The sequence below is a fragment of the Streptomyces sp. NPDC058052 genome (genome assembly GCF_042885515.1).
Lineage (GTDB): Bacteria > Actinomycetota > Actinomycetes > Streptomycetales > Streptomycetaceae > Streptomyces.
This window is the reverse complement of the sequence record NZ_JBHVRX010000050.1, coordinates 1-43093: the sequence shown is the minus strand read 5'-3', so window position 1 is coordinate 43093 and position 43093 is coordinate 1. Positions and strand designations below refer to the sequence as shown.

31 protein-coding genes are annotated in these 43093 nt (G+C 74.7%); 20 read left to right on the top strand and 11 right to left on the bottom strand.

Translation table 11 applies throughout. The features are described 5' to 3' along the window. Window positions 1–89 precede the first annotated feature (89 nt). From ACFVU3_RS37745 to ACFVU3_RS37730, 4 genes are all read right to left on the bottom strand, one after another. Window positions 90–365, bottom strand: a complete 276-nt coding sequence (locus ACFVU3_RS37745) for a hypothetical protein (protein WP_390073306.1) — start codon at window positions 363–365, stop codon at window positions 90–92. Between the two features lie 365 nt (window positions 366–730). Then, a complete protein-coding gene (locus ACFVU3_RS37740; RefSeq protein WP_390073305.1) occupies window positions 731–958 on the bottom strand; it encodes a DUF3107 domain-containing protein in 228 nt (75 codons plus the stop codon). Between the two features lie 149 nt (window positions 959–1107). Continuing rightward, window positions 1108–1767, bottom strand: a complete 660-nt coding sequence (locus tag ACFVU3_RS37735) for a TetR/AcrR family transcriptional regulator (RefSeq protein ID WP_376601756.1) — start codon at window positions 1765–1767, stop codon at window positions 1108–1110. Between the two features lie 241 nt (window positions 1768–2008). Further along, the gene (locus ACFVU3_RS37730) at window positions 2009–2224 is read right to left on the bottom strand and encodes a hypothetical protein (RefSeq protein ID WP_390073304.1); all 216 of its coding nucleotides are present in this window, start codon (window positions 2222–2224) and stop codon (window positions 2009–2011) included. Between the two features lie 185 nt (window positions 2225–2409). Here ACFVU3_RS37730 and ACFVU3_RS37725 point away from each other — a divergent pair, with 185 nt between their 5' ends. The 12 genes from ACFVU3_RS37725 to moeZ all read left to right on the top strand — a co-directional run bounded on the left by ACFVU3_RS37725 (window position 2410) and on the right by moeZ (window position 17443). After that, window positions 2410–3390 (top strand): alpha/beta fold hydrolase, encoded by a 981-nt coding sequence (locus ACFVU3_RS37725; protein WP_390073303.1) that lies wholly within the window; start codon window positions 2410–2412, stop codon window positions 3388–3390. A 7-nt stretch (window positions 3391–3397) separates the two neighbouring features. Beyond that, complete coding sequence (locus ACFVU3_RS37720; RefSeq protein ID WP_390073302.1) at window positions 3398–4900, top strand: DUF3152 domain-containing protein; 1503 nt, start codon at window positions 3398–3400, stop codon at window positions 4898–4900. Window positions 4901–4987: 87 nt separating this feature from the next. Continuing rightward, entirely contained in the window at window positions 4988–5083 is a 96-nt protein-coding gene (locus ACFVU3_RS37715) for an Ms4533A family Cys-rich leader peptide (protein ID WP_390073301.1), read from the top strand. A 175-nt stretch (window positions 5084–5258) separates the two neighbouring features. Continuing rightward, entirely contained in the window at window positions 5259–6989 is a 1731-nt protein-coding gene (locus tag ACFVU3_RS37710) for an ABC transporter substrate-binding protein (RefSeq protein ID WP_390073300.1), read from the top strand. Further along, window positions 6986–7963 (top strand): ABC transporter permease, encoded by a 978-nt coding sequence (locus tag ACFVU3_RS37705; protein ID WP_390073299.1) that lies wholly within the window; start codon window positions 6986–6988, stop codon window positions 7961–7963. Before ACFVU3_RS37710 ends, ACFVU3_RS37705 begins: the two co-directional genes overlap by 4 nt. Then, the gene (locus ACFVU3_RS37700) at window positions 7960–8949 is read left to right on the top strand and encodes an ABC transporter permease (protein ID WP_390073298.1); all 990 of its coding nucleotides are present in this window, start codon (window positions 7960–7962) and stop codon (window positions 8947–8949) included. The genes ACFVU3_RS37705 and ACFVU3_RS37700 overlap by 4 nt, the downstream gene beginning before the upstream one ends. Before the next feature lie 80 nt (window positions 8950–9029). Continuing rightward, window positions 9030–10691 (top strand): dipeptide ABC transporter ATP-binding protein, encoded by a 1662-nt coding sequence (locus ACFVU3_RS37695; RefSeq protein ID WP_390073308.1) that lies wholly within the window; start codon window positions 9030–9032, stop codon window positions 10689–10691. A 356-nt stretch (window positions 10692–11047) separates the two neighbouring features. Continuing rightward, window positions 11048–12709, top strand: a complete 1662-nt coding sequence (locus tag ACFVU3_RS37690) for a glycosyltransferase (RefSeq protein ID WP_390073307.1) — start codon at window positions 11048–11050, stop codon at window positions 12707–12709. Window positions 12710–12722: 13 nt separating this feature from the next. Further along, on the top strand, window positions 12723–14369 hold the full coding sequence (locus ACFVU3_RS37685) for a hypothetical protein (protein ID WP_390073297.1): 1647 nt from the start codon (window positions 12723–12725) through the stop codon (window positions 14367–14369). Between the two features lie 123 nt (window positions 14370–14492). Beyond that, the gene (locus tag ACFVU3_RS37680; RefSeq protein WP_390073296.1) at window positions 14493–15464 is read left to right on the top strand and encodes an NAD-dependent epimerase/dehydratase family protein; all 972 of its coding nucleotides are present in this window, start codon (window positions 14493–14495) and stop codon (window positions 15462–15464) included. Next, window positions 15452–16201 carry a spherulation-specific family 4 protein gene (locus ACFVU3_RS37675; protein ID WP_390073295.1) on the top strand — a complete coding sequence of 250 codons (750 nt, stop codon included), beginning with the start codon at window positions 15452–15454 and terminating at the stop codon, window positions 16199–16201. The genes ACFVU3_RS37680 and ACFVU3_RS37675 overlap by 13 nt, the downstream gene beginning before the upstream one ends. A 63-nt stretch (window positions 16202–16264) precedes the next feature. Beyond that, entirely contained in the window at window positions 16265–17443 is a 1179-nt protein-coding gene (gene moeZ, locus ACFVU3_RS37670; RefSeq protein ID WP_189975696.1) for an adenylyltransferase/sulfurtransferase MoeZ, read from the top strand. Window positions 17444–17499: 56 nt separating this feature from the next. On the opposite strand, the gene ACFVU3_RS37665 is transcribed toward moeZ, so the two are convergent. From ACFVU3_RS37665 to ACFVU3_RS37640, 6 genes are all read right to left on the bottom strand, one after another. After that, the gene (locus ACFVU3_RS37665) at window positions 17500–19041 is read right to left on the bottom strand and encodes an alpha/beta hydrolase (RefSeq protein WP_390073294.1); all 1542 of its coding nucleotides are present in this window, start codon (window positions 19039–19041) and stop codon (window positions 17500–17502) included. 90 nt (window positions 19042–19131) lie between these two features. Further along, a complete protein-coding gene (locus ACFVU3_RS37660; RefSeq protein ID WP_390073293.1) occupies window positions 19132–20712 on the bottom strand; it encodes an alpha/beta hydrolase in 1581 nt (526 codons plus the stop codon). A 149-nt stretch (window positions 20713–20861) separates the two neighbouring features. After that, the gene (gene narI, locus ACFVU3_RS37655; protein ID WP_390073292.1) at window positions 20862–21584 is read right to left on the bottom strand and encodes a respiratory nitrate reductase subunit gamma; all 723 of its coding nucleotides are present in this window, start codon (window positions 21582–21584) and stop codon (window positions 20862–20864) included. Then, a complete protein-coding gene (gene narJ, locus ACFVU3_RS37650; protein WP_390073291.1) occupies window positions 21584–22249 on the bottom strand; it encodes a nitrate reductase molybdenum cofactor assembly chaperone in 666 nt (221 codons plus the stop codon). The genes narI and narJ overlap by 1 nt, the downstream gene beginning before the upstream one ends. Continuing rightward, window positions 22246–23778, bottom strand: coding sequence for a nitrate reductase subunit beta (gene narH, locus ACFVU3_RS37645; RefSeq protein ID WP_390073290.1), 1533 nt, complete (start codon window positions 23776–23778; stop codon window positions 22246–22248). The genes narJ and narH overlap by 4 nt, the downstream gene beginning before the upstream one ends. Before the next feature lie 2 nt (window positions 23779–23780). Continuing rightward, window positions 23781–27437 (bottom strand): nitrate reductase subunit alpha, encoded by a 3657-nt coding sequence (locus tag ACFVU3_RS37640; protein WP_390073289.1) that lies wholly within the window; start codon window positions 27435–27437, stop codon window positions 23781–23783. Window positions 27438–27575: 138 nt separating this feature from the next. Between ACFVU3_RS37640 and ACFVU3_RS37635 the strand changes: the two genes are divergently transcribed. Then, entirely contained in the window at window positions 27576–28316 is a 741-nt protein-coding gene (locus tag ACFVU3_RS37635; protein ID WP_390073288.1) for a YwiC-like family protein, read from the top strand. Between the two features lie 4 nt (window positions 28317–28320). Here ACFVU3_RS37635 and ACFVU3_RS37630 read toward each other — a convergent pair whose 3' ends face one another. Then, window positions 28321–30969, bottom strand: a complete 2649-nt coding sequence (locus ACFVU3_RS37630) for a lysylphosphatidylglycerol synthase domain-containing protein (protein ID WP_390073287.1) — start codon at window positions 30967–30969, stop codon at window positions 28321–28323. A 138-nt stretch (window positions 30970–31107) separates the two neighbouring features. Here ACFVU3_RS37630 and ACFVU3_RS37625 point away from each other — a divergent pair, with 138 nt between their 5' ends. The 7 genes from ACFVU3_RS37625 to nudC all read left to right on the top strand — a co-directional run bounded on the left by ACFVU3_RS37625 (window position 31108) and on the right by nudC (window position 43011). After that, entirely contained in the window at window positions 31108–31530 is a 423-nt protein-coding gene (locus ACFVU3_RS37625) for an MGMT family protein (protein WP_390073286.1), read from the top strand. A gap of 331 nt (window positions 31531–31861) precedes the next feature. Next, entirely contained in the window at window positions 31862–35347 is a 3486-nt protein-coding gene (locus tag ACFVU3_RS37620; protein WP_390073285.1) for a UvrD-helicase domain-containing protein, read from the top strand. Window positions 35348–35512: 165 nt separating this feature from the next. Further along, window positions 35513–36280: a hypothetical protein gene (locus ACFVU3_RS37615; RefSeq protein ID WP_390073284.1), complete on the top strand. Its 768-nt coding sequence runs from the start codon at window positions 35513–35515 to the stop codon at window positions 36278–36280. 78 nt (window positions 36281–36358) lie between these two features. Beyond that, a complete protein-coding gene (locus ACFVU3_RS37610; protein WP_390073283.1) occupies window positions 36359–37168 on the top strand; it encodes a hypothetical protein in 810 nt (269 codons plus the stop codon). An 83-nt stretch (window positions 37169–37251) separates the two neighbouring features. Further along, window positions 37252–40578: a UvrD-helicase domain-containing protein gene (locus ACFVU3_RS37605; RefSeq protein WP_390073282.1), complete on the top strand. Its 3327-nt coding sequence runs from the start codon at window positions 37252–37254 to the stop codon at window positions 40576–40578. Window positions 40579–40588: 10 nt separating this feature from the next. After that, a complete protein-coding gene (locus ACFVU3_RS37600) occupies window positions 40589–42007 on the top strand; it encodes a dipeptidase (protein WP_390073281.1) in 1419 nt (472 codons plus the stop codon). A gap of 56 nt (window positions 42008–42063) precedes the next feature. Beyond that, on the top strand, window positions 42064–43011 hold the full coding sequence (gene nudC / locus ACFVU3_RS37595) for an NAD(+) diphosphatase (protein WP_390073280.1): 948 nt from the start codon (window positions 42064–42066) through the stop codon (window positions 43009–43011). Window positions 43012–43093 lie beyond the last annotated feature (82 nt).

The following is a 43093-nucleotide window of genomic DNA, read 5'->3' as shown; positions in this document are numbered from 1 at the left end:
CCTGGTGCTGGCGGTGCTCGACGACACCGGGCACGGCAACTTCGCGGTGGAGAAGGTCCGCGCGGCCGTCGCGCGTGCGGTGCGGCGGGTCAGTACGCCGCGGGCGATGATCGGCGGAGCCGGCGGGCGGCCGGGCGCACGAGCAGCGAGAGCAGGACGGCCGCCACCGCGGCGGCGCCGACGAGGGTGGCGAGGAAGTGACCGGGGCCGAGCGCCCCGTGGGTGACGAGCGCGCCGAAGACGGCGCCGAGCGCACCGGTCAGGAGTACGGTCCTCCGGGCGGGGAGGCGGTCGGGCAGGCGGTGCGCGGCGGCCCAGGCCAGGGCGAGTCCGAGCAGGGCGGAGCCGAGGGCTTCCAGGAACACGGTGGGTCACCTCGCGAGGGGTGCGGGGCGGGTGGTGCGGTCAAGGCCCCTCTACCCCGGGCCGCCGGAACGCAATCCTCCCCGCGCCCCGGTGGGGCGCCCCGCCTCCGGGGCCCGCGCGCCCGGGAGCCGCGCCCGGCAAGCCCCCGGGCGGCCTCGCGAGGACACCCGGACGGCCGTACGGACGGAGCCCCGGGGGAGGACCGGACCGCGGGCGCGCGCGGAGCCCGGGCGCGGCCCGGGGCGGGTCCGCGCGAGCGGCCCCGGCACGGCCCGCGGGCGGTCGGGAGAAGACCCGCGGGCGCCACGCGAGGAGGCCCGGAGGGACGGGTGTCCCTCCGGGCCTCCTCGTGCGGAGTCGCGGCTCAGAGCGTGCCGAAGCCCACCCGGCGCACCGCGGTCTCGCCGAGCTCCACGTACGCGATCTTGTCCGACGGGACCAGGACCCGACGGCCCTTGTCGTCCTCAAGGCTGAGCAGCGGCGCCTTGCCGGACAGCGCGTCGGCGACGGCGCGCTCCACGTCCTCGGCGGACTGCCCGCTCTCCAGAACGATCTCCCGGGGTGCGTGCTGCACGCCGATCTTGACCTCCACGGCTATGTCCCTCCGAACGGTCAGCGTTGCGCGATGATCCCGCGCCGTACGCTGCACACACTAGCCCGGTGAGGGGACGCGCACGGACCGGTCGGGGCACGCCAGGAGCGAACATCCACGGGGAACGGAACGCGCGCGGGCCCGGAGGGTCAGTGGCCCTCGGCGCTCAGCTGACCGTCCACCGGGTGCAGCGGGAAGCCCGCGATGCCGCGCCAGGCGAGCGAGGTGAGCAGCGAGACGGCCGTGTCGCGGGGGATCGGGGACTCGCTGGAGAGCCAGTAGCGGGCGACGACCTGGGAGACGCCGCCGAGGCCCACCGCGAGCAGCATCGACTCGTCCGTGGACAGCCCGGTGTCCTCGGCGATGACCTCGGAGATCGCCTCGGCGCACTGGAGGCTCACCCGGTCCACGCGCTCGCGGACAGCCGGCTCGTTGGTGAGGTCGGACTCGAAGACGAGACGGAAGGCGCCGCCCTCGTCCTCGACGTAGGCGAAGTAGGCGTCCATGGTGGCCGCCACCCGCAGCTTGTTGTCCGAGGTGGAGGCGAGGGCGGTGCGCACCGCGTGGAGCAGGGACTCGCAGTGCTGGTCGAGCAGGGCCAGGTAGAGCTCCAGCTTCCCGGGGAAGTGCTGGTAGAGCACCGGCTTGCTGACGCCCGCCCGCTCGGCGATGTCGTCCATGGCCGCGGAGTGGTAGCCCTGGGCGACGAAGACCTCCTGGGCCGCGCCGAGCAGCTGGTTCCGCCGGGCACGGCGCGGCAGCCGCGTACCGCGAGGGCGTGCTGCCTCTGTCTGCTCGATGGCGCTCACGCGGCCTCCCAAGAATTCGATCCATGTGCGCTGTCGCGCCGCGCCGCCATCGTACTTTTGGGTAACCCGGCTGTGCGCGGTGCGGACGCAGAATTTCACGGACCGGACGCCGCGGTCGACAGGCTATTCAAGATTAAACCGAACAAATCAGCGGTAGTCGGCGACAGCCGTCCACGGTGCGCGGCGACGGGCGTCGGCCGAAGGCGGACGGCGGCGGTCCCGGGCGCCTGCCCGGCGGCCGTCAGCGGTAGTCGTCCTCGTCGAGGGTGACGACGCGCGCCTGCTCGGAGGCGTCGCCCTCGTCGGCCGCCTCGTGGTCGATGTCGCTGAGCGGTTCGTCCTCCCTCGGACGCAGTTCCGTGTGCTGCTCGGCCGCGTCGGCCTCCGGGACTTCCTCGTCGAGCACGGCGCCCTCTTCCTCGGGGAACGTGTCCGGCTCGGACGGATCGACAGTCATGCGATTCCTTCCGTCCTGCCCGCGCGCGGGCGGCCGCCCGCGCCGATGACCCTCTCTACGAGCGTAGGAGTCCGCGCGCCCCGCCGCACCCGAGCCGCCGCCGGCGGGGGCCCGGGCGGGGCGCCACGCGGCCTGTGACCGCACCCACACCCGAGCGCGCGTGATCGTCTCGTAATATTGCGGCCATGTCCTCGACCGAGCTGCCGGAAACCCGGACCGCCGACACCGTTCCGCCGGCGCCGCGTCCGCGCGCCGTCCGGGTCGCCGACGGCGAGGAGCTCCGCTCCGTCGCGCTCCCCGGTCTCACCCTCACCGTGCGCTCCCGGCCCGGCGGCCGCCCCGGTCTGCCGCCCGCGCTGTACGTGCACGGCCTCGGCGGTTCCTCGCAGAACTGGTCCGCGCTGATGCCGCTGCTCGCCGACCTCGTCGACGGCGAGGCCGTCGACCTGCCCGGCTTCGGCGACTCCCCGCCGCCCGACGACGGCAACTACTCGGTCACCGGGCACGCCCGGGCCGTCATCCGGCTGCTCGACGCCTCCGGCCGCGGCCCGGTCCACCTCTTCGGCAACTCGATGGGCGGCGCCGTCGCCACCCGGGTCGCCGCGGTCCGTCCCGACCTGGTCCGCACCCTGAGCCTCGTCTCGCCGGCCCTGCCCGAGCTGCGCGCCCAGCGCACCGCCTGGCCGACGGCGCTGCTCGCCGTGCCCGGTGTCGCGGGCCTCTTCGCCCATCTGTCCCGGGACTGGACCGCCGAGCAGCGCGTCCGCGGCGTCCTCTCGCTCTGTTACGGGGATCCCGGACAGGTCACCGAGGAGGGGTTCCGGCACGCCGTCGAGGAGATGGAGCGCCGGCTGGAACTCCCTTATTTCTGGGACGCCATGGCCAGGTCCTCGCGCGGAATCGTCGACGCCTATACGCTCGGCGGCCAGCACGGCCTGTGGCGGCAGGCGGAGCGGGTGCTCGCGCCCACCCTCCTGATCTACGGCGGCCGTGACCGGCTCGTCTCGTACCGGATGGCCCGCAGGGCCGCCGCCGCCTTCCGGGGCTCGCGGCTGCTGAGCCTGCCCGACGCCGGCCACGTGGCGATGATGGAGTACCCCGAGACGGTCGCCGCTGCCGCGCGGGAACTGATCGCGAACCACGACGCGCGGCACGACGGGAGCTGAACCCGGGGTGGGACGACATAGTCGCAAGGGGCCCGCGCCCACGGTGGGCGACACCGGGCGCACCCCGGTGGCCGACGCCGCGCGCACGCAGACGGGCGGCACCGTGCCCGCTCCGCCGGCCGACGGCGGGGCGGGCACCGGCCGGCGCCGCAGGGCCTCCGACGGTCCGGACGAGTACGGCGCGGCCCGGGGCACCACCCGCGGCCAGGGCACCCTCCACGGCTACGGCACCCCCGCCCAGGGGACTCCGGCGTACGGGGCTCCGGCGTACGGCGCCCCCGGGCAGAGCGCGCCGCCCGGGTACGGGACCCCGGCGCACGGCACCCCCGCGCAGGGGACGCCGAGCCACCGGGCCGCCGCCCACGGCACCCCGGCCCACGGCACCCCTGCCCATGGGACTCCCGCCCACGGCACCCCTGCGCACGGCACGCCCGTCCACCGCGCCCCCGGCTACGGCGGTGGCGCGTTCGACACGCCCGCGCACGGTGTGCCGCACACGCCCGCCCACGGCATCCCGGTCCGCGGCGGGCATCCCGCGCACGAGGAGGCCGGCCGGCCCGCGCCCGAGCGGTACGGGCCCGCCACCGGCACCGCGCCCCTGATCCCCGGCCCGCGCCGGGCCGCCGCGGCCCCGCCCGCCGGCCCCGACGCCCCCGCGGCCGGCACCGGCGCCGAGGAGGCGCCGGGCAAGGGCGGCAAGGGCCGGGCGCTCACCGGGATCGCGGCCGCCGCCGTCACCACCTGCCTCGCGATCGTCGTCGCCGGCCAGGTCGCCGACCGCGAGGACGGCGCCCCTGCCGTCCGCGCCGCGCAGCAGCCCGCCGAGCGGGCCTCGCAGGACTCCGCCTCCCGCTCCGACGAGCGGATCACCCCGTCGAGCCCGGCCCCCGTGAAACGGCAGCCGGCGCCCACGTACGAGCAGTTGATGACCCGCCAGTTCCCGATCGACCCGAAGCTCACCGGCTCCGGCGACTTCGAGGCGGTGCCCGGGCTCGACAAGGCGCCCGGGACGGGACAGAAGCACCGCTACCGGGTGGACGTCGAGAAGGGCCTCGGCCTCGACGCCGGGCTCTTCGCCCGGGCCGTCCAGCAGACCCTCAACGACAAGCGCAGCTGGGCCGGTCAGGGCGCCATGACCTTCGAGCGGATCTCCAGCGGCGAGCCCGACTTCGTCATCACCCTCGCCAGCCCCGGCACCACCGGCAAGTGGTGCGCCAAGTCCGGTCTCGACACCACCGTCGACAACGTCTCCTGCGACTCGGCCTCCACCGAACGCGTGATGATCAACGCCTTCCGCTGGGCGCAGGGCTCCGAGACCTTCGGTCCCAAGGCGATGCACGCCTACCGGCAGATGCTCATCAACCACGAGGTCGGACACCGGCTCGGCCACAACCATGTGACGTGCCGTACGCCGGGCGCCCTGGCGCCGGTGATGCAGCAGCAGACGAAGTCCCTGGAGATCGACGACATCGCCTGCCGCCCCAACCCCTGGGTGCACCCGGGGAGTTGAGCCTGGCGGTCCACATACTGAGACGCCTGTCTCAGGAAACCGTTCGGCGCGTTGACATCGTTCAGGCGTTCGTAGATATTTCTCGGCATGTCGCACCGTCACGCCGTCTCCGATCGCGCCGCCCTTGAGCTGGCGCTCTTCGGCGTGACCGGACACACCGTCGCCGACATTCTCTGTCGCTGACGCCTCCCGGCGCATTCCTGCCCGGGAACCCGTTCATCCGGGTGTGCGCCGGCGACCGATCCCCCTTTTCCGGCCGTGCCCGCATTCCCGCAGGCGCGCCCCCTTCCGGTGTTCTCCTCGCGTCTGCGGAATTCCCTTTTCCCTTACCGCAGTTCACGCGAGAGGTCTCCTTCCCATGCGCCCTTCGTCCGCTCTTTCGCGCCGCCTGGCCGTCGCCGCCACCGGTCTCGTCCTGACCACGGGCGTCGCCGCCTGCGCCGGACCCCAGGAGGCGGGCGACAAGGCCGGCTCCGGCAGGACCGCCGGCGCGGCACCGCAGAAGGGCGGCACGCTCACCGTCCTCAACTCCGAGGCCCAGAGCGACTTCGACCCCGCCCGGCTCTACACCTCCGGCGGCGGCAACGTCCCCTCCCTCGTCTTCCGCACCCTCACCACCCGCAACCGCGAGGCCGGGGCCGCCGGCACCCAGGTCGTCCCCGACCTCGCCACCGACACCGGCCGCCCCAACAAGGACGCCACCGAGTGGACGTACACCCTCAAGGACGGCCTGAAGTACGAGGACGGAACCCCGATCACCAGCGCCGACGTCAAGTACGGCATCGAGCGCTCCTTCGCCGCCGAACTCTCCGGCGGCGCCCCCTACCTGCGCGACTGGCTCATCGGCGGCGACACCTACCAGGGCCCCTACAAGGACTCCAAGGGCCTCGCCTCCATCGTCACCCCCGACCCGCGGACCATCGTCTTCAAGCTGAAGAAGCCCGAGGGCGAGTTCCCCTTCGTCGCCACCCAGACCCAGTTCGCCCCCGTCCCCAAGGCCAAGGACACCGGAGCGAAGTACGAGGAGCACCCGGTCTCCTCGGGGCCGTACAAGGTCGTCGAGAACGAGAACGACGGCGAGCGGCTGGTCCTGGAGCGCAACGAGCACTGGGACCCGAAGACCGACGAGGAGCGCAAGGCGTACCCGGACCGGATCGACGTCCGCTCCGGCCTCGACGAGGCCGTCATCAACCAGCGCCTCGCCACCTCCGCCGGCGCCGACTCCGCCGCCGTCACCACCGACACCAACCTCGGCCCGGCCGAACTCGCCCAGATCGGCTCCGACAAGGCGCTCGCCGCCCGCGTCGGCACCGGACGCTTCGGCTTCACCAACTACATCGCCTTCAACCCCAAGGTGAAGCCCTTCGACAACCCGAAGGTGCGCCAGGCGATCTCGTACGCCATCAACCGCACCAGCGTCGTCAACGCCGCCGGCGGCTCCGCCCTCGCCGAGCCCGCCACCACCTTCCTCCCCGAGAAGAAGGCGTTCGGCTTCGAGCCCTACGACCACTTCCCGGCCGGGAAGACCGGCGACCCGGAGAAGGCCAAGCAGCTCCTGAAGGAGGCCGGCTTCCCGGACGGCCTCAAGGTCACCCTGCTCCACTCCACCGCCCAGAACCGCGCCACCAGCCCCGAGATCGCCACCGCCGTCCAGGAGGCCCTCGCCAAGGCCGGCATCACCGTCGAGCTCGACGGCCAGGAGCCCAACTCCTTCAACGAGAAGCGCTGGAGCGTCAAGGACGCCCCCGGCTTCTTCCTCTCCCGCTGGGGCGCCGACTGGCCCGCCGGCAGCGCCTTCCTCGCCCCCATCTTCGACGGCCGCCAGATCGTCGCCAACGGCTCCAACTACAACCACGCCCAGCTGAACGACCCCGCGGTCAACAAGGAGATCGACGAGATCAACAAGCTGACCGACCTCGCCGCCGCCGCACCCCGCTGGGGCGCCCTCGACAAGAAGATCGGCGAGCGGGCCCTCGACGTGCCGCTCTTCCACCCGGTCTACAAGCGGCTCGTCGGCAAGGACGTCAAGAACGTCGTCATCAGCGACTGGACCGGCGTCCTCGACATCTCCCAGGTCGCCGTCAAGTGACCGCGGTGACCGGCGTACCGGCGCCCGTGGCGGGCACCCCCGCCACGGGCGCCGCCCGGCAGGTGTGGCGACGGCTCCGCACCCGCCCGGCCGCCCTCGTCTCCGCCGCCGTCCTGCTCCTGCTGATCCTCCTCGCCGCCGCCGCGCCGCTCCTCGCCGCGCTCACCGGCCAGGACCCGTACGCCTACCACGACGACCTCGTCGACTCGGCCCGCGGCGGCGTCCCGTACGGCGCCTTCGGCGGCGCGAGCGCCGACCACTGGCTCGGCGTCGAACCCGGCACCGGACGCGACCTCTTCGTCCGCCTCCTGTACGGCGCCCGGATCTCGCTCCTCGTCGCCGTCGGCGCCACCACCCTCCAGATCCTCATCGGCCTGCTCGTCGGCCTCGCCGCCGGACTCGGCAACCGCTGGGTCGACGGCCTCCTCGGCCGGGTCACCGACGTCCTCGTCGCCCTGCCGATGCTCGTCCTCGCCATCGCGCTGACCGCCGTCGTCCCCCGCGGCTTCCCCCGCCCCCTGCTGCTGATCCTCGTCATCGGCCTGCTCGGCTGGGCCGGCACCTCCCGGATCGTCCGCGCCCAGACCCTCGCCCTCAAGAACCTCGACTTCGTCTCCGCCGCCCGGCTCGCCGGCTCCGGCCGGTGGCGCACCGCCCGCCGCGAACTCCTCCCGGCGCTCGCCGCCCCCGTCCTCACCTACGCGGCCATTCTCGTCCCCACCAACATCGTCGTCGAGGCGTCCCTCTCCTTCCTCGGCGTGGGCGTCACCCCGCCCACCCCCTCCTGGGGGCAGATGCTCTCCACCGCCCAGACCTGGTTCCGCGCCGACCCCGCCTACGTCCTGCTGCCCGCCGGCTTCCTCTTCGTCACCGTGCTCGCCTTCACCGTCCTCGGCGACGCGGTCCGCACCGCCCTCGACCCGCGCGAGGCGAGCCGGCTGCGCGTCGGCACCGCCAAGGAGACCGCCCGATGACCCGCTACCTGCTGCGCCGTCTCGCCGGCGCCGCACTCGTCCTCCTCGCGCTCTCCGTCCTCGTGTACGCGCTCTTCTACGTCGTCCCCGGCGACCCCGCCCGACTGGCCTGCGGCGAACGCTGCAACCCGGCGCAGATCGCCCAGGTCCGCGCCCAGCTGGGCCTGGAGGACGGGGTCCTCACCCAGTACCTGCACTTCCTCCAGGGCATCGTCGCCGGCCGGGAGTACTCGACGGGCACCGCGCTCGTGTCCTGCGACGCGCCCTGCCTCGGGCTCTCGTACCAGAACGACCAGCAGGTCACGGCGCTCATCCTGGAACGGCTCCCCGCCACCGCCTCCCTCGCCCTCGGCGCCCTCGTCGTCTGGCTCCTCGTCGGCGTCGGCACCGGACTCCTCTCCGCGCTCCGCCGCGGCGGCCCCACCGAGCGGATCCTCACCGTCCTCACCCTCGCCGGCACCGGCACCCCCGTCTTCATCCTCGGCCTGCTCCTCCTGATGGCCGTCTGCGCCTACCTCCAGTGGCTGCCCTTCCCGACGTACGTGCCGCTCGGCGAGGACCCCGAGCAGTGGGCCTGGAACATGCTGCTGCCCTGGCTCACCCTCGGCCTCTTCGAGTCCGCCAAGTACGCCCGGCTCACGCGCGCCTCCGTCCTGGAGACGCTCGCCGACGACCACATCCGCACCTTCCGCGCCTACGGCGCCTCCGAGCGGAGCCTCGTCACCCGGCACGCCCTGCGCGGCGCCGTCCCGCCCGTCGTCGCGGTCAGCGCCGTCGACCTCGGCTCCATGTTCGGCGGAGCCGTCCTCACCGAATCCCTCTTCGGCATCCCCGGGCTCGGCCGCACCCTCATCGACGGCGTCCGCGAGATCGACCTGCCCGTGGTCGTCGGCGTCACCCTCGTCATGGGCACCTTCGTCGTCCTCGCCGGAGTCCTCGCCGACCTGCTCCACGCCGCCGCCGACCGAAGGGTGGTCCTGACGTGACCCCGCCCGCAGACCGCCCGACCGAGGACCGCCCCGCCGCCGGCCGCCCGATCACGGACGGCCCTGCCGCCGGCCGGCCGATCACGGACGGCCCTGCCACCGGCCGGCCGCTCGTCGAGGTCCGGGACCTCACCGTCGAGTTCGACACCGCCGACGGGACCGTACGCGCCGTCGACCGGCTCTCCCTCACCCTGGAGGCCGGCCGCGCGCTCGCCCTCGTCGGCGAGTCCGGCAGCGGCAAGTCCACCGTCGCCGCCGCCCTCCTCGGCCTCCACCGCGGCACCGGAGCCCGCGTCACCGGCACCGTGCTCGTCGACGGCACCGACCCCGCCACCGCGCCGACCGCCGCCCTCCGCAGGCTCCGCGGCGGCACCGCCGCCATGGTCTTCCAGGACCCGCTCTCCGCCCTCGACCCCTACCTCCCCATCGGCGACCAGATCGCCGAGGTCCACCGGCTCCACCACGCCGTCTCCCGCCGGGCCGCCCGCGCCCGCGCCACCGAGGTCCTGGACCGCGTCGGCATCCCCGACGCCGCCCGCCGGGCCCGCTCCCGCCCCCACGAGTTCAGCGGCGGCATGCGCCAGCGCGCCCTGCTCGCCATGGCCCTCGCCTGCGACCCCCGGATCATCGTCGCCGACGAACCGACCACCGCCCTCGACGTGACCGTCCAGGCCCAGATCCTCGACCTCCTCCACGACCTGCGCCACGAGACCGGCACCGCCCTCCTCCTCGTCACCCACGACGTCGGCGTCGCCGCGGAGAGCGCCGACGAGGTCCTCGTCATGCGCGACGGCCGCGAGGTCGAACGCGGCCCCGTCGCCCGGGTGCTCGCCGCCCCCGCCGCCCCCTACACCCGGCGGCTCCTCGCCGCCGTGCCCCGGCTCGACGAACCGCCGCGCCCCCCGGCCGGCCCGCCGAAGGGCGAACCGCTCCTCGAAGCCGTCGGCCTGCGGAGGGAGTTCGGGCGCGGCCCGTCCGCCGTGACCGCCGTCGCCGACGCCTCCCTCACCCTCCACGCGGGGGAGACCCTCGGCCTCGTCGGCGAGTCCGGCAGCGGCAAGACCACCCTCGGCCGGATGCTCGTCCGCCTCCTCGACCCCACCGGCGGCGAACTCCGCTACCGGGGCGAGGAGATAGGCCGACTGGACGAGCGCCGCCTCCGCCCCTTCCGGCGCGAACTCCAGCTCGTCTTCCAGGATCCCGCCTCCTCGCTCAACCCCCGCCGGACCATCGGCGACTCCATCGCCGAGTTCACCCCCCGCGGGCCGGGGGAGGGCGCGGCCCGCGCCCGCGTCCGCGACCTCCTCGACCGGGTCGGCCTCGACCCGGACCGGATCGACGCCTACCCGCACGAGTTCAGCGGCGGCCAGCGCCAGCGCGTCGGCATCGCCCGCGCCCTCGCCGCCGAACCCCGCGTCATCGTCTGCGACGAACCCGTCTCCGCCCTCGACGTCACCACCCAGGCCCAGGTCACCGCCCTGCTCGCCGACCTCCAGGCCGAACTCGGCCTCGGCCTCGTCTTCATCGCCCACGACCTCGCCGTCGTCCGCCGGGTCAGCGACCGCGTCGCCGTCATGCGCGGCGGCCGCATCGTCGAACAGGGCACCGTCGCCCAGGTCTACGACACCCCCGCCGACCCGTACACCCGGCGGCTGCTCGCCGCCGTGCCCGCCCTCGACCCGGCCCTCGCGGAGGAGCGCAGGGCCCGCCGCGCGCACCGGCCCGAACCCGCGGGAGTCTGACCCTCCGTGACCCCACCGGCGCGTACCGCGACCGAACGCGACCGGCCTGGGAAAGTTACGTGCATTCACCCCTTCCGGTGGTGGGGGGGGGGGCCCCGCCGCGCCCCCCCCCCCCCCCCCCCCAAGGGGGGCCCCCCGCGGGGCGCGACCCCCGCCCCCCCCCGCGCGGGTTGTTAATGGCCGGTGCCCCCCCCGTGGGGGGGGCGCCCCCCCACCCCCGCCCCCCCCACCACCCTCCCCTGCGCTTACGTTCTTCCCGCTGCGGGATTCCCGCCCTGGGACTCCCGCCGAAGGACCGCAGCGCGCCACCGACGGGACCGGTGGGCGCCGTCGAGGGAGACCGGGGGTGTGTGCTCGTGCGGATCGGACTGCTCACGGAGGGTGGCACCCCGTGCGCCACCGGTGACACCGGTGGCTGGTGGCAGCGGCTCGTCCGCGGCCTCGCCCCCCACGACTTCGACCTGTACGCCGTCGGCGGCCCCCTCCCCGCCGTCCCGCTGCCCCCCAACACCCGGCCCGTCCCCGCCACCGGCGAAGGCGCCCTCCCCGCCGGACCGCCCGAGCGCGCCGGCCGCCGCGCCTACGGCCGCCGCGACCGCCGCCGCTTCGCCGAGGGCTTCCACGCCCTCGCCACCGGCCTCACCGCCGAGGCCGCCCCCGCGGCCGTCCCGGCCGGCGACGACCCCGCGGACGCCTTCGCCACCGGCCTCGGCGCCCTCGCCGACCTCGCCCGCGACAGCGGCGGACTGCCCGGCGCGCTCCGCTCCGACGAGGCCGTCCGCCTCCTGGAGGCGGCCTGCCGCGCCCCCGGCGCCCGCCGCGCCGCCGCCGCGGCCGGACTCCGCGACCACCTCGCCTTCGCCGGCCACCTGGAGCGGGCCCTGCGCCCCCTCTCCCTCGCCTGGTACGACGAGACCGCCCTCGGCGCCGCCGACCTCTGCCACGCCACGGCCGGCGGTCCCGTCGCCCTCCCCGGGCTCCTGGCCAAACGCTTCTTCGGCACCCCGCTCCTCGTCACCGAGTACGGCGTCGGCCTCCGCTCCCACTACCTCGGCCGGCCCGGCGCCACCGGCCGCTCCACCGCCCTGCGCACCCTGCTCGCCGCCCTCCACGGCCGCCTCGCCGGCGAGACGTACCGCCAGGCCGCCCTCCTCACCCCCGGCAACGCCCACGCCCGCCGCTGGCAGGAGAAGCTCGGCGCCGACCGGGACCGGGTCCGCACCGTCCACCCCGGCATGCCCGCCGGACGCTTCGCCGAGGTCGGCGAGGACGAGGAGAGCGGCGAACCGGGCACCCTCGTGTGGATCGGCCGCGTCGAGCCCGCCAAGGACCTCGTCGCCCTCCTCCACGCCTTCGCCGAACTCCGCGCCCGCCGGCCCGACACCCGGCTGCGGATCGTCTCCGTCCCCGCCGACGGGGGCGAGCCCGACCAGGGCACCGACCACTGCGCCTACCTCGCCCAGTGCGCCGCGCTCGCCGCCCAGCTCTTCCCCGACGAGGCCGCGGGCGCCCACGCCGTCGGCGAGAACCCCGTCTCCTTCGAGGAGCTGGGCGGACCCGAGGCCCCCACCCTCGAAGGCGTCTACGCCTCCGCCGCCGTCGTCGTCCTCTCCAGCACCGTCGAGGGCTTCCCCGCCAGCCTCGTCGAGGCCATGTTCTGCGCCCGCGCCACCGTCTCCACCGACGTCGGCGCGGTCGTCGAGATCATCGGCGGCACCGGCCTCGTCGTCCCCCCGCGCAACCCCCGGGCGCTCGCCGACGCCTGCCTCGCGCTGCTGCGCGACCCCGAGCGCCGGTACCGGCTCGGCGCGGCCGCCCGCGCCCGCGCGCTCGAACTCTTCACCGTCGACCAGAACCTCGCCGCGTTCCGCGGCATCTACCTGGAACTCCTCTCCCACGCGCCGGCCCGCCACCGCGCCGGGTCCGACGTGCCCTTCGCCCACCCCGCCGAGGCGCACCTCCCGGGCAGCTGGGCGCCGAAGGCCGTCGCCGCGGGCACGGGAGGCCCCGATGCCTGAAGGAGGCACCCCCATGCGCGGCCCCGCCGCCCCGACGAGCCCCGGAGCCTGGGACGCCCGCTCCGAAGCCCTCCTCGGCACCCCCGCGGTGGACGCGGAACCCGCGCCCCCCGCCATAGCCCCGGGGCCCGGCGGCCCGCTCCCCACCCTCGACCTCCACGCGGAGCACCGGCCCGCCTCCCCGGATCCCGTCCCCGGCGCGTCCGCCCTGGACGACCTCCTCTCGGCCTTCGGCCCGCCCCGCCACCCCGCCGCCGACCCGGCCCCGGGGCACGCCGAGGCGCCGGTCGAGGCCCCGGTCGAGGAGGCCGGTGCCGACGCCGACGACACCGGGCCCGTGGCCGCGGAAGCGCCGGAGCACGCCGGGCCCGGGGCCGTACACGCGGAGGAACCGGAAGAGCCGGAAGAGCCGAAGGCGGCCGGCGCCGAGCCCGAGCCCCCGCACGCGGCAACGCCGGAAGGGGCCGGCGCCGAGCCCGAGCCCGCGCCCGAGTCCCAGCCCGAGTCCGACTCCGAGGCCATGCCCGCGTCCCCGTCCCCGTCCGACCCCGGTGCCCCCGTCGCCCCCGGGCCCGGGGCCGCCTGGGGCGAGGCGCCCGGATCCGCCGGTCCGGCGCCCGCCGTCGCACCGCCGCGGCGCGGCGCCGGGGACCCGGTCAAAGTGCTCATGCACCGGCACCGGGAGCTGTGCGCCCGCGCCGTCGACCCGCTGGAGATCGCCGCCGGGCTCGAAGCGCGGGGCTTCACCGACCGGACCGCCGCCCGCTACCGGCACCGTGACGTCTTCTCCCTCGCCGAGGAGCTGTACGCGCGCGTGCCCCGCGGCCACCTGGAACCCGCGGCCGCCGAGGACGCGCCCGAGCCCCGCGCGCCGTGGGCGCTCGCCGCGCTCGCCCCCGGTGCCGCCGCCGCCCTCCTGGTGCCCGCCCTGCTCCACCTCGACGGGGCCGTCCGGTTCGCCGCCGGGGCCGCCGGGGCACTCGGACTGGCCGGCGCGCTCGTCCTCGCCGTCCGGCGCGGGCCGCTGCACGCCGCCGCCCCCGCGCCCGCCGCCCGGCTCTGGACCCTGTGGCTCCTCGCGTACGCCGTCGCCGGCGACGGCCTCCTGGAGCAGGTGCTCACCGGCGGACCCGACGGCGCCTGGCGCCTCGACCCCGCGCCGCTCCTCGGCCTCGCGCTCGCCGTCGCGCCCGCCGCCTGGTGCGCCCGCCTCTTCGCGGGCCGGGCCCGCCGCCGGATCGCCACCGGCCGCGGCCTCGCCGACTTCGCCGCCGGCGCCCGCGCGTGGCTCCTCGCCGCCGTCCTCCTCCAGCTCGCCGCCCTCACCGCGCTGCTGGCGCTCACCGGCCTCACCGCCGGCGCGCTCGCCCTCGGCGCCCTGCTCCTCCTCGCCCGGCTGCTCACCGTCCACGGACATCCCGAGACGGCCGCCGCCGCCCTCGCCGCCGCCTGCGCCGCCGAAGCCCTCGGCCTCGCGAGCGTGCTGGCCGCCCGGCTCCCGCTCCCCGGCTTCGACGCGCTCGCCGTCCCCGTACGGACCGCCGTCGACGCCTGGGGCGCCGGCGCCCTCCCCGCGCTCGTCTGCGGCGCCGCCGCGCTCGGCCTGCTGGCCCACGCGACCGGCGCCCTCACCCGGGCCTCGGCCCACACCACCCCCTGACCCGGGGCACCCGCGGAGCCGACGCCGCGGGCGCCCGGCCCCTCTCTCATCACCCCCAAGGAGAACCCAGACCATGACCCCTCACTCCCCAGCACCGGCCGGTCGGCACGAAGGGGCCGCACGATGAGGGTGCTACTGCTCGGAGCCAACGGCTTCATCGGCCGCTTCGTCGCCGACCGGCTGCTCGCCGACCCGGCGGTCCACCTCACCGCCCTCGGCCGCGGCGACGACGCCGACGTCCGCTTCGACCTCGCCACTGGCAGCCCCGGCGCGCTCACCCGCTTCCTGGACGCCGTCCATCCCGGCGTGGTCGTCAACTGCGCGGGCGCCACCCGCGGCGGCGCCCGCGACCTGACCCGGCACAACACCGTCGCCGTCGCCACCGTCTGCGAGGCCCTGCGCCGCAGCGGCTGCGGCGCCCGGCTCGTCCAGGTCGGCTGCGCCTCCGAGTACGGGCCCAGCCAGCCCGGCTCCTCCACCGCCGAGGACGCCGTGCCGCGCCCCGGAGGCCCGTACGGCGTCTCCAAGCTCGCCGCCACCGAACTCGTCCTCGGCTCCGGGCTCGACGCGGTCGTGCTCCGGGTCTTCTCCCCGGTCGGCCCCGGCACCCCCGCCGGCTCCCCGCTCGGCCGGCTCGCCGAGGCGATGCGCCGGGCGATGCAGGCCGGGGACGGCGAGCTCAAGCTCAGCGGCCTCGGCGTGCAGCGGGACTTCGTGGACGTCCGGGACGTGGCCCGCGCCGTGCACGCCGCCTCCCTCTCCGCCGCCCAGGGCGTCGTCAACATCGGGACGGGACGGGCCGTGCGGCTCCGGGACGCCGCCGCCGTCCTCGCCCGGGTCGCCGGCTACGCGGGCAACCTCCACGAGGTCGACGCCCCGCACGGCGTCCCCCAGCGGGCCGTCATCGGCGCCCCGCGCTCCGAGGCGACCATCGCCGAACAGCTGGCCTCCGCCCCCTTCCCGTACCCCGACGGCTGCGGCCCCTGGCAGCAGGCCGACGTGCGCACCGCCCGCGACCGGCTCGGCTGGCGCCCCCGCATCAACCTGGAGGAGTCGCTCGCCGACATCTGGATGGAGGCGGCGTGTCGCATCTGACCGCCACCGGTACGGTCCGGGCGCTCGGCGTGGGCGCTCCCGGTTACGCCCATCCGCTGCTCGCCCCGGTCGAATGGGCCGAGCTGACCCGCCCCGGGACCCCCGTGCACTGGGCGGTGCTCAACGTCGCCGACGGCCCTGGCAGCCGCCCCGACCCGCACTGCCTGGACACCGCCGGACGGCTGCGGCACGCGGGCGTGCGGGTCCTCGGCCACCTGGACCTGGCGCACGGCTCGCGCCCCTTCGGCGAGCTGGTCTCGCAGGCGCAGCGGTACCTCGACTGGTACCGGGTCGGCGGCTTCTACCTGGACCGCTGTCCCACCGACCGGGCGGACCTGCCCGGAGTGAGAAGGGTCACGACCACCCTGTCGGCCCTCCTCGGCGGCGACGCCCACCTCGTCCTGGGCCAGGGCAGCCATCCGTATCCCGGCTACGCGGAGGCGGCGGACCAGCTGGTCACCTTCTCCGGCGCCTGGGTGGACTACCGCTGGTCGCAGGTGGCGGAGTGGACGGCGGAGTACCCGGAGGGGAAGTTCGCGCACTTCGTCCACGGGGTGCCGCGCACCCATCTCGACGAGGCGCTGCGGATCGCCCGGTGGCAGGGCGCGGGCACGATCTTCTTCACGGACCGCACCGGCGGGGCCGGCGGAGCCCCGGGACAGAACGCGCCATTTCACTCGCTGCCCGGCTACTGGGACGAAATCGTCTCGCGTATCGGACCGGGTGTCTCGGAATGAGAAGGGGCGTGGCAGTGTTACGGGGAGAACAACCGTACTGACATACCGACAACCGGAGTCCCCGTGTCGCTGCCACCCCTGGTCGAGCCGGCCGCCGAGCTCACCGTAGACGAGGTCCGCAGGTACTCCCGCCACCTGATCATCCCGGACGTCGGGATGGACGGGCAGAAGCGGCTGAAGAACGCCAAGGTGCTGGCCGTCGGCGCCGGTGGCCTCGGCTCGCCGGCGCTGATGTACCTGGCCGCCGCCGGCGTGGGCACGCTCGGCATCGTGGAGTTCGACGAGGTCGACGAGTCGAACCTCCAGCGCCAGATCATCCACAGCCAGGCGGACATCGGCCGCTCCAAGGCGGAGTCGGCGCGCGACAGCGTGCTCGGCATCAACCCGTACGTGAACGTGGTCCTGCACGAGGAGCGGCTCGAAGCCGACAACGTGATGGACATCTTCAGCCAGTACGACCTGATCGTCGACGGCACGGACAACTTCGCCACCCGTTACCTGGTGAACGACGCGTGCGTGCTGCTGAACAAGCCGTACGTCTGGGGCTCGATCTACCGGTTCGACGGCCAGGCGTCCGTCTTCTGGTCCGAGCACGGTCCCTGCTACCGCTGCCTCTACCCGGAGCCCCCGCCGCCGGGCATGGTCCCCTCCTGCGCCGAGGGCGGCGTCCTGGGCGTGCTCTGCGCGTCCATCGGCTCCATCCAGGTCAACGAGGCCATCAAGCTCCTCGCCGGCATCGGCGAGCCGCTCGTCGGCCGGCTGATGATCTACGACGCCCTGGAGATGCAGTACCGCCAGGTGAAGGTCCGCAAGGACCCGAACTGCGCGGTCTGCGGCGAGAACCCGACCGTCACCGAGCTCATCGACTACGAGGCGTTCTGCGGCGTCGTGTCCGAGGAGGCCCAGGAGGCGGCGCTCGGCTCCACGATCACTCCGAAGCAGCTCAAGGAGTGGATCGACGAGGGCGAGAACATCGACATCATCGACGTCCGCGAGCCGAACGAGTACGAGATCGTCTCGATCCCCGGCGCCCGTCTGATCCCGAAGAACGAGTTCCTGATGGGCACCGCCCTCCAGGACCTCCCGCAGGACAAGAAGATCGTCCTGCACTGCAAGACGGGCGTCCGCAGCGCGGAGGTCCTCGCCGTGCTCAAGTCCGCAGGCTTCGCGGACGCGGTGCACGTCGGCGGCGGCGTGATCGGCTGGGTCCACCAGATCGAGCCCGAGAAGCCGGTCTACTAGACGGTGCGACGAAGGCCCCGGACCGCGTGACGGTCCGGGGCCTTCGCGCGTCCCCGCTACCCGCAGGTCGTGCCGTACGCGGGCACCTTCCCGTCCAGCAGGTACGCGTCGACCGTCCGGGTCACGCACGCCGAGGTGCCGTACGCGCCGTGCCCCTCGCCCTTGTTGGTGACCAGGATCCCGACGCCCTCGCCGAGCTCCTCCGCCATTCGCTCCGCGCCCTCGTACGGGGTCGCCGGGTCGCCCGTCGTGCCCACGACCAGCACCGGCGCCGCGCCCGGGGCGGACGCCGCCGGGGTCCTCGCCTCGCCCTTCACCGGCCAGCCGGCGCACCAGCCGGCCGTGTCCCAGGCGAGGAAGGCGCCGAAGACGGGGGAGAGGCGGCGGAACTCGGGCAGCAGCGCCTTCGCCCGCGCGGCGGTCGGGCGCTCGCTGGAGTCGGCGCAGGAGATCGCCCGCTGGGAGTGCGACTGCGTGGCGTAACGTCCCTGCTCGTCGCGGTCGTTGTAGGCGTCCGCGAGCCGCAGCAGCGGGCCGCCGTCGCCGGACTCGGCCGCCTCCAGGGCCTCCGTGAGCAGCGGCCAGCTGGACTCCGCGTAGAGGGTCACCGCGATGCCGGTGATCGCCAGGCCCTCGGTGAGCCGGCGGTCGCCGACCTCCAGCGGCCGGCGGTCCAGCATGGCGAGCAGCGTGGTGATCCGCGCGGTGCCGGCCGCCGGGGTCCGCCCGGTGCTCTTCGCGTAGTTGTCCAGGGCCCGCTGGAAGCCGATCGTCTGGTGCCGGGCGTGGCCCGCGGTGTCGGCGGTGGGGTCCACGACCGCGTCCAGGACCAGCCGGCCCACGTTCCGCGGGAAGAGGTGGGCGTAGGTGCCGCCGAGCTGGGTGCCGTACGAGATGCCGAAGTAGCGCAGCTTGTCGTCGCCGAGGACGTGCCGGATCAGGTCCAGGTCGCGGGCGGTGGCCGTGGTGGTGGTGTACGGGATCACCGTGCCGGAGCGGCGGGCGCAGCCGGCGCCGAAGTCCGCCGCGTCCTTCAGGTAGGCGGCCTCCTCGGCGGGCGTGTCCGGGGTGGAGTCGACACGGGCCTCGGCCGCCGCCTGCTCGGCGTCGGTGCGGCAGACGACGCCGGAGCTGCGGCTCACCCCGCGCGGGTCGAAGCCCACCAGGTCGTACCGCTCGCCCAGCGCCTCGTACTCCCCGGCGAGCTCCGGCAGGATGTCCACCCCGGAGCCGCCCGGTCCGCCGAAGTTGAAGAGCAGCGACCCGATCCGCCGCTTCCGGTCGGTCGCCTCCTTGCGTATCAGCGCGACGGGGAGCGTGGCGCCCGTCGGCTTCGCGTGGTCCAGCGGCACGTTCACGGTGGCGCAGCGCCAGTCGCCACCGATGTCGTCGCAGCGCTGCCAGTCGGGCCGCTGGCCGGTGAGGGAGGCGGGGAGGCCGGGCGCGGAGCCGCCGGCGGCGGGGGAGGGCTTGGCGCCGGAGGAGGGTGCGGAGGCCGGCGCGGACGTCGGCGCGGGGGCCGGGGCGCCCGTCCCCGTACAGCCGGTGACCAGCAGTCCGCCGACGGCGAGCGCCGTCAGGTGCCGGCGTATGTGCATGGGAGACCCCCCGGGATCGAGACCGGCTCGTCATCCTAGGGGGCCGGACCCGGCGCCCCGCGGGCGGTGCCGCGGGGACGTCCGGCGGTGCTACGTGCAGACGGTGCCCGAGGCGGGGACCTTGCCGTTCAGGAGGTAGCCGTCGACGGCCTTCTTCACGCAGGCGCTGCCGCCGTTGTACGCGCCGTGGCCCTCGCCCTCGTACGTCAGCTCCACGCCCACGCCCTCGCCGAGCGCCTTCACCATCGCGCGGGCGCCCTCGTACGGGGTCGCCGGGTCGCCGGTGTTGCCGACCACCAGGATCGGCGCCGCGCCGGGCGCGGACACGTCCGGGTGGTCCCAGGTGCCCGGCACCGGCCACTGCGAACAGCTCGACAGGGCCCAGCCCATGAAGTCGCCGAAGACCGGGGACGCCTCGCGGAACTGCGGCAGCCGCTCCTTGGCCTGGCCGAGGGTGTAGCGCTCCTTGAAGTCCACGCAGTTGATGGCGGCGTTGGCGGCCTGGATGTTGCTGTAACTGCCGTTCTCGCCGCGCCCGTTCATCGAGTCCGAGAGGGTGAGCAGCAGGGCGCCGTCGCCGCCGTCCGCGGCCTCCAGGCCCTGCTCCAGGTACGGCCAGAACTCCTTCGAGTACAGGGCCTGGGCGATGCCGTTCGTGGCCTGGGTCTGTGTCAGCTCCCGGCTGCCGATGCCCGGGATCGGCTTCTCGTCGAGCGCGGCGAGGAGATCGGTGACGCCCTCCTCGACCTCGGCGACCGTCGCGCCGGGCAGGGCGCACTCGTCGCCCCGGTCCACACAGTCCTGGGCGAAGTTGTCCAGCGCCAGCTGGAAGCCCTTCGCCTGGCCCAGCGCGCCCTCCTCGACGCCCGCGTCCGGGTCGACGACCGCGTCGAAGACGGCCCGGCCCACCCGCTCCGGGAAGAGGTGGGCGTAGACGCCGCCGAGCTCGGTGCCGTACGAGATGCCGAAGTAGTGCAGCTTGTCGTCGCCGAGGACCTGGCGCAGCAGGTCCATGTCCCGCGCCGCGTTCTCCGTCCCGACGTGCGGCAGGACCGGGCCCGCGTCCTTCTCGCAGCCCGCCGCGTACGTCTTCTGCGCGTCGGACAGCGTCCGTTCCTCCGCCTGGTCGTCCGGGGTGAAGTCCAGGGCGTAGTACTTGTCCAGCTCCTCGTCCGTCGCGCACTCCACCGGCTCGCTGCGGCCCACGCCGCGCGGGTCGAAGGAGACCAGGTCGTAGCGGGAGCGGAGGGTCTCGTAGTCCGCGGCGAACCCCGGCAGCGCGGTGACGCCGGAACCGCCCGGGCCCCCGAAGTTGAAGATCAGGGAGCCGATGCGGCGGGCGTCGTTCTCGGCCCGCGCCCGGATCAGCGCCAGCTCGATCGTCTCCCCCTCCGGCTCCGACCAGTCCAGCGGCGTCACCAGGAACGCGCACTCCCAGGCCGTGCCGCCCGGCAGCGGCGTCGGCGCCGAGCCGCCGCCCTCGGCCGGGGACGGGGGCGGACAGGTGTCCCACTCCAGCTGCTGCGCCGTCAGCGCCGAGAGGCCGCCGCTGCCGGTGGGGCGGGCGGCCGCGGGGCTCTCGTCGCCCGAGTCGTCCGAGCAGCCGGCCAGGCAGAGGACGGCGGAGGCGGTGAGGAGGGCGGCGGCGCGCTGGGCGGAGGAGATCGGCATGCCCCCATGCTCGTGCCCCCCGCCCACCCCCGCCCGCGACACACCCCCAAGCGGGTGTCCCCCGCCCGCTCGCCCGCCCCGCGGAGGGCGGCGGCGGGGCCGCTCGTCCACGGGCCGCCGCGGCCGCCGGACGAGGGTCCTGGGGGCGCTCACACCCGCTCCCAGCCGCGCTTCGGCGCCCGGTTGGCGATCCGGCCGGGGCGGCGCCGCCGGTAGACGACGAACGGGCGGAAGAGGTAGCGCACCGGCACCGCGAACATGTGGACGAGCCGCGAGTACGGGATCAGCGCGAAGAGCGCGAAGCCGAAGAGGACGTGCAGCTTGAAAGCGAGCGGTGCGCCCGCCATCAGCCCCCAGTCGGGGCTGAGCGCGAAGAGCGAGCGGAACCACACCGAGATGCCCTCGCGGTAGTTGTAACCGCCGGTCGCCCCGGTCGAGTTGAGGACGGTGGCGAGGATGCCGAGCGCCATCGCGCCGAGCAGCACCGTGTACATGAGGTGGTCGCTCTTCAGCGTCGCCCCGCGCACGGCGGGCACCCGCATCCGCCGGTACACGAGGATGCCGATGCCGGCGGCGGCGGCCACGCCCGCGACGGCGCCCGTGGAGACGGCCATCAGGTGGTAGGCGTGGTCGCTGATCCCGATGGCGTCCGTCCACTCCTTCGGGATCAGCAGGCCGACCACGTGTCCGAGGACGACGAAGAGCATGCCGAAGTGGAAGAGCGGCGAGCCGATCCGCAGCAGCCGCGACTCGTGCAGCTGGGACGAGTGGGTGGTGATGCCGAAGCGGTCGTACCGCCCGCGCCAGACCGTGCCCGCGACGAGCAGGGCCACCGAGACGTAGGGCAGCACGCCCCAGAGCAGCAGATCCATCAGGCCGGGGTCCTTTCGGTGCGGCGCGAGGTCGGCCAGGGCAGGTCGACGCCGGGGCCGTGGGGTTCGAGTCCGAGCGGGTCGACGCCGAGCGGGTCGAGGCCGACGAGTTCGCGCGGCGGCCCGGTCCTGGCCAGCGCCTTCGCCTCCTCCTTGGTCGCGGGGGAGGGCCCGGGCAGGGTGCCGCAGACGGCCTCCAGGACGCCCGTGTACGGGGTGCCGGCGGCGGCCAGCGCGAGCCGCAGCAGCTCCAGGCCGGCCCGGTGCTCCTGGAGGAGTTCCGTGCCGGGCTCCTCGTGGAGGGCGGCGAACTCCAGGGCGGCGGGCAGGAAGTCGGGCAGCTCGTCGCTGTCGAACTCCAGGCCGTGCGCGCGGTAGGTCCGCTTGATCCGGACGAGGGAGAGGCCGCGCCGCCGGGTGTCGCCGTCCGTCCACCAGGTGAGGTAGAGGCAGCGGCGGTTGCGGGTGTCGAAGGTGTCCGTGCAGTGCGCGGCGAGGTCCAGGAGCGGGGTCCGCTCCACGTGGCCGAGGAACTCCCGGATCCCCTCCGCGCCGGGGATCCCGGCCACCGCCCGCCGCAGCAGCGGAAGCGTGGCGTACAGCTGCTCGTCCGGGTAGGTGAGGCAGCGCGCCGCCACCAGCCGTACGGCGGAGTCCGGGGTCATGAGGTCCTCCTCGTGCGGCCCAGGTTGAGCAGGACCCGGGTGCCCTCGCCCGCCCGGTCGGCGACCGGGCAGCCGGCGCCGGGGTCCAGCGGATGGGAGTCGGCGAGCGCGTCCGCGTCGGCGCGGGCGGCGGTGGGGATCACGTACCGGTCCTCGTACTTGGCGATGGCGAGCAGCCGGAACATGTCCTCCATCTCCTGGCCGGTCAGGCCGACGGCCTCGGCGACGGTCTCGTCCCTCTCCTCGCCGAGGTTGACCGCCCGCATGTAGGAGCGCATCGCCGCCATCCGGCGCAGCACGGCCTCCACGGGCACGGTGTCGCCGGCGGTCAGCAGCTCGGCCAGGTACTCGACGGGGATCCGCAGGGCGTCGATGGCGCCGAAGAGGTTCCCGGCGTCCTCGCCGTCGCTGCCGGTGGCGGCGACCGCGTCGACGACGGGGGAGAGCGGCGGCACGTACCAGACCATCGGCATCGTGCGGTACTCCGGGTGGAGCGGCAGCGCGACCTGGTAGGTGGCGATGAGGTCGTGGACGGGGGAGCGGCGGGCCGCGTCCAGCCACTCCTCGGTGATCCCGGAGGCCCGCGCCGCGGCGGCGACGGCCGGGTCGCGCGGGTCGAGGAAGCACTCCAGCTGGGCCGGGTAGAGGTCGTGCTCGTCCTCGACGGCGGCCGCCTCGGTGACCTTGTCGGCGTCGTACAGCATCACCCCGAGGTACCGCATGCGGCCGACGCAGGTCTCGGAGCAGATCGTCGGCATGCCGACCTCGACGCGCGGGAAGCAGAAGGTGCACTTCTCGGCCTTGCCGGTGGCGTGGTTGAAGTAGACCTTCTTGTACGGGCAGCCGGTGACGCACATCCGCCAGCCACGGCACTGGTCCTGGTCGACGAGGACGATTCCGTCCTCCTCGCGCTTGTACATGGCGCCGGAGGGGCAGGCGGAGACGCACGCCGGGTTGAGGCAGTGCTCGCAGATGCGGGGCAGGTAGAACATGAAGCTCTGCTCGAACTCGAAGCGGATCCTCTCGCCGAACCGTGCCCGGACCTTCTCCACCAGCGGGTCCTTCGGCCCGTGCTCGGGGGCGCCGCCGAGGTTGTCGTCCCAGTTGGGGCCCCACTCGACCGTGTCGAGGGGCTCGCCGGTGACCTGGGAGACCGGCCGGGCGACCGGCAGGTCGTCGCCGGCGGGGGCCTCGGTGAGGTTCTTGTACTCGTACGTCCACGGCTGGTAGTAGTCGTCGAGCTCCGGCAGCTCCGGGTTGGCGAAGATCTGGCCGAGCCGCTTCAGCCGCCCGCCGGCCCGCAGCCGCAGCCGCCCGGAGCGGGTCCGCTCCCAGCCGCCCTTCCACCGCTCCTGGTCCTCCCAGCGGCGCGGGTAGCCCTGGCCGGGGAGGGTCTCGACGTTGTTGAACCAGACGTACTCGGTGCCCTGCCGGTTGGTCCACGCCTGCTTGCAGGTGACCGAGCAGGTGTGGCAGCCGATGCACTTGTCGAGGTTCATCACCATGGCGACCTGTGCCATCACGCGCATGGTCAGTACTCCACGTTCTGGTCGCGGCGGCGGATGACCGTCACCTCGTCGCGCTGGTTCCCGGTCGGGCCCAGGTAGTTGAAGGCCCAGGTCAACTGGGCGTAGCCGCCGACGAGATGGGTCGGCTTGAGCATCACGCGGGTGAGCGAGTTGTGGATGCCGCCCCGGCGGCCGGTCTTCTCGGTCTTCGGCACGCCGACCGTGCGCTCCTGGGCGTGGTTCATGTAGACGGTGCCGGCGGGCATCTTGTGGGAGACGATCGCGCGGGCGGTGACCACGCCGTTGCGGTTGACCGCCTCGATCCAGTCGTTGTCGCGGACCCCGATGGCGTCGGCGTCCCGCGGGGACATCCAGATCGTCTGCCCGCCCCGGCCGAGCGTCATCATGTACAGGTTGTCCTGGTACTGGGAGTGGATCGCCCACTTGTTGTGCGGGGTCAGGTACCGCACGGCGACCTGGTGCCCGTCGGAGGAGCCCAGCTCCGGCTCCCCGTACAGCCGGTGCATGTCCAGCGGCGGCTTGTAGACGGGCAGCGCCTCGCCGACCTCGTGCATCCAGTCGTGGTCGAGGAAGAAGTGCTGCCGTCCGGTGAGCGTGTGCCAGGGCTTGAGGTGTTCGGTGTTGACGGTGAAGGCGGTGTAGCGGCGGCCGCCGGACTCGCTGCCCGACCACTCGGGCGAGGTGATGACGGGGACGGGCCGGGCCTGGGTGTCGGCGAAGGTGATCCGCTTCCCCTCGGCCTCGGCGGCCAGGTGGGCCATCTCCTGCCCGGTCCGCTTCTCCAGCTTCTCGAAGCCCTGGGTGGCGAGCCGGCCGTTGGAGGTGCCGGAGAGGGAGAGGATCGCCTCACAGGCCCGCGCCGCCGTGTCCAGACGCGGCCGCCCGTCCGCGATCCCGCCCCTGACCAGGCCGTTCTTGGCGCCGAGGTAGGCGACCTCCTCGTCGACGTCGAAGGTGATCGCCTTCGTCGTCACCCCGAGCCGGTCGACCAGCGGGCCGAGCGCCGCGAACTTCTCGCCGACGGCCCCGTAGTCCCGCTCGACCACCGTCAGGCTGTACATCGTGCGCCCCGGGACCGGCTCGCACTCGCCCTTCGACCAGTCGAGCGCCACCCCGCCGGGCTGGGCCATCTCGCCGCCCGGGGTGTCGTGCTGGAGCGCCGTGGCCACCAGGTCCTTGCGGACCCCCAGGTGCTCCCCGGCCAGCTCGCCGAAGCGGCGGGCGAGGGCGAGGAAGGCGTCGTAGTCGGAGCGGGCCTGCCACGGCGGGTCGACGGCCGGGGTGAAGGCGTGGAGGAAGGGGTGCATGTCCGTGGAGGACAGGTCGTGCTTCTCGTACCAGGTCGCGGCCGGGAGGACGATGTCGGACAGCAGCGTCGTGCTCGTCATCCGGAAGTCCATGGCGAGGAGCAGGTCGAGCTTGCCCTCGACGTCGTCCGCCCGCCACCGCACGTCCCTGGGGGAGCAGCGCGGTCCGTCCCCGGGGAGGTTGGAGTGGGTGCCGAGGAGGTGCTTGAGGAAGTACTCGTTGCCCTTGGAGGAGGAGCCGAGGAGGTTGGCCCGCCACACGTTGAGCACCCGGGGCCAGTTCTCCGGCGCGTCCGGGTCCTCCCCGGCGAAGCCGAGGGACCCGTCCTTCAGCGCCTCCACCGTGTCGGCGACCGGGTCGTCCTGGGCGCCGAGCTCCAGCGGGTTGCGGTCGAAGGTCGGGTACGAGGGCATCCAGCCCATCCGCGCGGACGCGGCCAGGCAGTCGGCGCCGGTCATGCCCGCGAAGCGGCCGGCGCCGAGCGGCGAGGCCAGCGACTCGACGGGCAGGGTGTCGTACCGCCACTGGTCGGTGTGGAGGTAGAACCAGCCGGCGCCGATCATGTGCCGGGGCGGGCGGCCCCAGTCGGAGGCGCTCGCGAGGGTGGCCCAGCCGGTCACCGGCCGGCACTTCTCCTGGCCGACGTAGTGGCCCCAGCCGCCGCCGTTGCGGCCCTGGCAGCCGGTGAGCGTCAGCAGGGCGAGGAAGGCCCGGTAGATCGTCTCGGAGTGGAACCAGTGGTTGGTCCCGGCGCCCATGAGGATCATGCAGCGGCCGTGCGAGCGCTCGGCGGTGTCCGCGAACTCCCGCGCCACGCGCGCCGCCTGCGCCGCCGGGACCGAGGTCAGCGTCTCCTGCCAGGCGGGGGTGCCGGGCTGCGAGGCGTCCTCGTACGACGCGGGCCACTCGCCCGGCAGGCCGGGGCGCCCGACGCCGTACTGGGCGAGGAGCAGGTCGTACACGGTGGTGACGAGCGGCCCGTCCCCGGACAGCCGCCGCACGGGGACGCCCCGCCGCAGCACCTCGCCCTCCTCGTCGAAGCGGGGCAGCACGACCTCGGCGGTCCCGCCCTCCTCCAGGAGGGAGAGCCGGGGGCGGACGCCTTCGAGGTCCAGGTTCCAGTCGGGCTCGCCGGAGGTGCCCCAGCGGTGCCCGAGGGTGCCGTTCGGGACGACCGGCTCGCCGGTGGCGTCGTCGACGAGGACGGTCTTCCACTCGGCGTTCTCGGTCGTCGAGGCGTCTCCCCCGAGATCGGCGGCGGTGACGAACTTCCCCGGGACGAGCCCCTGTCCGGTCTCCTGGAGGGTGATCAGGAACGGCAGGTCGGTGTAGGTGCGGACGTACTCCGAGAAGAACGGCGTCTCGCGGTCGACGAAGAACTCCTTCAGCACCACGTGCCCCATCGCCAGGGCCAGCGCCCCGTCCGTGCCCGGGTGCGGGTGCATCCACTCGTCGGCGAACTTGGTGTTGTCGGCGAAGTCGGGGGAGACCGTGACGACCTTCTGGCCCCGGTAGCGGGCCTCCGTCATCCAGTGGGCGTCCGGGGTGCGCGTCACCGGCACGTTCGAGCCCCACATCAGCAGGTAGGCCGCGTCCCACCAGTCCCCGGACTCCGGCACGTCCGTCTGGTCGCCGAAGACCTGCGGCGAGGCGACCGGCAGGTCCGCGTACCAGTCGTAGAAGGAGAGCATCGGCGCGCCGATGAGGGAGTGGAAGCGGGCCCCGGCCGCGTGCGAGGCCATCGACATGGCGGGGATCGGGGAGAAGCCGGCCACCCGGTCCGGGCCGTGCTCCTTGATGGTGTGGACGTGGGCGGCGGCGGCGATCTCCACCGCCTCCTCCCAACTCGCCCGCACCAGACCGCCCTTGCCCCTGGCCTGCTGGTAGGTGCGGCGCCGGACCGGGTCGCGCTGGATGTCCGCCCAGGCGAGCACGGGGTCCTTCAGGCGCTTCTTCGCCTGCCGGTACATCGCGAGCAGGGTGCCCCGGACCATGGGGTGCCGGACCCGGGTGGGCGAGTAGCTGTACCAGGAGAACGAGGCGCCCCGGGGACAGCCGCGCGGCTCGTACTCGGGCCGGTCGGGGCCGACGGACGGGTAGTCCGTGGCCTGGGTCTCCCAGGTGATGATCCCGTCCTTGACGTACACCTTCCACCGGCACGAGCCGGTGCAGTTGACGCCGTGGGTGGAGTACACGACCTTGTCGTGGCTCCAGCGGTCCCGGTAGAACGACTCGCCCTCGCGACCGCCGGTGCGATGCACCGTCCGCAGGTCCTCGGAGACCTCGGAACGGGAGAAGAACCTTCCCGCTCGGAGGAGGATCTCGGCGGCGTCCGGCTGCTCCTGCTGCACGTCAGGCTCCTTCACGACGATGCGTCACGCGGCCTGAGCCTAGGTCGGGCAGAACGGCCCGAAGGGGGGCCGATGGTCCCGTACGAGGGTGACCAAATCCCGCATTTGTCCCGGGGCCCGGTGTGTGAGGCTGACCCGGTGAGCACCGTCCGACGATGGATACCGAACCAGCACGGAGCCTGGGCCATGCTCGCCGTGCCCTACCTGGCGGGAGTCCTGACCGGCTCCCCGGCCTGGCTGCAACTCCCCCTCTTCCTGGCGTGGTTGCTCGGCTACTGCGCCGTCTTCCACACCGAGCAGTTCGTACGGCTCCGACGCGCTTCCCGCAACCCCCGGGCCGCCGCACGGCACACCCGCCCCGCACTGGTCCTCGGCGCCGCCACGGCCGCCCTCGGCCTGCCCCTGCTGGTGGCCGAGCCCTGGCTCGGGGTCGCCGCCGCCCTGACGGCGCCCTTCCTCGCGGTGAACCTCCTCTACGCCCGCCGCAACAGGGAACGAGCCCTGGTCAACGGCCTCGTGGCCGTCGTCCCCGCCTGCGGGACGCTGCTCGTCGCGCACCGCGCGGGCGGCGGCACGGTCGCCGAGGCCCTCGCCCCCGCCCTCGCCTGCCTGCTGTACTTCGCCGGCACCGTCCCGTACGTGAAGACGATGATCCGCGAGCGGAGGTCGGCGGCGTACCGGAGGGGTTCGGTCGCCTACCACGCGGCGGCGCTCGTGGCGGCGGCCCTCCTGAACCCCTGGCTCGCCGTCCCCTTCGCCGTCTGTCTCGCCCGCGCCGCCGTGCTCCCCGGCCGGGGGATCGGGGTCCCGGTCGTGGGAGCGGTCGAGGTCGGCTGCTCGCTGCTGCTGCTCGGCCTGCTCGTCGCCGTGTACGGCTGACGGCCTACAGCGCCTCCCGCTTGGTGAGCCAGTTGAAGCAGATCCAGCCCGGCAGGACCGGCAGCCACAGGGTCAGCAGGCGGTAGAGGAGGACCGCCGGGGTGGCGACGTCGATGGGCAGGTTGCCCACGGCGACGAGACCGCCGATGAGCGCGCCCTCGACCGCGCCGACACCGCCGGGCGTCGGGGCCGCCGAACCCAGCGCGTTGCCCGCCAGGAAGACCACGGCCACGCCCGCGAAGCTGATCGACGCGGTCCCGTGCCCGAAGGCGCGGATCGACGCGTCCAGGCAGAGGACGAACACCCCGGTCAGCAGCAGCATCCCGCCGATGCCCGTGACCAGCTTCATCGGCCGCTGGAGCACGTCCAGCATGCGCGGCACCACGCCCGCGAAGAGCGACCGCAGCCGGGTCGAGACGAACTTCCGCATGAAGGGGATCGCCGTCATCACCAGGACCAGCACGGCGACCGTCAGCAGACCCGCGATCACCGTCCTCGACGGCGTGAACGACTGCGACTTCTCGGTGCCCGTCAGATAGCCGAAGGAGAGCAGCAGCAGGATGTGCGCCCCCAGCCCGAAGAGCTGCGAGGCGCCGACGCTCGCCACCGCGAGCCCCGGACGCACGCCCGCGCGCTGGAGGAAGCGGGTGTTGAGGGCGACACCGCCGACCGCCGCCGGGGCGACGATCTTCACGAACGAGCCGGCGACCTGCGCCACCACCGTCCGCCAGAACCCGACCCGCTCCGGCACGAAGCCGAGCAGGCTCATCGCCGCCGCCAGATAGCTGATCGCGGAGAAGACCACGGCCGCGGCCACCCAGCGCCAGTCCGCCTCGGCGACCGTGGACAGCGGCGTCCGGGCGATCTGCGACAGCAGGAAGTACGCGGCCACCGCGCCCGCGATCAGCGAGACCAGCGTCCGCGGCTTGATCCGCTCCAGGCGCACCGGCTCCACCGGCGCCTGCGGCCGGATCAGCAGCACCTGCCGGCGGATCTGCGCGAGCAGGTCCTCCTCGCGGGCCTCGTCCAGCGCCTCGTCGAGCGCCCGCTTCTCCGCCTTCTTGTCCGCCCGCTTCTCGGCCTTCTCGGCCCTGGGGTCGGTGCCGGGCGCCGGAAGCCCCGCGTGGGCGGCCGCCTTGGCCCGCTCCCGCTCCTTCTTCGCCGCCTCGGAAGCCGCGAGGACCGCCTCCCGCTCCCGCTGCGAGCGCTCCCGCGCCAGCCTGCGCAGGGTGGCCCGGGTCGAGCGGCTCAGCGCGATCGGCTGGAGCAGCGGCAGACAGTCCGCCACCGCGTCCGGCCCCAGCACCTCCACGGCCGCCGCCACCGTCCGCTCCGCCCCGACCCGCAGGCCCAGGGTGGTCAGGAACTGGGCGATGTCCATCCGCAGCACCAGATCGCCGGCGGCGATCTCGCCGCCGCGCAGATCCGTCAGGAACACCCTGCCGGAACGATCCACCAGGATCGCGTCCCCCGACAGCCTGCGGTGCGCGATCCGGCGCGACTGGAGCGCCTTCACCTGGCGCCACGCGCTCCGCGCCAGCTCGTCGGTGATGTCGGAGTCGTCCAGCGAGTCCAGGCTCCGCCCGCCGATGTGCTCGTACACGAGCATCACGGCGTCCGGCCCCAGCTCGGAGGTCGCGATCAGCTTCGGCGCGTTCGCCCCGGCCGCGATCGCCGCGTAGGCCAGCAGCGCCTCCTGCTCCAGCGCCTGCCGGAGCGAGACGATCGACCGGCGGGTGGTCACCGTCCGCAGGGTGATCCGCCGCCACAGCCGGTAGAAGAAGCCGTGCGCCTGTTGCTCCCGGTCGACGACGGTGACGTCCAGCGGCGGCCCGTCCTCCAGGTTCACGATGTACCGGCGGCCCCGGTCCCCGCTCTCCGCCGTCTCCGGCACCTCCTCGGCGCGCAGCGCCGTCACCGGCCGGAAACCGACCCGGCGCAGCCCGGCGAGGAGGGTCTGACCCGTCGGTCTCACGTTCGGGGAGCCGACCGCGTACAGGGTGCCGTACGCCACCGTCCAGCCGATCAGCACGGTGAGGATGATCGAGAAGGCGGTGGTGTAGCCGGCCACCAGCATGGTGAAGGCGTCGAGCAGCAGCACCGCCCAGAGCGAGAACCGCCAGCGCGGTCTGCGGGCCATGCCGACGGCCGTCATGTACGCGATCACCGGCGCGAGGTAGTTGTGCACCGGGTCGGTCAGCCCGCCGCCGCTCGCCGGCTGGGTCAGCGCGTCCTGGATGGTGTCCGGCGCCGCCTTCGCCACCCACAGGTCGATCGCCAGGGTCACGCCGTGCGCGAGCACCGCGGCCAGCACGCCGTCGGCGATCCGCAGCCCGTCCCGTTTCACCAGCCGCTCGATGGCGAACGCCACCGGCAGGACCAGGATCGCGATCGACGAGACCAGACCGGCGATCTTGACGAAGACGTCGGGGGCGCCGACGGCCCCCTTGTTGATGTCGTCCTCGAGACCCGACGTGGTGCCGTGGGCGACGGCGGCGATGGCGAGGACGACGGCGATGGCCAGCACACCGGCCAGGAGACGCATCAGGTCGGAGGGCCGGTGGACACGGGCGGCGAGCAGCGGCTCGTCGCCGGAGACCCGTTCGGGCATGTCGGGCCGAGCCTCACCGGGAGGCTGAGTGTCCTGACCCATCACCATGTCCGTCTCTGCGTGTTCTGCTGCTTGCGTCTGTCGCTGTTGATCTCGTATCACCGGTCACCGCCCGGACGATGGTGGCACGAAGAGCCGCCCGGCGGAGGCATCAGTGCCATGTCGGTGGGGTGAGGCAGGATGAGCCGGATGAGCCTGGAGGGACCCGTGGGACGGAACGGAGCGAGCGGAGCGAACGACTCCGGAGCGGCGGGCGAGCTGCCCCCGTACGCGGAAGCGGTGCTCGACGTCGCCGACCGCATCCCGCCGGGCCGGGTGATGACCTACGGGGACGTGGCCGAATGGCTCGGCGAGGGAGGCCCCCGCCAGGTCGGCCGCGTCATGGCCCTCTACGGCGGATCGGCCCCGTGGTGGCGGGTCGTTCGCGCCGACGGCACCCTGCTCCCCGGCCACGAGCTGCGCGCCCTCGGCCACTACCGCGACGAGGGCACCCCGCTGCGCGAGCGCGGCCCCGCCGCCGACGGGCACGTCCCGCGGATCGACATGCGCCGGGCCCGGTGGGACGGCGGCCACGGCGACGGCGCGGGCGGCGAACCGGAATGAGCCGCGCGGCCCGGGGCCGGCGCCGGGCGTGCGGGATCTCACACGGGACCCCGTACGCGCCCGTGCCACCCCGGCGGCGCCCGGAAGAGCGGCCGTCCGGTCCGGGAGACCAGGGCCCGCCGCCGCCCGGTTTCGCGTAACGTCGACGGGCGTGCCGCGCCCGGCGCCGGGGCCGGCGGGGCCGGCGGGGAAACGGACAGCGGTACGGGCACGGGTACGCGCGCGTGCCGGGGCCCGTACCCCGCCCCGCACCGCCGTCACTCCGCCACCACCGTCGTCAGCAGCACCAGCACCGGCACCACATCACCATCGACCAGGACCGGCCAACCACGTGAGCTCCTCCTCCACCACCCGGCCGACGCCGCCGCACCAGGGACAGCCGTACCCGGGCGCGGGCCGGCAGCGGACCCCCGGCGCGTACCGGCTGGTGCGCACGGCCCCGGCCCCGGTGGATCCCCCTCAGCTGGACGCAGCGCAGCGAGCGGTGGTTGAGCACGACCGGGGACCGCTGCTCGTCCTCGCCGGACCCGGCACCGGCAAGACGACGACGCTGGTGGAGGCCGTCGCCCGCCGCATGGAGCGCGGCACCGACCCCGAGCGGATCCTGGTCCTCACCTTCAGCCGCAAGGCCGCCGTCGAGCTCCGCGACCGGATGGCCACCCGGCTCGGCGGCCGCCGGCCGCCGCAGGCCACCACCTTCCACTCCTACTGCTACGCCCTCATCCGGGCCCACCAGGACGCCGAGCTCTTCGCCGAACCGCTCCGGCTGCTCTCCGGCCCCGAACAGGACCTCGCCGTCCGCGAGCTCCTCGCCGGCCAGATCGACCTCGAACGGACCGGGATCGGCGGGGTCCGCTGGCCCGACGAACTCCGCGCCTGCCTCACCACCCGCGGCTTCGCCGACGAGGTCCGCGCGGTCCTCGCCCGCTCCCGCGAGCTCGGCCTCGGCCCCGACGCGCTCCGGCGCTTCGCCGAACGCGTCGGCCGCCCCGACTGGAAGGCCGCCGCCGGCTTCCTCGCCGAGTACCTCGACGTCCTCGACCTCCAGGGCGTCCTCGACTACACCGAGCTGGTGCACCGGGCGGTCCTGCTCGCCGAGCGGGTCGACCTCCCCGCGTACGACGCCGTCTACGTCGACGAGTACCAGGACACCGACCCCGCCCAGGTCCGGCTGCTCACCGCGCTCACCGGGGGCGGCCGGAACACGGTCGTCGCCTTCGGCGACCCCGACCAGTCGATCTACGCCTTCCGCGGCGCCGACGTGAACGGCATCCTCGACTTCCCCGCGGCCTTCGGCGGCGCTCCCGTCCGCGTCCTCGGCACCTCCCGCCGGGCCGGCGCCGGCCTGCTCGCGGCCACCCGGCAGCTCACCCGCCGGATGCCGCTTAGCCGGCTGCCCGCCGAGAAGGTCCGGGCCCACCGCGAGCTGACGCCGGTACGGGAGGGGGGCCGGGCCGAGGCGTACACGTACCCCACCGGCTCCGCCGAGGCCGAGAACATCGCCGACCTGCTCCGCCGCGCCCACCTGGAGGACGGCGTCCCGTGGCACGCCATGGCCGTCCTCACCCGCGCCGGCGCCGGGCTCCCCGCCCTCCGCCGCGCCCTCACCTCGGCCGGCGTCCCCGTGGAGACCGACGCCGCCGACACCCCCCTCCGCCACGAACCGGCGGTCGCCCCCCTCCTGCTGGCCCTGCGGGCGGTGGCCCACGCCGCGGGCGGCACCACCGCCGTCCCGGTGGCGGGCACGACGGGCCCCGCCGCCGCACCGGCGTCCGAACCCTCGCCCGCGGCGCCGGCGCGGGACGAGCCGGCGCCGCAGCCCGCGCCCGCGCGGGACGAGCCGTCCGCACCCGACGAGCCGTCCGTACCGACCGCGCCCACGCAGGACGAGTCGTCCGCTCAGGACCAGCCGCCCGCGCAGGCCGCGCCGTCCGCAGAGGCCGCCTGGCTCCCGGTCGAGACCGCCCTCGAACTGCTCGCCTCGCCGCTGGCCGGCATCGACCCCGCGGACCTGCGGAGGCTCGGCCGCGCCCTGCGCGACGAGGCCCGGGCCGCGGGCGACAGGCTCCCGCCCCCCTCCGACGTCCTGCTCGCCTCCGCCCTCGCCGAGCCCGAGCGCCTCGCCGCGCACGACCCCGCCTACGCCCGCGGCGCGCTCCGCCTGGGCCGGCTCCTCCAGGAGACCCGCGCGCTGCTCGCCGCCGGCGGCACCGCGGAGGAGGCCCTGTGGGTGCTGTGGAACGGCACCCCCTGGCCCGGCCGCCTGGAGCGCGCCGCCCTCCGCGGCGGCCCCGCCGGCCGCAACGCCGACCGGGACCTGGACGCCGTCTGCGCGCTCTTCGAGACCGCCGCCCGCGCCGAGGAGCGGCTCGGCGGCCGCGGCGTGCTCAACTTCCTGGAAGAGCTCGACGCCCAGGACATCGCGGCCGACACCCTCACCCGCCGCCACACCCGCCCGGACGCCGTCCGCCTGATGACCGCCCACCGCTCCAAGGGCCTGGAGTGGAGCCTCGTCGTCGTCGCCGGCGTCCAGGAGGGCCTCTGGCCGGACCTGCGCCGCCGCGGCTCCCTCCTCGAAGCCGACCGGATCGGCCGCGACGGCCTCGCCGAACCGCTCACCGCCGGCGCCCTCCTCGCCGAGGAACGCCGCCTCTTCTACGTGGCCGCCACCCGCGCCCGCGACCGGCTGGTCGTCACCGCCGTGAAGGCCCCCGCCGAGGACGGCGACCAGCCCTCCCGCTTCCTCGCCGAGCTCGGCGCCGAACCGACGGAGGTGCCGGGCCGGCCCCGCCGCCCGCTCGCCGTCTCCGCGCTCGTCGCCGAGCTGCGCGCCACCACCGTCGATCCGGACGCCTCGCCCGCGCTCCGGGACGCCGCCGCCCGCCGCCTCGCCACGCTGGCCGCCCTCGCCGACGAGGACGGGCAGCCGATGGTCCCGGCCGCCCACCCGGACCGCTGGTGGGGCCTCCACGAACCCACCCGCAGCGCGGTGCCGCTGCGCGACCGCGAACGCCCGGTCGCGCTCTCCCCGAGCGCCCTGGAGAACCTCGCCGCCACCTGTTCGCTCCAGTGGTTCCTGGGCCGCGAGGTCAAGGCCGCCGAACCCGCCTCCGCCGCGCAGGGCTTCGGCAACGTCGTCCACGTCCTCGCCGACGAGGTCGCCTCCGGCCGCACCCCGGCCGACCTGGACGTCCTCATGGCCCGGCTCGACACGGTCTGGGACGCGCTCGCCTTCGACGCCCCCTGGAAGTCCGAACAGGAGAAGGGGCACGCGCGCGTGGCCCTGGAACGGTTCCTGCGCTGGCACGTCATGGACCGCGGCGGCCGCACCCCCGCCGCCTCCGAGCACGGCTTCGACGTCACCCTGGACGCGGGGGAGTACCAGGTCCGCATCCGCGGCTCCATGGACCGCGTCGAGACCGACGAGGAGGGCCGCGCCTACGTCGTCGACTTCAAGACCGGCAAGTCCGCCCCCACCCGGGACGAGGTCGACCACCACCCGCAGCTCGCCGTCTACCAGCTGGCCGTCCGCGAGGGCGCCCTGGACGAGGTCTTCGGCGGACACCGTCCCGAACCGGGCGGCGCCGAACTCGTCCAGCTGCGCCAGGCCGCGCCCAAGAAGGAGGGCGGCGACGCCCTGCCCAAGGTGCAGGGCCAGCGGCCGCCGGAGGGGGAGTGGGTCGGGGACCTGCTCGCCACCGCCGCCGGCCGGGTCCTCGACGAACGCTTCACGCCGACGACCGGGCAGCACTGCGCGACCTGCTCCTTCCGCGCCGCGTGCAGCGCCAGGCCCGAGGGCCGCCAGGTCGTCGACTGACGGAGTGACGCGAGTCACGTTCCCGGTTGCGCATCCTTTGTCCACCCCCGGTCGATCGTCGGGCGCGTGCCACCCCATAAGGTCTGCGTGAAGAAAACCTGTGAAAATTCGCTTTCGAACACATCGAAGCGCATCGAACACGCTGAGAAACTGAGGGGTAAGCGCATGAGGGCCAACCGGAAGCTCTGGGCCGCGACGACGATCTGCCTGACCGCCGTTGTCGGTCTCACGGGCTGCGGCAAGGGTGACGACAAGCCCGCCGACCCCTTCGCGGGCCTCTCCGCCGACGCGATCGCCGACAAGGCCGTCGAGGCGACCAAGGGTGCCACCGCCTTCCGCATGAACGGCAGCGGCACCAACGAGGGCGAAGAGATGACGGTCGACTTCGCCGTCGACGACAAGGGCAACTGCAAGGGCTCCATGCAGAGCGGCAAGGGCGGCAAGGCCGAGATCCTCGGCACCGGCGGCACCAGCTACATGAAGGGCGACGACGCCTTCTGGAAGTCCACCGGCGGCGAGGAGGGCTCCTCCGACGAGGAGGCCGGCGCCATCTCCACGCTGCTCAACGGCCGCTGGATGAAGATGCCGGCCGGCGAGGAGGGCCCCGCCGCCTTCTGCGACCTCAAGAGCATCGTCAAGGACATGGACGAGGACACCCCCCGCAAGGGCATGACCCGTGAGGCCGACGCCGACGTCGACGGCACCCCGGCCGTCGTCCTCAAGGGCAAGGCCGACAAGAAGGGCGAGACCGACACGTTCTACGTGGCCCGGGACTCCGCCAAGCCCTACATCCTCCGCGTCGTCACCGCCGGTGGCGAGGAGCCGGGCACCGTCACCTTCGCCGACTACGACAAGCCGGTCGCCGTCACCGCCCCGCCGGCCGACCAGGTCGTCGACATGGAGCAGCTCATGAAGGCCGGCGCCGGCAGCTGAACCCCCGGCGCCGAGTAGCGGCCACGCGCGCGCGGGGCCACCCTGGTGGACAGGGCCGGGGGGACGAGGAGGCTCGCCATGACGTCCCACCGGAACCCCCGACACCACCGGAAGCTCCGCGCCGCGGCGGTCGTCTGCGCCGCCGTCGCCGTCGCGGGCCCCGCCCCGGCGGCGGCCTGGGCGGCGACGGCACCCCAGGGCCCCGCCGCGGCCCCGACGCCCGACCCCTTCGACGGGCTCACGCCCGCCGCGATCGCCGACCGGGCCGTGGACGCCACCCGCTCCGCCGACTCCCTGCGCATGACCGGCGAGGTCGTCAGCGAGGGACAGGACCTCGCCGTCGACTTCTCCGTCGACGACCGGGGCTCCTGCCAGGGCCGCATCGGCGTCGACGACGGCAGGGCCGAACTCCGCCGGGTGGACGCCATCACGTACATGAAGGGCGACGAGTCCTTCTGGCGGACCTCCATGACCGCGCAGGGCGTGCCCGAGAACCAGATCGCCCCCGTCATCGAACTCGTCGAGGGCCGCTGGCTCAAGATCGCCCCCGGCCAGGCCGGCAGCGGCGACCTCAGCGAGGTCTGCGACCTCGACTCCCTCCTCGACGACCTCGGCGAGGACGAGGATCGGCAGGGCCTCACCCGCGGCCCCGACCGCGAGGTGGACGGCACCCCCGTGGCGACCCTGGTGAAGAAGGACGGCGACGAGACCACCACCGTCTCCGTCGCGCAGGAGGGCGAGCCGTACATCCGCGAGGTCGTCAGGACCGGCGGCGACGAACCCGGCAGGATGACCCTCTCCGACTTCGACCGCCCCGTGAAGGTCGCCGTCCCGCCGGCCGACGAGACCGTCGACCTCTCCCGGCTCGACCCCGGCACCCCCGCCTGACCCCCGCACGCCCCCGGCCCCGAGACCGCGGGCGGGGCCGGTGCGGGCCCGGGATGTCCGACCGCCCGGTTAGCCTCTTCAGGGTGACCGCGCACCTCACCGACCCCGAGCAGCTCAAGGAGCTCCTCGGCATCCCCTTCACCCCGGAGCAGACGGCCTGCATCACCGCGCCGCCCGCCCCGCAGGTCATCGTGGCCGGAGCCGGCTCCGGCAAGACCACGGTGATGGCGGCCCGGGTGGTGTGGCTGGTCGGCACCGGGCAGGTCGCCCCCGAGCAGGTCCTCGGCCTCACCTTCACCAACAAGGCGGCCGGCGAGCTCGCCGAGCGCGTCCGCACCGCCCTCGTCCGGGCCGGCGTCACCGACCCCGACCCGGTCGACCCCGAGAACCCCCCGGGCGAGCCCCGCATCTCGACGTACCACGCCTTCGCCGGGCAGCTCCTCACCGACCACGGCCTGCGCATCGGCCTCGAACCGACCTCCCGGCTCCTCGCCGACGCCACCCGCTTCCAGCTCGCCGCGCGCGTGCTGCGCGAGGCCCCCGGCCCGTACCCGGCGCTCACCAAGTCCTTCCCGGCCCTCGTCGAGAACCTGCTCGCGCTCGATGCCGAACTGGCCGAGCACCTCGTCGAGCCCGCCGACCTCCTCGCCCACGACGCCGAGCTGCTCACCTCCCTCGCCGCCGCCAAACTCACCAACGACGACCTGCGCAAACTCCCCGAGACCGCCGCCGCCCGCCGCGAACTCACCGGGCTCGTCACCCGCTACCGGGCCGCCAAGCGCTCCCGCGACCTCCTCGACTTCGGCGACCAGATCGCCCTCTCCGCGCGGATCGCCACCACCCGCCCCGAGGTCGGCACGATCCTCCGCGACGAGTTCCGCGTCGTCCTCCTCGACGAGTACCAGGACACCTCCGTCGCCCAGCGGCTCCTCCTCTCCGGCCTCTTCGGCCAGGGCACCGGCCACCCCGTCACCGCCGTCGGCGACCCCTGCCAGGCCATCTACGGCTGGCGCGGCGCCTCCGTCGCCAACCTCGACGACTTCCCCGCCCACTTCCCGCACGCCGACGGCACCCCCGCGAGCCGCCACTCCCTCTCCGAGAACCGCCGCAGCGGCGGCCGCCTCCTCGACCTCGCCAACGGCCTCGCCGCCCCGCTGCGCGCGATGCACGCGGGCGTGGAGGCGCTGCGTCCCGCCCCCGGCGCCGAGGCCGACGGCACCGTCCGGATCGCCCTCCTCCCCACCCACGCCGAGGAGATCGACTGGCTCGCCGACTCCCTCGCCCACCTCGTCCGCACCGGCCGCGAACCCGGCTCCATGGCCGTCCTGTGCCGCACCGCCGGCGACTTCCCCGCGATCCAGGCCGCCCTCGTCGCCCGCGGCGTGCCGGTCGAGGTCGTCGGCCTCTCCGGCCTGCTCCACCTCCCCGAGGTCGCCGACCTCGTCGCCGTCTGCGAGGTCCTCCAGGACCCCGGTGCCAACGCCGACCTGGTCCGCCTCCTCACCGGCCCCCGCTGGCGCATCGGCCCCCGCGACCTCGCCCTCCTCGGCCGCCGCGCCCGCCTCCTCGTCCACCGCGGCGGCACCGTCCCCGACCCGGCGCAGAAGCTCGCCGCCGCCGTCGAGGGCGTCGACCCCGCCGAGGTGGTCTCGCTCGCCGACGCCCTCGACACCTTCCTCGACTCCGCCGGCCACCCCGACGACGGCCTGCCCTTCTCCGCCGAGGCCCGGGTCCGCTTCGCCCGCCTCGCCGCCGAGCTCCGCACCCTGCGCGCCTCGCTCGCCGACCCCCTCATGGACGTCCTCCACCGGGTCCTCTCCGTCACCGGCCTGGAGGTCGAGCTCTCCGCCTCCCCGCACGCGCTCGCCGCCCGCCGCCGCGAGACCCTCGGCAACTTCCTGGACGTCGCCGCCGGCTTCGCCTCCCTCGACGGCGAGGCGAGCCTCCTCGCCTTCCTCGGCTTCCTGCGCACCGCCGTCCAGTTCGAGAAGGGCCTCGACAACGCCCTCCCGGGCGGTGAGAACACCGTCAAGGTGCTCACCGCGCACAAGTCCAAGGGCCTCGAATGGGACGTCGTCGCCGTCCCCGGCCTGGTCACCGGCCAGTTCCCGTCCGCCCGCGCCCGCGAGTCCTGGACCTCCCAGCCCCAGGTCCTCCCGCACGCCCTGCGCGGCGACGCCGCCACCCTCCCGGACCTCGGCACCTGGGACGCCAAGTCCCTGTCGGCCTTCAAGGCCGCCATGAAGGACCACCAGCACACCGAGGAGCTCCGCCTCGGCTACGTCACCTTCACCCGCCCCCGCACCCTCCTCCTGGCCTCCGCCCACTGGTGGGGACCGGCCCAGAAGAAGCCCCGGGGCCCCTCCGCCTTCATGACGGAGCTGTACGACCACTGCGCCAGGGGCCACGGCGACATCGAGGCATGGGCGGACGAGCCCGAGAAGGGCGCCGAGAACCCGCTCCTCGCGGCGGCGACCGGCGACCTCCCCTGGCCGCTGCCCCTGGACGAGGAGGCGCTGGGGCGCCGCAGGAAGGCCGCCGAACTGGTCCACCGGCACCTGTGGTCCGCCGTCCCGCCCGAGGCCGCCGCGGCGCCCGCCCCGCAGGACCCGCCCGCCGAGGACCTCTGGCTCCCGGACGACCCCGCGGCGGAGCCCGTGCGGGACGCCACCGTCCCGCACCCCCGCGAGCACGGGCTCACCGCCGAGGAGACCCGCACCCTCGCCTCCTGGGACCGGGACCTCACCGCCCTCACCGCCGAGCTGCGCCGCTCCCGCGCCACCACGCGCGACGTCGTCCTCCCCCCCTACCTCTCCGCCTCCCAGGTCCTCCGCCTCGCCGAGGACCCGGACGGCTTCGCACAGGAGCTGGCCCGCCCCATGCCGAAGGCCCCGCAGCCCGCGGCCCGCCGCGGCACCCGCTTCCACGCGTGGGTGGAGTCACGCTTCGAGGAGCTCCCGCTGCCGTTCCTCGGCCCGGAGGAGCTCCCCGGCGGCGAGGACTTCGCCGGCGAGCCGGAGATCGTCGACGAGCGGGACCTGGAGGCCCTCAAGGAGGCGTTCGCCCGCACGCCGTACGCCCACCGCACCCCGTACCGGGTGGAGGTCCCCGTCCACCTCACCCTCGCGGGCCGGGTGGTCCGCGGCCGGATCGACGCCGTCTACCGGGACCCGGAATCGGGCGCGTACGAGATCGTCGACTGGAAGACCAGCCACCACCGGTCCGCCGACCCCCTCCAGCTGGCGCTGTACCGGCTCGCCTGGGCCGAGCAGCACGGCCTGGAGCCCGGGGAGGTGGCCGCCGCCTTCGTCTACGTACGCACCGGCGAGGTGGCCCGCCCGGCCCGGCTGCCCGGACGGGCGGAGCTGGAGGCCATCCTGCTGGGCGGGGCACCCCCCGGCGCCGGATAGGCTCGGGACCATGAGCGAGACCCCGGACAGCGCCGTCCACCCCGTACGCGCGTACGTCGCGCAGCACCGTGCCGCCTTCCTCGGCGACCTCGCGGAATGGCTGCGCATCCCGTCCGTCTCGGCGCAGCCGGAGCGGGCCGGGGACGTGCGGCGCAGCGCCGAGTGGCTGGCCGGCTCCCTGAAGGAGACGGGCTTCGCCACGGTCGAGGTCTGGGAGACCGCCGGGGCCCCGGCGGTCTTCGCCGAGTGGCCGTCCGCCGACCCGGACGCGCCGACGGTCCTCGTCTACGGCCACCACGACGTGCAGCCGGCCGCCCGCGAGGACGGCTGGCACACCGACCCCTTCGAGCCGACCGTCGTCGACGGGCGGATGTACGCGCGCGGGGCGGCCGACGACAAGGGCCAGGTGTTCTTCCACACCCTCGGGGTCCGCGCCCACCTCGCCGCGACCGGCCGCACCACGCCCGCCGTCCACCTGAAGATGCTCGTGGAGGGCGAGGAGGAGTCCGGCTCGCCGCACTTCCGCGCGCTCGTCGAGGAGCACGCCGGCCGGCTCGCCGCCGACGTGGTGATCGTCTCCGACACCGGCATGTGGTCCGAGACCACGCCGACCGTCTGCACCGGCATGCGCGGCGTCGCCGACTGCGAGATCGACCTGTACGGCCCCGACCAGGACATCCACTCCGGTTCCTTCGGCGGCGCCGTCCCCAACCCGGCCACCGTCGCGGGCCGGATCGTCGCCGCCCTGCACGACGCCGGCGAGCGGGTGGCGATCCCCGGCTTCTACGACGGGGTGACCGGCCTCACGGAGGCCGAGCGGCGGCTCGTCGCCGAGCTCCCCTTCGACGAGGCGGCCTGGCTGCGCACCGCCAAGTCCCACGGCACCCTCGGCGAGGCCGGCCACTCGACCCTGGAGCGCGTCTGGGCCCGCCCGACCGCCGAGGTCAACGGCATCGGCGGCGGCTACCAGGGCCCCGGCGGCAAGACCATCGTCCCGGCCTCCGCCCACCTCAAGCTGTCCTTCCGGCTGGTCGCGGGGCAGGACCCGTACCGGATCGAGACGCTGGTGCGGGAGTGGCTGGCCGGACTCGTCCCGGCCGGCATCCGGTACGAGATCGCCTTCGGCGCCCCGACCCGCCCCTGCCTCACCCCGCTCGGCCACCCGGCCCTCACGGCGGTGGCCGGCGCGATGAGCCGGGCCTTCGACGGGGCCACCGTCCGCTACACGCGCGAGGGCGGCTCGGGACCCGCCGCCGACCTCCAGGACGTCCTGGACGCGCCCGTGCTCTTCCTGGGCATCTCGGTCCCGTCCGACGGCTGGCACGCGCCGAACGAGAAGGTCGAACTGGACCTCCTCATGAAGGGCGTCGAGACGACCGCCCACCTGTGGGGCGACCTCCCGGCCGCCCTGCGGGCCGGCGAGCGCTGAGCGCCGGGCCGAACGCCGTCATCACTGTCACCGATCCGGGGGAGCTGGAAGCACCTGTGAACACCTTGAACAACGCGTTCGCGGACCGCCCGATCTCGCTCACCGCCCCGAGCGGGATCGACCGGGCCGCCCATCACCGTCTCGACGAGGCTTGGCTCGCGGCCGCCTGGAGCCACCCGAGCACCCGCGTCTTCGTGGTGTCGGGCGGCCAGGTGCTGATCGACGACCGCCCCGACGGCACCACCGAGCTCGTCATGACGCCGGCGTTCGAGGCGCCGATGACCGAGACCCACCGCTACTTCCTCGGGACCGACGCCGACGGGGTCTCGTACTTCGCGCTCCAGAAGGACTCGCTGCCCGGCCGCATGGACCAGTCGGCCCGCCCGGCGGGCCTGCGCGAGGCCGGCCTGCTCCTCTCGCCGCGCGACGCGGGCCTGATGACCCACGCGGTCGCCCTGGAGAACTGGCAGCGCCTCCACCGCTTCTGCTCCCGCTGCGGCGAGCGCACGGTGATCGCCGCCGCCGGGCACATCCGCCGCTGTCCGGTCTGCGGCGCCGAGCACTACCCGCGCACCGACCCGGCGGTGATCATGCTGGTCACCGACGACCAGGACCGGGCGCTGCTCGGCCGCCAGGTGCACTGGCCGGAGGGCCGCTTCTCGACGCTGGCCGGGTTCGTCGAGCCCGGCGAGTCGATCGAGCAGGCGGTGGTCCGGGAGGTCTTCGAGGAGGCCGGTGTCACCGTCGGCGAGGTCGGCTACGTGGCCAGCCAGCCGTGGCCGTTCCCGTCCAGCCTGATGCTCGGCTTCTTCGCGCGGGCCACCTCGCCGGAGATCGAGGTGGACGGCGAGGAGATCCACGAGGCCCGCTGGTTCTCCCGCGAGGACCTGGAGGCGGGCTTCGCCTCCGGCGAGATCCTGCCGCCGTACGGCATCTCGATCGCCTCGCGCCTGATCGAGCTCTGGTACGGCAAGCCCCTGCCGAAGCCCGGCGACGTCGTCTGAGCCGCGGGCCGTCCCTGCCGGACCCGCGAGGTCCCGCAGGGACGGCCCCGGCCCGTACGTGCGAGGAGCCCCCGCCGGAACC

Coding starts and splice junctions, on each gene's coding strand:
- ACFVU3_RS37615 (WP_390073284.1), top strand. CDS start 35,513: ATGAGGGCCAACCGGAAGCTCTGGGCCGCGACGACGATCTGCCTGACC.
- narI (WP_390073292.1), bottom strand. CDS start 21,584: ATGGATCTGCTGCTCTGGGGCGTGCTGCCCTACGTCTCGGTGGCCCTG.
- ACFVU3_RS37700 (WP_390073298.1), top strand. CDS start 7,960: ATGACCCGCTACCTGCTGCGCCGTCTCGCCGGCGCCGCACTCGTCCTC.
- ACFVU3_RS37715 (WP_390073301.1), top strand. CDS start 4,988: ATGTCGCACCGTCACGCCGTCTCCGATCGCGCCGCCCTTGAGCTGGCG.
- ACFVU3_RS37680 (WP_390073296.1), top strand. CDS start 14,493: ATGAGGGTGCTACTGCTCGGAGCCAACGGCTTCATCGGCCGCTTCGTC.
- narJ (WP_390073291.1), bottom strand. CDS start 22,249: ATGACCCCGGACTCCGCCGTACGGCTGGTGGCGGCGCGCTGCCTCACC.
- ACFVU3_RS37625 (WP_390073286.1), top strand. CDS start 31,108: ATGAGCCGGATGAGCCTGGAGGGACCCGTGGGACGGAACGGAGCGAGC.
- ACFVU3_RS37665 (WP_390073294.1), bottom strand. CDS start 19,041: ATGCACATACGCCGGCACCTGACGGCGCTCGCCGTCGGCGGACTGCTG.
- ACFVU3_RS37610 (WP_390073283.1), top strand. CDS start 36,359: ATGACGTCCCACCGGAACCCCCGACACCACCGGAAGCTCCGCGCCGCG.
- ACFVU3_RS37685 (WP_390073297.1), top strand. CDS start 12,723: ATGCGCGGCCCCGCCGCCCCGACGAGCCCCGGAGCCTGGGACGCCCGC.
- ACFVU3_RS37725 (WP_390073303.1), top strand. CDS start 2,410: ATGTCCTCGACCGAGCTGCCGGAAACCCGGACCGCCGACACCGTTCCG.
- narH (WP_390073290.1), bottom strand. CDS start 23,778: ATGCGCGTGATGGCACAGGTCGCCATGGTGATGAACCTCGACAAGTGC.
- ACFVU3_RS37710 (WP_390073300.1), top strand. CDS start 5,259: ATGCGCCCTTCGTCCGCTCTTTCGCGCCGCCTGGCCGTCGCCGCCACC.
- ACFVU3_RS37660 (WP_390073293.1), bottom strand. CDS start 20,712: ATGCCGATCTCCTCCGCCCAGCGCGCCGCCGCCCTCCTCACCGCCTCC.
- ACFVU3_RS37730 (WP_390073304.1), bottom strand. CDS start 2,224: ATGACTGTCGATCCGTCCGAGCCGGACACGTTCCCCGAGGAAGAGGGC.
- ACFVU3_RS37630 (WP_390073287.1), bottom strand. CDS start 30,969: ATGGGTCAGGACACTCAGCCTCCCGGTGAGGCTCGGCCCGACATGCCC.
- ACFVU3_RS37600 (WP_390073281.1), top strand. CDS start 40,589: ATGAGCGAGACCCCGGACAGCGCCGTCCACCCCGTACGCGCGTACGTC.